Genomic DNA, 57,028 nt, shown 5'->3' on the forward strand with positions numbered 1-57,028 from the left:
TAGTTCATACGCTTCAATATTTAAAGCGCTGGCTATTTTTGCCAATGTCCGAGGGGACAGCCATTTTTTACCATTTTCAATATCACTAAGGAAAGGTATAGAAATGCCAATTTTTTCGGCAAATTCCGCCTGGGATAACTTACGATAATTACGGTATTTTTTTATATTAAGGCTCAAAATCGACCTTAAATCACGTTCATTCATAAAAATTATCCTTTGGCTTATTTATTATGCTTTCAGATTGACAAAATATGAATAATCTATTAGATTAAGCACATTAGCTATTAGAAAATACCCTTATTTATTATTAAAATAGAAAGGTATTTGTAATTTTGGTTAAAACATTTGATAAGGTGGTGAAAAATGAGTAGCGAGAAAGGTCAAAAGATGAAAGAAGGGGTGAAGACCGGAGTAAGCATTGTGGGAAAGGTTATAAAATGGATTTTTATAGCCATTTTGATTATTATCGCTTTGGTAATAGGTTTTTCGGTTTATACATGTACGGTTGCAACAAAAGCGGCAGTTGATGTAGGTAAAACTGTAATTGAAAATGCTGATAAACTTGGCGATCCTGAATTAATACAGAAGGCAGACGAGGTAAAGGATTCGTTAAATCAACTGGATCAGGCACTTAATTCCTTAAAAAATATTGGAGGAAGTAAAGATAAATGAAACGCTTTATTATGGGCTCATTGTTAGTGCTTTTCTTTTTAAGCATCTTGACTAGTTGTGCGTCATTACTTGGTGAAAATAGTAAGACTCTGGCTATAAAATCTGATCCTGCAAACGCCACTGCTATAATTTATGATTCCAATAATAATAGGGTTGCTGAAAAATTAACCCCTACTGAAATAATATTGAAAAAGGCGGGAAAGTATACTATTGAAATTGAAAAAGAAGAGTACTCACCTGTAAAAAAAGTCGTACCTGTAAAGAAACAATTCAATCACGCATTTTGGTTAAATTTTTTAATAAGTGGTGTTGGGTTAGGATATTCACTGGCACTTGATCCAATTTTTACAACAGATCCATTAAATGCATATGCTTTGGCAGGTTATGGTTTGGGAGCTGTTGGTATAATTGGTATTTTTTACGACATAGCGAAAGGTTCCCTTACCAGTGTATCACCAAAAGAAGTAAATTTTAACCTTAACATGACACAAGCAGCATTAGCGATTAAAGAAGCACAAGAAAAAGAAAAACAGCGCATTGCCGCCGAGAAAGCAGAAAATGAACGTCTGTCCGCAGAGGCAAAAAGAAATGATGAAGAGGCAAAGAGAAAAGCTGAGGAGGAAGCAAATAGATACGATGCATCGAAATTCACTGTTGTACCAACGAATTTTAAACCATCCCGGTATGCCCCAGCCGATTTATTCGAGGCAGTAGCAGCTTCCAAGAAATTGCAAATATCTTTAAATAAACAAGAAGCTGTAGCTAATGAATTTGCATCAGCATTTATGCTTGGCTTAGGTGGAAGCTATATTGAGAATTTTGTATCTGAAGCTGTTTTTGTTTATCAGGATGGTACAGTCATAGAATTCACTTCTGATGATAAAGCTATATCTCAATATATGACTATTGATACGAGGTCTGGCCTACAACCAGGGCAAAAAGTTCGTGTTTACTATACAATTACAAGATCTCCGTTAATTACATGGGATGTAATTGCTATAGAACGTAGATAAATTAAGTAAGTAATCCTCCGGCTTTGCCGGGGGACTCACGGAGACGTGATAATTCCGGGAATACAAAATAAACCTACCAGAACTTTTTCAAGTATGGCGCTATTGCTTTGTTGACAATCTTATTCGATAAACTTATTGTAATACAAGGAGCTTATTGATGAATACTGTAACCTTGTCCAGCAAATATCAGGTTGTTATACCGAAGGAAATCAGAACTGCCGCCGGGCTCAAACCGGGAACTTCTTTTGAAGTTATGTTTTATGAAAACAGAATTGAGTTTATACCCCTGCAGCCTATCCAAAATCCGGAAGGGATTTTCCCGGGAATTGATACCTATATAACAAGGGACGAAGACCGGGTATGAATGTGGTCGATCCCTCCCTTTGGCTTGAGTATTTTGCGGGGAAATCCGGTCTCCGATATCATTAAGGACATTAAATCGGTATATATCCCGACCATGAGAAATTAAACTAAGCCCTGTTTCCTGCCAATCTTACCCCGCCGTTCCCTGGGACTTAGCATCGTTAGGTCCCTTGGACTTACTGTTCCCGGCGCTGCCTTACCCCGCAGTCCCTTGGGACTTGGCATCTTTACGTCCCTTAGATTTACTGTCCCCAGCATTCTTGCCCTTAGCATCCTTCGCCGCTTTGCCCTTACCTTTGTTGCCTTTTTCCATGAGCGCCCGGACCAGGATCGGCAATCCGTAGAGCCGGATAAAGCCCTTGGCGTCGGCGTGGTTGTAGAGTTCGCCGGTAGTAAAGCTGGCGATATCCGTGTTGTACAGGGAGTAGGGGGAGCTGACACCTGCAGAACTGATGCTGCCCTTGTAGAGCTTGAGCCGCACCGTTCCTGTCACCGTCTTTTGGGTGGTGTCCACAAAGGCAGAAAGGCTTTCCCGGAGGGGGGTGAACCAGAGGCCGCCGTAGATCACTTCGCCCATTTTCTGGGCTACCTGCTGTTTGAAACTGTAGGTCTGGCGGTCCAGGCAGATGTGTTCCAGTTCCTGGTGGGCGTAGTAGAGTATGCTGCCCCCGGGGGTTTCGTAGACCCCACGGCTCTTCATGCCCACCACCCGATTTTCTACCAGGTCGATCAGCCCCACCCCGTGGGCGCCGCCGATTTTGTTCAGTTCCCGGATCAGGCTGACTCCGTCAAGTTTTTTGCCGTTCACTGCGGTGGGGAGGCCCTTCTCAAATTCGATTTCCACGTACTCAGGCTTGTTGGGGGCCTTCTCCGGGGGGACGGTCATCTTGAGCATGCGGTTCAGGGAGGGCTCGTTGGCGGGGTCTTCCAGCTCAAGGCCTTCGTGGGAGATGTGCCAGAGATTGTCGTCCCGGCTGTAGGAATCGCTCTTTTTCATGGGCACCGGGATCTTCCGTTTTTCAAGGTACTTGATTTCTTCCTCCCGGCTCCTGATGTCCCAGGTCCGCCAGGGAGCGATGATCTCCAGGTCCGGGGCAAAGGCCATGATCCCCAGGTCAAACCGGACCTGGTCATTTCCCTTGCCTGTGGCGCCGTGGGCTATGGCGTAGGCTTTTTCCTTGCGGGCGTAGTCCACTAGGATCTTGGCGATCAGGGGGCGGGCGGTGGAGGTGCCCAAAAGGTACTTGTCCTCGTAGAGGGCGTTGGCTTTCAGGGCGGGCCACACATAGTTTTCCACGTACTCTTTTTTAACGTCCGCCACGTAACAAGCCAGGGCGCCGGTATCCAGGGCCCTCTGTTTGATGGTCGTCCAGTCAGCCTCCTGGCCCACATCCACGCAAACCGCGATAATATCGCAGTCGTAGTTTTCCTTTAGCCAGGGAATGATCACCGTGGTATCCAGCCCACCGGAATAGGCGAGGACTATTTTCTTTTTCATGATATCTCCATTTATACTCTAAGAGGTTTATAGAGAATAATATCACAAAAAGGAGAAATATGTTAATATGGGTAAATTGGAGGGGTAATTTTGGGCAGGGACATTGATGGGTTAGCCCAGGCAAGAAAAAACAAGGAATTCACTATTGACGCAAGAAGGTATTTGCATCAACACCCGGAACTTTCCGGAGTGGAATTTGAAACCTTGGCATATATCAGGGCCAATCTTGATTTCCTCGGCATATCCTGGGTTGAAGTGGCGGAAGGGGGTATTCTGGCAAGCCTGGGAGACCAGGGGAAGGGAAAGACCCTGCTGCTCAGGGCGGATATTGATGCCCTGCCAATTCAGGAAAACCCCCGGAACCTTACCAGGGGACGAGCCGTCATCTCGGAAAACCCCGGAATCCAACACGCCTGTGGCCACGATGCTCATACGGCCATGCTCCTCACGGCAGGTAAAATTCTCAAGGAGTATGAGCAGGATATTCCCGGTAGGGTATTGCTTATGTTTGAACGAGGCGAAGAGAGGGGCGGCAATCTGAATCAAATTTTGCAGTATATAAAGGACCAGGAAATTCATATCCACGGTTCCCACGCAATCCATGTGCGGCCCGGAGTACCTGCGGGAAAGATAGTGGTTATAGACGGCCCTGTCATGGCAGGGGCTTGCGGTTTTAATATCACTATTATCGGAAAGGACGGGCACAGCTCCCGGCCGGATCTGGCTAACAATCCTTTGGACTGCTTTAGCTCCTTTTATCAATCCCTCAAGGATATACGTTTAAGGAATATCTCGCCCTTTGAACATTTTACCCTATCGGTAGGAAAACTGAACTTTGGGGAAAAAACGAATATCATTGCCAGGGAACTTAATTTCCAGGGTTCGGCCCGGTTTTTCCGGGAGGAGAGCGGGGATCGTTTTTTTGAAACATTCAATCTCCTTTTAGACAATACCGCCAGGGCCCATCACTGTACCTATACTATTAATCACCAGCTACGGGGGATTCCGGTTATCAACCGAGATCCTGCTGTCCGTTTTTCTCGGCAAGGCATCCGCAAATACCTGGGAGATGATTATCTTATAGACCAATACGATCCTATGATGGGCGCTGATGACTTTGCGCTGATAGCAAAACTATATCCTTCAGTAATGATACATCTTGGAATAGATAACCCGGAAAAGGGAAGCGGAGCAGATTTGCATACGGATATTTTTGATCTTGATGAGGAGGTCCTGCACTTGGGGGTGGCTGCTACGATTGGTTTTGTCCTGGAATTCCTCGGGGATGGCAGGGGCTGATATGGAAGCTCTAACATGGGAACCGGATTATTATAAAAATCAGCTTGAGCGTTCATGGCAGGAACTTGCCATGTTGAGCCACCTTGCTGAAATGGTAAGTTTGGGAGGAGATTCAAAGGAGACCAATTCCATCGTTTTAAAAAAGGTGGTGGATCTTATGAAGGGGAATTTTGGGTACATCTATCTGGTGGACAAGGGCGAGCGGACCATAAGCCTTGCGTCAGAATATTTCCCTCATGCAAAACCTTTGCCGGAAAGCGCCACCAATGTGGTCCTGGATGAAAAAATCAACCGCCCTGTTCATCAGGTGATTTTGACCGGCAAAGGGATGATTATTGACAATATATGGGAAGATCATGCTTTAATGGAAAGTCTCGCAGCATACGCAGACACAATAAAACAGTTCGGATCATCCGTATTGGCGCCCCTTCGTATGGTAAACAAGAATATCGGCGTAATCTGTGTGTCCGCCCCAAAAGAACGGATGTTTCACCGGGAAGACATCCTGATGCTTGAAGCGGTTGGCTGTATTTTGGGTGTGGCCCTTTACAATACCGGTTTGATTGATGATTTGCGCCGAAGCAAGGAACATCTCTCCGGGGCATTGCGATCCCTGGACCATATCCGGGAAACAGAGCGGAAACGGGTTTCCCGGGAACTTCACGATGGAGCCGGCCAGGCCCTCACATCCATGTTGCTACAGTTAAAGGCGCTGCAGGAGGAAAGTGATGTGGAAGTAATCCACGATCGCATAAATGGGCTGCGGTTTCTGACATCCAACACTCTTGAAGAAATTCGTTCCCTTACCTCTTCGCTCCGCATATCCAACTTGGTAAAGGATGGCCTTCCTGCGGCCCTTCGGAAGATGATTAAGGAGTTTTCCCGTATCAGCGGCATCAATATTTTATTTGAAGTTTCTGAAAATATTTTTCCCCTGCCGGAAGAAATTGACAGCATAGCCTATCGTATTGTTCAGGAAGGGATAACCAATATCATCCGCCATTCAAAGGCATCTTTTGCGGCGGTTAAGCTCTATTATCTGCATATTGCAACGGAGTTTCCCGCGCAAAAAGAGGTCGGCCTTGAGATATGCGATAATGGGGTGGGGTTCACCCTGGAGGAGAATAAAGTTAAAGGATCGGGCATAATCGGCATAGAGGAACGGGTAGGGGCGATAAACGGTAGTTTTGCCCTTATGCCGATGGAAAAGGGCGGGACAAAGCTGAGCATACGGCTGCCGGTGCAGGACGGTCAGGAGCAGGGGGATGGATAAAAAGATATCCGTGCTGCTGGTAGACGATCATGGGATTGTCCGTTCAGGGCTGCGCCTTATTCTGGAACAGGAAAAGGATATGGTGGTTGTGGGAGAAACCGGCCTGGGCCGGGATGCAATAGGCATCGCCAAGAAATGCAGGCCGGATCTGATAATCATGGATATTGCCCTTCCTGATATAAGCGGCATTGAAACAACCAGGGAGATAAAAAAACGGTACCCGGATATTTGCGTAATAGCCCTGACCATGTATGAAGAAGAAGAATATCTGGTATCCTTCAGGGAAGCGGGAGGTTCCGCCCATATCGGTAAATCATCCGCAGATCGTGAATTGGTGCAGGTTATCCGTACCCTGTTTCCCGCCCCAGGCGCGGAGGATATTGCCGGCCACCTTACCGGCAATCCGGTAACCAAACCGCCAAGCGTATTGTCAAAGCGGGAACTTGAGGTGCTGGAACGGACCATTCACGGCTTTACCAGCCGCGAGACCGGTCAGGAACTGAACCTTTCTACCCGTACCGTGGAAACCTACCGGGAACGGATCATGGCTAAACTGAACCTGAGCCACAAATCAGAACTTATCGAATATGCGCTAAAGCACAAGATTTTCTAAAAATCAGATTTTTGTCGTATTTTTCACGACATACAACTCATATCTTTTATTTTATTCTACGATATAAGTAATTCATATACTATTATTTTGATATGATTAATATGAGGGGAGAATATTCCGCCCTGGAAAATCTTTATGAAAGACCTGTTTGACTGGAAATACGTTTGGCAATTTATGCCTGAATTAATAAAGGTTCTCCCTATGACGCTGTCAATTGTCTTGATAGGTACTGCGGGGGGACTGATTTTAGGCGCTATAATTGCGATTGTCAGAATAGAGCAGGTCCCGGTCCTTAGAACCCTTGCCGCGCTGTACGTCTCTTTTATCCGCAGTACCCCAATTTATATACAAATGTTTGTCGTTTATTTTGGATTGCCAATGCTTTTATTGCCCTTGGGAATTGATCTAAGGCACGGGGCAAAAATAATCTTTCTCTATATTACCTATGTAATGAATGTAAGCGGTTTTCAGTCCGAAATAATCCGTTCATCCATTCTGAGCGTGCCCACGTCCCAATGGGATGCGGCGACAGCCTGCGGCTATACAAAGATTCAAACCTACAAACGCATTATTTTACCCCAAAGCGTTATTATAGCCATTCCGAGTTTTGGCACCTGTATGACCTCGCTTTTACAGGATTCTGCCCTTGCGTTTGCCCTTGGTATAACCGATGTAATCAGCAGGGTAAAATCCCTGGGAGTTCTTACCGGGCATCCCCTGGAAGGTTATTTTATAGCAGGAATTATGTTTATTACCCTTTCTGTGCTGATCGATAAAGGTTTTCATCGGCTCGCAAAAGAAATACGGGTTCAAAACAGCGTTGCGGAGACCTGAGTATTCCCGTCTGTATAGACGGTTTATAAATAATTTAAGGAGATTCTTATGAAAAAGTTTTTAGCAGTCGGGCTGTTTTTCGTGCTTCTGATCCCGGTACTCTTTGGCGCTGGAGAAAAACAAAAAAGCAATGCGGAAGAAATTGTCGTCTATTGGGCATCGGGGAATCAATATGCACCTTATTGCTACGTTGACAAATCAGGTAAAGATGTAGGCTATGAATATGAAATAATAGCCGAGGTCGACAGAAGGCTTAAGGGCTACCGATTTGAACATCAGGTGCTTAACGGCTTAAATGTTTTGCTTAATGCAGTGGATGCCGGCACTATTGATTTAGCGGCCCACGAAATTGCGAAAAACGAGGAAAGGGAAAAAACCTATGATTTTTCGGTAGGCTATAACGATGCGGATACTTATTTGTCCGTCCGCCCGGGTAATCCCAATATTAAGACTATTGCCGATCTTAAGCCGAATCAGTCTCTTACTGCATTCTCGCCCTCTGCACAGTCCGTGTACATAAACAGCTATTTGGCGGAAAATCCCAATGCATTCATACCGGATCTGATAAGTTCCGCCGAGGTTTGGTTTGCCCGGCTTACCAGCCCTGATTTATTTTCAATGATCGGCACAAAGGATGATAATTTTCTGAATGCCCTTAAATACGAAAATTACAATCTGGTTGTCAACGAGGGTGCGGTTCCGGTTTCAACCAGTAAAATTCACATGGCATTCAAAAAGAACAATGAACGTTCAACCCAGATTAGGACTGCAGTGGATGAGGCATTAAACGCCATGCAAGCCGATGGGACCATTGCGGCCATTAAGAAAAGAACATTTGATGAATATGTTGAATCATTAAGCAAATAAAGGACGGTAAAGACAGTATCAAAGGAAGCCGGACATGAGCTTTGATTTTAAATTTATGCTTGTTGCGCTGGCAGCGGGTGTTTCGAGGGTACCTACATCACTCTATATTGGGCTTATACCTGTATTGATAGGGATAGTTTTAGGCCTGCCGATAGCGCTGGTGCGATTTTATGAAATTAAAGTTCTGTCCCCTTTATTTAACTGGATTGTCACCATAGTAAGGGGCATTCCGATTGTTATGCTTTTACTGGTATTTTATATTGTCGCAACCAGACTCTATACCGGCGCCTCGTCTTATAAAATAAATACATCCTTAGTTGCAATATCTGCCCTGACGCTCCCCGCAGTCGTTGGAATATCAGAAATATTCAGAGGCTGTCTTGGTTCAGTAGGAAGGGAACAGTTTGACGCAGCTTATGCGTCTGGTTATACAACTATCCAACTGCTGTTTAAAGTCGTATTACCCCAAATTATTCCCGTATCTATCCCTATGATGGGTAATACCGTAATAGGGATGATCAAGGCAGCGGTATTAGCATCTATGATTTCAGTCATTGATATTCTTGATGGGGCGTTGAGAACAGCAGAAAATAATTTTCGTTACCTGGAAGCCTATATTGCTGCAGCGCTGATTTACTGGGCATTGGCATTTATTTTAACCCGGATATTCAGTTTTATTGAGGGATATACCAAATCAAAGATAAGCCGCGTTGCCGAACCGGTGACATTTTTAATATTCCCGGAAATACGCAGAAAGGGTAAAAAAGCATGATAGAAGTCAGGGGGTTAAGAAAATCATTCGGAGCAAATGAAATACTCAAGGGTATTGATTTTTATGTCAAAGAAGGTGAGGTTGTTGCGCTCATCGGCCCCAGTGGTTCCGGAAAGACAACCCTTTTACGGTGCCTTAATTTTCTTGAAAAAGCGGATGCCGGGACCCTGCACATTGACGATATACAGGTCGATCTTAAGAAAGTTACCGGGAAGCAGAAAATTGCTTTACGACGGAAAACTGCCATGGTTTTTCAAAACTACGCCCTGTTTCTCAATAAGACTGCAATAAAAAATGTATCCGAACCTTTAATTGTTTCCCGGAAAAAGACAAAGGCGGAAGCCCGGGCAATTGCCGAAGATGTACTTGTCAAGGTAGGGCTTGGGGATAAATTTAATAGTAAACCATTTGAACTTTCAGGGGGGCAGCAGCAGCGGGTCGGTATTGCGCGGGCCCTGGCGCTCAATCCGGAAGTTATCCTGTTTGACGAGCCCACAAGCGCCCTTGATCCTGAAAAGGTTGATGAAATTCTTGATGTAATAAAAGGCGTAATAAAGACAGGGGTAACCATGGTGATAGTCACCCACGAAATGCAGTTTGCCTATGATGTTGCAAGCCGTGTGGTTTTTATGGACAAGGGCGAGATTGTGGAAGAAGGCACGCAGAAAGAAATTTTTGATAACCCTAAGGAAGAACGGACCCGGCAATTTTTGTCCAGGTTTCATCTTGCCCAAAAGCCGGAATATTTTTTATAGGAAGTATTGTTTATGGACATTAATCTGTACCCGGTGCATACTGAAGCGGCTGCCAGGGACTATTTATTGGGCGCCAGGACTACGGCAGAATACATCAGAAGTTCTGCGGTATCTGACGAAAAGGGTGTGTTCTGGCAGGATGAAAAAGGGCAGGAGCCCCAGATAGATTTTTACAACGGTTCAGCGGGAATTATTATATTTTTTCTCCAATTAGCCAAAGCTACCGGTGACGGTTCTTATTTACAGGATGCCCTGGGTGGCGGGAATTATATTCTTAATGAACTTAAACGTACCAATTATGAATACCCTATCAAAAGTAAATTTGCCAGCTTTCATACTTATGTGGAAAATGCACCAACCTTTTATACCGGCGGATTTGCAGGAGTTGCCTTCAGCCTTATTGAATTATCAAAAGCATCGGGCAATCGCCTGTATGAACAGGCAGCGCTGGCTCTTACCGAAAAAATTGCGGCCAGTGCAAAACCGGTAGAATCCGGGGTGATCTGGACCGGTTTTTCCGGCGCCAATCACGATGCGGGTACCATTGTATATCTATTATACGCAAGCAATCATTTTAAGCGGCTTGAATGGCGGACTCTGGCAGCAGAGGGTGGGAGGGCGATCATATCCACCGGGATCTCTCATGGCGTGGATCAGGTGGAGTATAAGGGCTTTAAAAATCCCCTGCTGAGACCTGATGCGCCTGAAACGATCTATCCCAACTTCGCATACGGTACCGCCGGAATGAGCTATGCCCTGGCAAAATTATATGAAGAAACCGGGGATCGCGATTTTTTGGAGGCCGCAGAAAAAGGTGCTAGTTATTTGATTTCCATTGCTTCCCCTGTAAAAGACGGAAAACTTATCGCCCATCATCTGCCCCATCATGAGGATGAAATATTTTACCTGAGTACCTGCCATGGCCCAGCGGGAACAGCGCGTTTGTTTGTTCTGCTGAACCGCCTCACAAAAAATCAAAAGTATCAGAATTTTTACGAGGAATTAATCCGCGGTATTATCGCTACCGGCGCTCCGGAATACCATTCTGCGGGTTATTGGAATTGTCATAGCCAGTGCTGTGGTACAGCGGGCATTCTGAATTTATTTATTGGTATCTGGATTGAGTCCGGAAAAAAAGCGTATTTGGATTATGCAACACGGGCCGGTAAGGTCCTGTTGGGTAGTGCAAAGTTCGACGGAGAAAAGGCTGTCTGGTATCAGGCTTTTTCCCGGACCAATCCCGGCAAGGTCGATGCAGTCCTGGGCTATTCCGAAGGGGCTGCGGGGATCGGCGCAGCTCTTTTGCAGCTTGCCACGGCGCTGGATGGCAGTTTTAATACCATCCGTCTGCCGGATGATCCCTTCGCGGCAAAGTAAAAGCAGCTGCCGCGAAAGGGTTCCCGACCCAACCCTAGTTGGCGCCAGGCGTCGATTTGGGCTTTATCGAATATGCATTAAACTTTAATATATTTTAAATCAGCAGAATAATTAATGGAGATTTAATAACATGATTGTATGCATTGCGAAATTCAAAGTAAAACCCGGCAGGAGGGAAGATTTCTTAAAAAATTCCCGCCCCTGTATCCAGGCTTCCCGGGACGAAAAAGGTAATATCGGCTATGATGCGCTGCTCGATCCGGATGATCCTGACGGTATTGTCTATGTTGAACAATGGGAAAGCATGGATGCCGCCAATGCCCATGGCAAGTCGGAACACTTTTTGGCCAATCAACCGCAATCGGCTGCGCTACGGGAAGGAAAACCGAAAATCGTTATGTATGAAGCACAACTTGCAACGCAGTTCCCCGTGCAGCCGCTGAAATAATTAATCGGGCCGGTCTTTATCGATCTGTATCACAAAATTGTCGTAGTTTTCCCGACATACAATAGATGGAATTATTATTATTCTCCTAGTTATCAAAAGTAATTTATAATGCTATAAATCTGATAGATTTTATATACATTAAGCGGAGAAACAGAGGTATGAAATCGGCCTTCCTTTGGCAATATGCGTTTGATTATTTCCCAAAAATACTCAGGAAAGTTCCCACTACCCTTTCGATTGTTTTGGCCGCAACTATTCTGGGCATCATCCTGGGAGTGATCATTGCTTTTTTACGGCTGGAAAAAGTACCGATTCTCAATATTCTGTGCAAATTGTTTGTGTCCTTTAGCCGGGGTACTCCTATTCTTATTCAAATGTTTGTTGTCTACTATGCCCTTCCGGCGTTGTTTGCAGCTATCGGTATCCACCTGTACCGGTGGGAAAAAATTTATTACCTGTATATCACTTATGGTCTTAATACGGGGGCTTACTTTTCAGAAATATTCCGATCCGCTATTTTAAGCGTTCCCAAATCTCAAATGGATGCGGCGGCGGCGGTGGGCATGACGAAGTTTAACGCCTATTTCAGAATCATCATACCTCAAAGCATTATTATCGCCATCCCCAGCGTCGGCGCCATGATTGCTGCGCTGCTGCAGGATTCCTCTCTGGGCTTTGCCTTCGGCATTATTGATGTAATAGGCCAGGTTAATGTAGTGGGGACAAGATCTACCCGGATTTTGGAAGGCTATTTTGATGCAGCCATTATATTCAGTGTATTAACTATTGTCATCGAGAAGCTATTCGGGTTCATAGAATCAAAAACAAGGTATCAAAAATTGGTAAGTAAACAGTAAAAATGCTGTTTAAAATATTTAAGGAGGAATAAAGATGAAAAAATTATCAATAAGAGTATTGTGCATTCCGGTTATGGTTATACTGGGATTGTTTCTGTTTACCGGCTGCAACACTAAAAATAAAGCTGCCGAAGGGCCAAAAGAAGTACTGATTGGCGTACATATCGGATCACCGCTTTTCTTTTATCTGGACGACAACGATGAATTCGGAGGCGTGGAAGATGCGATTCTGAAACTCATTGACGAAAAATTGCCGGAGTATACTTTTAAATATGAAATTCTGGAATTTACCACCATTTTAACATCCCTGGATATTGGCAGTATTGATATGGGCTGCTACCTGTTTGAATATACCGAGGAACGGAGCAAATCCTACCTTTTTAGCACAGAGGGTTATCTGGATTTTGCCAATTACATATCCGTTCCCAAGGGAGCCAAGGGAATCACTACCCTGGATGACTTGCAGGGGAAAAAAGTCGGTACCTGGCCTTCTGGCAATATGGCGCACCTCCTGGAATCCTATAACCAAGAGCATTCAAAGACTCCCATTGATATTGTTTATGTTAATTCCAACGATATTATGATAACTAATTTTAATACCAAGAGCATAGAAGCTTCTCTGATGACCCGGTGGGAAGTAATGACCCATCTTGCCACGCGGGGATTTGAACTGGAACTGGTAGGCGAACCGGTTAGTATTTCCGACTGCTATTATCTTTTCCCCAAAGATCGTACTGAATTACAGACAGCGGTCGATAGGGTGCTGCGGGAATTAAAAGCTTCAGGTGAACTGGAAAGAACAATTCAGAAGGCCCTGGATGACTATGCCAAAATTTATTCTTAGCCGGTAAAGGCCAGAGTATACCCGGAAAATGAGCTTTGACTTTGTTTTTATGCTTAAGGTTATCAGAATTGCCGCCGCCAGAATTCCGGCTACCCTGATAGTAGCGACAATTCCCCTGCTGATAGGCTGTATTATTGGTCTGCCTATAGCATTGGCTCGGTTTTTCCGGGTAAGAATATTATCATCCTTTCTCAAGTGGACTGTTACCATACTTAAAGGGATACCGGTGGTACTATTTCTGCTTACCTTTTATGTACTGATCGGTCGGTATTTTGATGTTGTTATGCAATATTTTCATATCAATTTTGGTTTTAAAGATCTGAACAAGGGACTTATAGTTGTCGCTGCGCTGTCTATCCCCGCCTGTGTCAGTTTATCCGAGGTATTCCGTGGGGCTTTGGCATCTGTAAAAAACGGGCAGTTTGATGCGGCTTATTCCATAGGACATTCCCGGAATGCCGCCCTGTGGCGGATCATACTGCCCCAGGCTTTTCCTGTATCCCTGCCAATGATATGTAATATGTATATCGGTTTTGTAAAGGCGGCATCCCTGGCTTCAATGGTCAGTGTAATTGATGTCCTGAACGCCGCAATAATTGCGGCTACTATGAACTACCGTTACCTGGAAGCCTATGTTGCGGCGGCGCTGATATATTGGCTCCTCTGTGTAGTCATAGAACGGATTTTTATATTCCTGGAAAAATGGTTCGGGAAAAAAATAAGGGAAGCCGCAGTATGATTGAAATACAAAATCTTAAAAAATCCTTTGGAAAGCTCAATGTACTCAAAGGCATCGATTTGCATGTAAAGGAAGGGGAAGTGGTTGTTCTTCTGGGCCCCAGCGGTTCAGGAAAAACAACCCTGCTCCGGTGTATAAATTTTTTGGAACAGGCTGATGAGGGAACTTTGCGTATCGCCGATAAAAAAGTAAATCTGCAATATGTATCTACCAAAGAAATCCTCAGCCTCCGCAGAAAAACCGCTATGGTATTCCAGAATTATGACTTGTTTCTGAATAAAACGGTATTGGAAAACGTAACGGAAGGGCTTATCGTATCCCGCAGGATGTCAAAAAACGAGGCGATTCAAATTGCCCGGCAGGTTCTTGAACAGGTAGGCCTTAAGGAAAAATTCACCGCCAGGCCTTTTCAGCTTTCCGGGGGACAGCAGCAACGGGTGGGCATTGCCAGAGCTGTAGCGCTTAATCCCCGGGTTATTTTATTTGACGAACCTACTTCCGCTCTTGACCCGGAAAAGGTCAACGAAATACTGGAACTTATCAAGAATGTGGTAAAAACCGGGGTAACCAGCGTCATTGTTACCCATGAAATGGAATTCGCCTTTGAAATTGCCGATAAAATCGTCTTTATGGATGAAGGAGAGATTGTGGAACAGGGTACTCCCCAAAAGGTTTTCGGTCATCCTGAATTTGAAAGAACCCGTCAATTTTTATCACGGTTTACCCTTACCAAGCAGCCGGAATATTTCTTGTAGGAGTTGTCAAATGAATAGTAACATTAATCTGTTTCCGGTTTACACCGATATCAGCGCCAAAGATTATTTACAGGGCGCCATAGCTGCGGCGGAATATATCAGGGGATCTGCGATATCAGGAGAAAAGGGTGTTTACTGGCCGGATGAAAAGGGTGAGGACCCCCAGATAGATTTTTACAATGGCTCTGCGGGGATTATTCTGTTCTTCCTTCAATTAGCCAGGGCAACAGGGGACAGCTCCTATTTAAAGGATGCCCGGGCTGGGGGTGATTATATTCTTAATGAATTAACCAAGGTCAATTATAACTATACATTTAAAGGAAATTTTACCAGGCATCCAATCTACAAGAATGCTGAATCAACCTTTTATATAGGAGGGTTCGCGGGGGTAGCCTTTAGTTTTATTGAGTTGTCAAAAGCTACCGGCGACAATGTGTATGAACAGGCGGCATTGGTACTAACCGAAAAAATTGCCGCCAACGCAAAACCGGTAGAGTCCGGGGTAATATGGTCCGGCTATTCCGCAATTAACCACGATGGAGGAACTATTCTTTTTCTCCTCTATGCAGCCAATCATTTCAAGCGGTCCGAGTGGAGAGAACTTGCGGCAAAGGGGGGGAGAGCCATTATGGCTACCGGGGTCGCCATCGATTTGGATCGGGTGCTTTATAAAGGCTATCAAAATCCCGTAATAAATCCCGATTTTCCGGATACCCATTACCCCAATTTTGCCTATGGCGCTTCCGGAATGTGTTATGCCCTGGCGCGATTATACGAAGAAACCAGGGACAGGGATTTTCTTGATGCAGCGGAAAAGGGTGCAAATTATTTAATTTCCATTGCGACACCGGCCAAAGAAGGTAAGCTGCTCATTTATCAACTGCCCCATCTTCCGGGGGAGGATCTTTACTATTTGAGCTTCTGTAACGGTCCCGCCGGTACAGGAAGATTGTTCGTCCTCTTAAACCGCCTGACAGAAAAACAAGTGTACGAGCATTTTTATCTTGATCTAGCCCATGGGATAATTAGTGCCGGTGCGCCGGAGTATCATTCTGCCGGCTATTGGAACTGTCATTGCCAATGCTGCGGCACCGCAGGGTTCCTTACTTATTTCTTAGGAGTCTGGTTGGAATCAGGGAAGGAAGAATATCTGAACTTTGCGATCCGTTCCGGCAAAGTACTGCTGGGCAGCGCAACCTATAAAGAACATAGGGCTGTTTGGCATCAGGCTTTTGCACGTACTAACCCCGCAGGGATCACTGCGGCTCTGGGCTACTTTAAAGGGGCTGCGGGGATCGGCGCCGCTCTTTTACAGCTTGCCACAGCGCTGGATGGTAATTTTGATACTATCCGCTTACCTGACGATCCATTTGCAACGGGCGCCATAGCAAATCACCGCTGAAGAATCTTGTCTATTCTTTCAAGATCCTCCATTTATTGAAAGCCCAATTTTTCGTGCTTCTTCAAGTTCAGATTTTTTTTCAATGTCGCCAATTTTAAGTACACCACCTGCAAAAACAGTACCAAGGTTTTTCCATTTAATGTGTTTTACAAGACTTTTATAATATTGCTCAACATCTTCAAAATCATTTCCTCCTGCTGCCACAAGCAGAACACTTTCTTTAATTGGACTTTTCCAATTTACAGCGCACTCGTCTATTGCAAAAAAACGATCGAAGGTCATTCTTAATTGACCACTCAACTGCCAATAATATAATGGCGAGGCTAAAACAATTACATCCGCCTCCCTATATGCGGGATAAATTTTATCCATATCGTCTTTTTGAACACAAGGGCTGTCAATATTTTTCCCTCCGCTAAAACAGCCCTTACAACCATGAATGTTCATACCATCCAGAAAAAATGTTTTAACCGTATTGCCAGCTTCCTCCGCACCTTGTGAAAATGCTTTAACCAAACCCGAAGTATTTCCGTTTCGCCGAGGACTTCCGTTTAGGATTACAATTTTTTTCCCCATAACATTCACTCCTTACAGACAGCTCCGTAGTATTTCCAGCCCCTGATCAATCTCCCCGTCACTGATAGTGTAGGGCGGCAGGAATCGCAGGGTGTTCGGTCCGGCGCTGAGGACCAGGAGCCCCGGGGTTTTTGCATCCGCCCTGGTGATGGCCTTTTCCAGGATAGGCCAGGCTTCGACAGTGATGTCCACCCCGATCATGAGCCCCCGGCCCCGGATTTCCTTCACCGCCGGATGGTTCCAGGAACGGATGGCTGCAGTTATTTTGTCCCCCTTCCGGATAATTTCCTTGAGAAACCCAGGATTAGTAACCGTTTCCAGGACCACCAGGCCTGCTGCGGCTGCCAGGGGGTTGCCCCCAAAGGTACTGCCGTGATCGCTGCTCTCAAAAACATCCGCCGCTTTTTCACCGGCCAGGACTGCCCCTACCGGGACGCCCCCGGAAAGGCCCTTGGCCAGGGTGACTATATCGGGTTTTATACCGTAGGCTTCACAAGCCAGGAAGGTTCCGGTTCGGCCGAGCCCGCTCTGGACCTCGTCAAACATGAGGAGTATGTCCCGCTCGGCGCAGAATTTTGCTGCTGCGGCGATGTACTCCGCGGTTTGGGGGATTATGCCGCTTTCCCCCTGGATGGCTTCGATCAGGATGCCTGCCACAGTATTTCTATCTAGAGCCTTGTCTAGGGCGTCTATGTCACCGCCGGGTATGTAGAGGAAGCCTTCGGTGAAGGGGCCGAAGTCTTTGTGGAACTTGTCCTGTCCGGTGGCGGCCAGGGTGGTGATGGTGCGCCCGTGGAAACTTCCCCGGAGGGTCACGATCTGATGCCGGCCGGGACCGTATTTTTTCAGGGAATATTTCCGGGCTATCTTGCAGGCCCCTTCATTGGCCTCAGCGCCGGAATTGCCCAGGAACACTTTCCGCATTCCCGCAGCAGAACAGGCAGCCACCAGTTTTTCTGCGAAGGCCACAGACACGTCGCTCTGGTAGTAGTTGCACACATGGTTGAATTTTGCCGCCTGATCCGCAATGGCCTTAACCAGGGGCGGGTATCCATGGCCCAGGCAGTTCACGGCGATACCCGCAGTAAAGTCCAGGTACCGCTTTCCGTTGCTGTCCGTGAGCCAGGAACCGCTGCCGCCTGAAAAGGTAACCGGCAGCCTGTGGTAAGTATTCATAAACACATCGTTCATAGTTTCTCCTTTGTTATAATAATATTCGAAAAATAATCCATCACTAAAGGCAGAAAAGAATGCCTCAATAAAAGTAACGCGGGGTTTGTAGATTGCCGCAAAGCGGCATCGACGGAAATCGAAGGCCTGCGAAGCAGGCATTTGAGTTTCCCCCGCCAGGACCCCAGAATATAGTTCTTTAGGCATTCTTTTCTGCTTCAATCATGGTGCCGATGCCTTCATCGGTGAACAATTCTATGAGCAGCGCATGGGGGAGGCGGCCGTCGATGATGTGGGCCTTTTTCACCCCACCGTCCAGGGCAAGGCTGCAACATTCCGTTTTGGGGATCATGCCCTTGCTCACGACGCCGTCTTTTTTCAGATTTTCCAGATCCTTGCGGGGGAGCTGTTTGATCAACGAGTCCGGGTCCTGGACATTGCGGAGTATGCCCTGGACATCGGTCATGAGGACCAGTTTTTCTGCTTTCAGGGCCGCAGCAATTTGGGCGGCGGCGGTGTCGGCGTTGACATTCAGGGTATGCCCCGCAGCGTCCCCGATGCCCAGGGCTACGGAAGATACCACAGGGATGGCCCCCGATTCCAGCACCTGTTCCAGGACCTGAGTGTTTACCGTTTCGATTTCCCCTACCAGGCCCAGGTCCTCGCCTCCTGACTTGAGGAGCTTCCCCTGGAGCAGGCCCCCGTCTATCCCCGAGAGCCCCAGGGCTTTTCCGCCTGAGCGCTGGATCAGGGCGGTAATATCCTTGTTCACCTTTCCGCAGAGGACCATCTGGACTACTTCCATGGTTTCCTCGTCGGTGTACCGGAGTCCCTGGACAAAGCGGCTCTCCTTGCCCAGGGCGTTGAGCATGGCCTCGATTTCCGGGCCCCCCCCGTGGACCAGCACGGTTTTTATCCCCACACAGTTCATGAAAATCACGTCCTGGATTACCGCTGCTTTTAAGTCGGCGTTGATCATGGCGTTCCCGCCGTATTTCACCACCACTATTTTGCCCCGGTGGGCCTGTATGTAGGGTAGGGCGTGGATAAGCCCCTCCGCCCTGACAGTGTTGCTAATCGTTTCTTTCATTTTAAATCCTTTCTACTGTTAAAACAAAGCGGGTACTGCCTCCAGCCCCGCAGTTTCATCAAATCCGAAAATGAGGTTCATATTCTGAACCGCCTGCCCTGCTGCACCCTTGACCATGTTGTCGATGGCGCTTACCACCACCAGGGTGCTTCCCCCCTGATCAAGGTGTATCGAAATATCACAAAAGTTGGAATGCCTGACCCGGCCGCTGGCAGCTATGTCCCCGGCCGGGAGTATACGGACAAAGGGCTCGCTCTGATAAAAGTCTTCATATACTTTACGGATCTCTGCGACCTTTTCCTCGATTTCCTTGGTGGGGGGCCGGGGCGCGCCGCCTGAGGATTCCCGGGGTTTCCAGGATTCCGCCAGGGGTATGTAGATGGTGCTGAGTATGCCCCGGTTCATGGGCGCCAGGTGGGGGGTAAAGATTAGCCCCGGCCCGGGGACAGAGCTGCCCGGCCCGGGGACAGAGCTGGCCCGGGCGGCCATGGCTTGGAAGTTCCGGCTGATCTCCGGGGTATGCCGATGGGCGCCCACCTTGTAGGGGGTGATGGAATCGGCGCATTCCGGGTAGTGGAAGGCACGGCTGGGATCCCGGCCGCCCCCGGTAATCCCGCTGGCAGAATCGACGATAATGGTGCCCGCACCTGCGATGCCCTTGGCCAGGGCAGGGAAGGCCCCTAGGGAGGCCCCGGTGGGGTAGCAGCCGGGGTTGCCGATGATCACCTTCCCAGCGGCAGCCAGCTCCTTGATCCGCTCCCGGTTCAGCTCCGGCAGGCCGTATACCGAGTACTTGCGTAATTCCTTATGAACAAATGGTTTGCCATACCAGGCGGCAAAGGTGGCCTCATCGTCGTCAAAGCGGAAATCCGCAGAAAGGTCGATAAAGGGGATGCCCTTTTCGATACAAGACTTGGCAAAGGGTTCACCCACCCCGTGGGGCAGGGCTGCAAATACCACATTGGACCGGGCCAGGGCTTCCTCGGGCTTTTCCAGGGTGGCCTTTATCTTTCCCAGAAAATTGGGATAAATGCGATCAATCGAATCGCCCTGGTGACTCACCGAGGCCAGGGCAAGGCTCTCCACTTTCGGATGCCCCGCCAGCAGCCGGACTAGTTCTGCCCCGGCATACCCGGTAGCGCCGATAACACCTGCAATCATATTGATGAACCTCCTCAGGGCGCCTATTATCGCCCCATAAAAATATGCCGATACATATCTATAGTTTAGAAATCAAAAATAACCTAATTTTCGTATTATTAACAGGGAGGATAACCTAAAAGAAGGGACGGTAGCGATGTTTGTTCATATGTATAAATTTACATAATTCTTTATATTTGTCAATATATATACATTCTTTTAATTCTATAATATACTAAAAATTGATATAATCAGCGTCGGATAAGGAAAAAACAAAAAGGTGGTATTTTATGATCCAGGCGGCAGATGTACAGGAGCGGGAGGAAACAGAGGACCTGGCGGTGGTTCTTGATCACGAGGAAGAGCAGGATTTTCATGTCGGCAAAATCTATTGCGCCAATTGTATCCAGTGCAAGCTGGTTCCGGCAAAATCTGCCGGTGATGACCGGTATGTGCTCAGGGTACGCTGCGCCGCCGGAAAATGGAAGAAGAAGCTGGGGGAGGAAAAACTCTACAAGTACTGCACAATAACCCGGCGGTATCTGGATTTTTGCGATGCCTATGAGGAAATGGGAGATACCCGGACCTACATTCGTGAGCTGAAAAAGAACCTTCCGGTAAAGGATGAATTTTTCGTCCTCTTTCAGAGCGCTGAGGAATAGCCGAACAGGCTTTCCCGTTTAAGTCCCCGGCCGGAAAACCCGCCGGCCTTACTCTGCCCAGCCGAGACTTCGGCCAACTGCCTTATGCCAGCCTGCGATGAGGGTTTCCCGTTTCTTTGCCTCCATTTGGGGACCGAAGCTTTTATCGCATTGCCATTTGGCCTTGATTTCATCCAGCCCCTTCCAGAAACCCACCGCCAGCCCAGCAAGGTAAGCGGCGCCCAGGGCGGTGGTTTCCCGGATTTTGGGCCGGTGTAAGTTCCCGCCCATGATGTCCGCCTGAAACTGCATGAGGAAGCTGTCCCTGCTCGCCCCGCCATCTACCTTGAGTTCTGCAATTTTTGTTCCCGTGTCCTTTTCCATGGCCCGGATCAAATCCAGAACCTGGTAGGCGATGGATTCCTCCGCCGCCCTGATGATATGGTAGCGTTTGGTGCCCCGGGTGATCCCCACGATGCAGCCCCGGGCGTACATATCCCAATGGGGCGCCCCCAGGCCGGTAAAGGCGGGAACCAGGTAGACCCCGCCGGTATCCTCCACCTTGCCGGCGTAGTATTCCGCATCGGCGCTTTCCGTGAGGAAACGCATCTCGTCCCGGAGCCACTGGATCACCGCGCCCCCCACAAAGACGCTGCCCTCCAGGGCGTAGTTGGCCTTCCCGGGCAAGGCTGCAGCAATGGTGGTGAGCAGGCCGTTCCGGCTTTCAACCGCCTCATTTCCCGTGTGGGTCAGGAGGAAGCAGCCGGTACCGTAGGTATTTTTCGCCTCTCCCTTTTCAAAACAGCACTGCCCAAAGAGGGCCGCCTGCTGATCCCCCGCATCCCCGGCAATGGGGATCTCTGCGCCCTGGATGAGTGCCGTACCGTAGATGCAGCTTGAAGGCTTAACCTGGGGGAGCATGGCCCGGGGGATGTCCAGGGCTGCCAGGAGCCTGTCATCCCAGTCCAGGGTATGGATATCGAAGATCATAGTCCGGGATGCGTTGGTAAGGTCGATCACATGGGCGGCGCCATTGGTGAGTTTCCAGATCAGCCAGGTGTCCACGGTGCCGAAGAGTATCTCTCCCAGCCGGGCTTTGTCCCGGGCCCCCTCTGTGTGATCCAGTATCCACTTGATTTTTGTGCCGGAAAAATAAGCGTCCGGCACCAACCCTGTGGTTTTGCGGATGTGGTCCCCCAGCCCGTCTTTAACCAGGCCGTCCACGATATCCGCAGTACGCCGGCACTGCCAGACTATGGCGTTGTAAATCGGCCTACCCGTAACCTTATCCCACAGTATCGTTGTTTCACGCTGGTTGGTAATACCCAGGGCGGCGATATCCTCTGCAGCAATACTGTTTTGAGTAAGGAGTTCCATCATCACCGCATATTGGGAGGAGTAGATTTCCATGGGGTCATGTTCAACCCACCCCTCCCGGGGGTATATTTGAGCGAATTCCCTCTGGGCCATGCCAAGGATATTCTGATCCCGGTCAAAGAGTATTGCCCGGGAACTGGTGGTTCCCTGATCCAAGGCTAAAATATATTTCCCCATAGCGGCTTCCTGTAGTTACTTAAAAATTGAAGCTATACCCGTCAAGCTTATATTCTTCCTTCAGTTTCAGTATCGTTTTTTTCAGGCTGTCGTTCAGGGGTACGCCTTTTCCCTTCCGGTCAAGCCATGCCAGGTACTCTTTTTCCCCTGCAGTATAGATCCTGTCGCGGCCGGGCATTTTTTTCGATGCCCGCAGTTCCCGCAAAATATCTCCGGTGGTTTTTTTGAATAAATCAAGTTCCACAAAGGCGCTTATGTCTATGGCGATAAAGAAGTGCCCTAGGTGGTAGGGAATCTTTTTGCCGCTCCCATCCAGGCCGCTCAGGGCTTTCAGAAAGTTTCCCTGTTGTAGGGCAGCGGAGAGTATCTCTACCACTGTGGCGTAGCCGTAGCCTTTATAGCCTGCGGTATCGTCCCCCAGGCCGCCTAAGGGCGCCAGGGCTGAGCTTCCTTTGGTCAGCCCCTCCAGGGCCGTGGCGGGATCCGTTTCGCTTTGGCCCTGCTGATCGATGACCCAGCCTTCGGGCATCTTTTTGCCAATCCGATCGTAGTGTTCGATCTTGCCTCGCTGGGAAACCGAGGTGGCACAGTCCAGCACAAAGGGGAAGTCCTCATCCGAGGGAATACCCACGGTTAAGGGATTGGTGCCCAGCATATTTTCTACCCCAAAGGTTGGGGCAATAGAGGGCCGGGCGTTGGTGCCGGTAATGCCGATCATCCCCGCCTTGGTCGCCATGGTGGCATAGTAGCCCGCAATGCCGTAGTGGGTGGAGTTTCTTGCCACAACCATGCCCATGCCGTACTTCTTTGCCTTATCCAGGGCCATCTGCATGGACCGTTTGCCGATAACCTGGCCCATGCCGTCGTGGCCGTCCACCACCGCCGTGGTCAGGCCGTCCTTGACAACTTCAAAATTTGTCACCGGGTTCTGGATGCCGTCATTTATCCGGTCAATGTAAATCGGCTTGAACCTGCCCACCCCGTGGGAATCGATACCCCGTTTGTCCGACTCGATCAGTATCTCTGCGCAAACCGCCGCGTCCACTTCGGGTACCCCGACTTTGATAAACACATCCTTCATAAGAGCTTCCATCTTATCAAAGCTCTCATATACAATATTCTGGGCCATGCCATTTCTCCTACAAGAGGGGCTGCCCTAAATTGGGCAGCCCCAAAAATACTACGTTACTACTCGCAAAAACTCTAGTTAGTTCTGTTGTAGAGGGTAATTTCTTCGTTTATCTGGCTGATGATCCGGTCCACCACAGCTTGGGGAGTAACGGAAGGGTTGTTGGCCATGGTTTCGATTTCGTTTTCGATGATGACCCGGGCCTTGGAGAATACACCCATGACGCTGCCCGCGCAGGAGGGCTTGGAATTCCGCAGCGCCTCAATAGCGACGATCAGTTCAGGGTTAGTATTCTTGGTAAAGTCCTGGTAAACAGGCAGGTCAACCGAGGACCGGCGTATGGGCAGGTACCCGGTCTCCATGGACCATTGGGCCTGCTTTTCCGCGCCAGTTACAAACTTGACAAATTCCCAGGCCGCGTTGGCCTTTTGGTCGCTGCCGCTGTCCATGAGCCAGAGAGAACCCCCGCCCACAGAAACGCCTCCGGTGTCCCCGGCATTAACCTTGGGGATAGATGCGAAGCCTAAATTGAACTTACCACCCGCAGCGGCGGCAGAGTCCGCATAGATTGAACAGGAGTCAATGATGTAGCCCAGGGTACTGCCCGTGGCAAACTGGTTCTTGGACTCCGCGGTTCCCTTACCAAAGATAACGTTGGAGGGATCGCTGTAAATAGCCCTGAGTTTGGTCATGATGTTGAGCAGCGGTTCCCGGGCGATGACCGCTGTGGCCCGGCTCTTGCGGCCATTGCCGTTATCCAGCAGGTCCTTGTCCTGGATGGAAACCAGCTGTTCAAAAACCCAGCTGTAGTTGGTGAAGGACCCGTGCATGTTTGGGTTGGAAGCCGCAAGGGCCTTGCTGGTGGCAAGGACGGCGTCCATGGTGGCGAAAGCGGTTTTGGGATCCAGCTTAGCTGCGGCAAGGGCTTCCTTGTTGTAGATGATTACCGGGGAAGAACAGTTAAAGGGCATGGAAAAAAGTTCCCCGTCCAGGGTGTAATAGGCCAGGATGTTCGGTTCATAATCGGAAATATTGTACTTGTCCCGGTTGATAAAATCCTGCATCTTCAGGGTTGTGCCGGAATCTATGGCCCAACGGGTTCCTATATCGTAGAGCTGGAGTATATCCGGCCCCTGCCCCTTGGGGGTGGCTTTTATTTTGACGATACAGTCGTCATAGTTCCCCTGGTATTGCAGTTCAATTTCGATTTTTTCCTGGGAACTGTTAAATTCCTTGGCCAATTTTTCCAGGGCTTCACCGTTTCTTCCGCCCATGGAATGCCACAGGATAATTTTAGTCTTACCCCCCGCAGCGCTTTGATCCTTTCCGCCGGCGGCGAAAACCAGGGCGCCCACGCAAAGGACCGCCATCATAGTACAGAGTAATTTTTTCATCCTCACTCCTCCAAAAATATTTAAGGGCGTCCCTGAAAACCTTCTGGTTTTTGGGACGCCCCTTATTAACAATAAAATTAACCCTTCACCGCGCCGGCGGTCATCCCCCTGACCAGATATTTTTGTCCAAAGATAAACACCAAAACTGCGGGTATCAGAACCAATATCGATCCGGCCAGCACAATTCCGTAATCCACCGCTTCCGCTTCCTTCAGAATCCCTATGCCCACCTGGACTGTCCGCATATTGTTGCTGTTCGTCACCAGCAGGGGCCAGAGGTACTGGTTATAAATCTGGATAAAGGTATACACCCCCAGGGACGCTATGGCGGGTTTAGAAATGGGCATTACGATTTTCAAAAGAAACCGCAGATCCCCGCAGCCGTCGATAATGGCTGCCTCGTGCAGTTCCCGGGGTATGGTCAGGAAAAACTGGCGCATCAGGAAAATGCCCATGGCGGAGCTTAAATAGGGAACCACCAGGCCGAAATAAGTATTGGTCAGCCGCGCCTGGGCTATGGTAAGGTAATTGGCAATGATGATGGCATCCGCAGGGATCATCATGGTAGCCAGGACCACCATGAACAGGACATTCCGCCCCTTGAAGCGGTGGAAAGAAAAGGCGTATGCAGCAAAGCTACAGGTAAAGACCTGGCCTACGATAATAATGGCGCACACAATAAAACTGTTTGCCATAAATTTGAAGAGGGGCACGGTTTGCAGGGCCGTCCTGTAGGTGTAGGTCACCGGGTTCTGGGGTAGAATATGGGGGGGTATCATAGCCCGTTCAGCCGGGGACATGAAGCTCATGGAAAAACCGATCAGGATAGGCGAAATAATAAAAATGCCGATAGCGAATTTAACTATCCACCCCAGGGCTGCGTGCAGGTTTTTTTGGCTCACTGGTAGTGTACCATCCTGTCTTCAGTTTTGAATTGAATAATTGTAACCCCCAGGATGATGAGGAAAAGTACCACCGACTGGGCAAAGGCCGTTTCAAACCGGGTGTCCCGGATAGCAGACTGGAAAATTGAATAGACCAATACATTGGTAGAATAGCTGGGCCCCCCCTGGGTCAGGAGCCGTATCTGGGCAAAGGCCTGAAAGGAAACCACGATATTCAGGAACACCACAAAAAATATCTGCGGGGAGGCGATGGGGGTCAGAATGCTGAAAAGCCGGCGGAAATACCCCGCCCCGTCCATACGGGCGCTTTCGATAAGCTCGTCGCTCACATTGCGGAACCCCGTGAGGAGGAAGATAAACCCCGTACCAATGTTAAGCCACACCGTTACAAAGGCCACCCCGAACAGGGCGTACTTCGCGTCCAGGAGCCAGCGTATGTCCGTCCCCAGCAGATGGTTCATGATGCCGTTTTTCCCGGAGCTAAGCAGGTTAAACCAAATCGCCGCCGCCGGTGCGGAAGCGATAGCCATGGGCAGGGAATACATCACCTCGTAAATCCTGCTGCCCCGGCTCCTGGTATTGGCCAGAGCCGCCAGGAAGTAGGCCGCCACCAGGGTGGGGATGCAGACCAGGGGGGCAAAAATCAGGGTGAGCTTCAGGCTGTTCAGGAACTGAGCGCTGCTGAACTGCTTGATATAATTTTCAAATCCTACAAATTCTACCGGTTTGCCCCGGGAATTAGTCAGAAAGAAAGAAAAAATCACCGTCTTGGCAAAGGGAAAAAATATAAACACCCCAAAAACCAGCATACAGGGCAAAAGGAACAGATACGGCGTAGCGTTAAAGGATCTTTTTGCTGATAAACTCATTATCTCCCCAATTATTACATAATAATAAATTATTATAAGCTATGTTTTTCAAATGCGCAAAAGGAATTTTAAGAATTATTTGCGGCTAACAACTCCGCTACCTTATCAGGATAGTTGGAAATGATGCTGTCTACCCCAAGCTTAATGCAAAAACGTATCTGTTCTTCCGTATTTGCGGTCCAGGTATTTATCTTTAACCCGTTTTTATGGGCTTTTTCGACTAGTTCCGGGGTATATTCCAGGCAATTCACCTGGGGATGCAGGGCATTCATACCATGCCGCTTGCCATAATCGTCCATATCAAGCAAAGGGTACCCGTAAAGGAGCCCCGCTTCGATGTTTTTGTCGATTTCTTTGCAAATTCTCATGGAAATATGGTTAAAGGATGAGAGAAAAACCCGGTTTTGCGCTCCCAGGGCCTTAATCCGGCCTATAACCTTCTCTTCGATACCTTTATAAAAGACCGAATAATTTTTAATCTCCAGGTTGAGCACAATATCCTTCTCGATAATCAGTTCCAGAAGCTCGTCCAGGTGCATCATCCGTTCCCCGGCAAACTCCCGGCCCTTCCAGGCGCCGCAGTCCAGCTTTCTCAGATCCGCGAAACTCTGATCCCCCACGGCCCCCTTCCCGTCGGTGGTCCGCTCCAGCAGATCGTCATGGATTATCACCGGTTCGCCGTCGGCGGATAAATGGACATCCGACTCAAAGCCATTGCAGGGGCGCCCCTTGTAATGCCCCTCCTCAATGGCGGCAATAAAGGCCCTGCGGGTATTCTCAGGGTATTTTCCGCTAAATCCCCGGTGGGCCAGGTTCAGTATTTTCATGGTTTCTCCTCCATAATAAATGAAGTAAATAGTATATGGACAATTTTTGAGGAGTGTCAACACGGTTTATCCTTTGAAAGCACGTTGAAAAACTGATAATTGGGCACGTCCGGGTTCGTAAAAAGCTATTTTTCATTTTTTCACAAAATTTTCTTCTCCACTAAAGCATTTTTCCTCCTCCGCTCCCTAACAGGCTTTGTATAAAACCTCCCTGGTAAAGATACCTAAACCGGAATTCATCGTCTTCTACAACGGGCCGGGGGAAACGCCGGAAAAGTGGAAATTATGGCTTTCCGACGCCTTTATCGGGCTGGAACCGGGCGAAAAAGTCCCCCTTGATCTGATCGTTACGGTGTATAATATCAATCCCGGCCATAACGAAGGAATGCTGGAAAAGTGCGAAGAACTCAGCGGGTACAGCATCTTTGTTGACAAAGTCCGGGAATACAAAAAAACGATTTCCGATAAAGATATTGCCTTTCGGCAAGCGATCAACGATTGCATAGAACATAATATTCTGCGTGAGTTTTTAAAATTACACGCCACGGAGGTATTACAAATGTTATTAACCGAATGGAACACCGAGGAAGCCCTTGCATTCGAAAGAGAAGAAGGATGGAAGGAAGGCCGCGAGGAAGGTGAGAAGAAAAAAGCCCTGGAAACGGCGAAGAACCTTCTTGCCCTGGGCGTAAGCCTGGACACGGTCGCCAAAGCGGTTGGCCTTGACATGGAAACCGTCAAAAGTCTTGCCCAGTGAAATATAGACAAACCCAGAGTAAAACTCTATCCCGCACAGCCATGCTGTCCCAAAAATAAAAGCCTCTGCCGCCCTTGGCATTCCCGTTTTGATCAAAGGCATAGGTCCGATTTTCAACGGTATATTCAATTATTTCTTTTACATTTTTTCTTGACAAAAACTATAGTCTTAGGGATACTATTCTTGGGACTTATTGAAAATGATACAATCGTTTAAATGTAAAGAAACGGCCAAGATTTTTGCGGTCGGCTATTCTGCGAGGTTTTCAACAGCAATTTTTAAATCGGCAATCATCAAACTGGCGATGCTGAATAGATCCGGGCAGCTTAATGAACTGGCTATTCCACCGTCCAATCATCTGGAAAAACTTTCAGGAAATCGTGAAGGCCAATACTCTATTCGCATTAATGATAAATACCGTATTTGTTTTAGATGGAGCGAGAATAACGCCTATGACGTGGAAATTGTGGATTATCATTGATGGCATGGACCTTGACAAATTATAGTATATACGTATAATGTATATAAGGAGATAAAAATGAAGATGCTCAATGAGCTGCCTACAGTTGGGGAAGTTTTGGCCGAAGAATTTCTTGCCCCTTTAAATATTTCCCAAAACGCGCTGGCAAAAATCCTGGGTATTCCGCAAAACAGATTGAGCGATATCATTAATGGAAAACGGGGTATTACTGCGGATACCGATTTGCGTTTATGTAAATATTTTGGTTTGACAGATGGATATTTTGCGGGAATGCAGCTTGATTTTGAACGTATTAAAGCAAAAAGAAAAATTCAGGACGATTTAGATCATATAGTTCCACTAAAAAAGCAGCCCGCATAATAAAAACAAGTAGGCGGAGTTCACGCCAGTTAATACACAAGTCTATCATGTAATGATAGGGTGACCATGACGGAAACATCTTCAGAGCGATACTAGCAAGAACAAACCCTAGGTAAAACCCTGTACCGCACAGTCATTCTATCCCAAAAACAGCTTTGCCTCGGTGGGGATCGGCTCGGGGACCGGGGCTATCTCCGCAAGCTTCACATATTCATCGGCGCCTTGGGGTAAAAGAAATCCCGCCTTTACCGCCGCATCCGCTGATTGCCGGATTTTCTCTACGTATATCTCATGGGTCGGATAAAGCTCTTTGAGTTTAGCCGGGGCAAAAGCTATGGTGAATCCTTCCAGGGGATACGCCGGACCTGCAACATATTGAGCGGTGGGAATATCAAAATTTGGCGGCCGTATGCCGCCCTTGGCATTCCCGTTTTGATCAAGATTCCCTTTTGACCGCCGTCCCTCGCTTTCTGACGGTATAGTCCCTTTTGGGTATCTTTTTCAATGAGGCACTGCGCCATCTTGCAATTAGCCATAAATTTCCCTATATTTGGAAAAGAGGCGGTTATGGGCATTAACAGGCAGCTTAAAGACAGCGTATTTTCTTTTCTTTTTAGCGATCCGGAGGTCCTGCGGGGCTTGTATGGCGCCATTGAAGGCGTTACCTTGGCACCGGACGTGCCCATCAGCATAAATACCCTGACCGACGTGATTTTTAAGAACCAGATCAATGACCTTTCATTCACCGTGGACAACCGGCTGGTGGTGCTCATTGAGCATCAGTCCACGATAAACCCCAACATGCCCTTCCGGCTGCTGATGTACATAGCCAGGGTGTACGAAAAAATCATAGGCACGAATAAAATATACGATAAAAAACTGGTCCCTTTACCCTGGCCTGAATTCATTGTCCTGTATAACGGCACGGACAAATACCCCGACCAGGCAACACTAAAACTGTCCGATGCCTTTAAGGACCTGGGGGATGCGCTGGGCGGAACTAAAAGGCCGGTAGATTTGGAATTAACGGTACAGGTATACAATATCAACCATGGCCATAACGAGGGGATGCTGAAAAAATGCGAAGAACTCGGCGGGTACAGCGCCTTTGTTGACAAGGTCCGGGAATACAAGAAAACTATTTCCGATAAAGATGTCGCCTTTAGAGAAGCGATCAATGACTGCATAGAGCATAATATTCTGCGTGAGTTTTTAAAATCACACGCCACGGAGGTATTACAAATGTTATTAACCGAATGGAACACCGAGGAAGCCCTTGCATTCGAAAGAGAAGAAGGGTGGAAGGAAGGCCGCGAGGAAGGTCGCGAGGAAGGTCGCGAGGAAGGCCGCGGGGAAGGCCGCGAGGAAGGCGAGAAGAAAAAAGCCCTGGAAACGGCGAAGAATCTTCTTGCCCTGGGCGTAAGCCTGGACACGGTCGCCAAAGCGGTTGGCCTTGACATGGAAACCGTCAAAAGTCTTGCCCAGTGAAATATAGTGAAGCCCTCTAAAAACATATCGTCCTCATCCATAAATTAAGTGTAGCCTACGCCAAGGTCCGCATAATAAAGCAAGCGGGCGAAATTCACGTTAGTCTATGCTGCACAAGTCTATCATACAATGATATAGTGGCCATTACGGAAACATTTTCAGAACGATACTAGCAAGGACAAACCCCGGGTAAAGCCTCTCCTGCACTGTCATTCTATCCTAAAAATAAGAGCCCCTTCCAAAAACCAAGTTTTGAAAGAGGCTCAAATACCCGACAATTAATCTAATTACCGGCGGGTGTCCAGCTTCGCCTTTAGAATTTTATCAACCCTGTCCCACCCTGGATTTCAACTTTAGTACCGAGGGCTTCGGACATACGCTGCAGCCTCTTGAGTATCCGGGCCGCTACTTCTGGTTTCGGCGTACGGGGGATACCGTGCTGGGACATGGGCGCGTCATAGCCAAATTCAATGGGGCGGATTAAGATCTGTTTGATCTTCCCCCCGTCGTAATCAAGCTGGGCGGTCACCGATTCCATGGACTCCATGTTTTTGGGATCCGGATGTTTGGTTACCGCCTGGGGAGGCCACATATCCATGTTCATTTCCGTTTCGGTAGTTTCACTGTAGAACTGATCCAAATGGTTATCCGTGTAACGGTCCGGGCCTGCCGGGGTTCCCCAGAGCTGGTAGATAAAGCTCGCCAAGCTATAGAAGATGGGCTTGCCTTTGTAGATTTCGATACCCCGCAGAAGGTGGGGGCCGGTGGCAAAAAATACATCAGCGCCATTATCAATAGATTTGTGGGCCAGATCTACCAGAAATTCTGAAGGGGTCTCCTGAAGAAAGTCCATGTGACGCAGCACATTGTTGTAATCGTGGGAATGAACGGTGGCGATCATAAAATCCGACCATTCTTTGCCCTGGCGTATGCTGCGCAGGTTTAGTCTGAGATCATCGGCATTGGGGTAATAATTAAGTCCGCAGGGCCGCTCCCCCGCTTCAAACATGGTGGTATGTACCATTTGCCGTTTGTTGGGGTCACCAACCTTGCCGTACATCCGTTCCATCAGGGCTTTAACTTCACTGCCATCGGAGGTGATGTCCCCGGCGTGTTCTTTCGTAGCTTTTTGGGCATAGTCCGTTTCGTACTGTTTGATTTTTTTAATTCCCTCAAAAAGTTCGGGGGGCAGTACAACGCTGGGGGTAACCCGCAGAAAATTTATTCCCGCTGCACCGTTTCTGTTACCACCCTGGTAGGCGGCCATTTCCATTCCCGTATCAGCGCTGCGTGATGATTGGTTATCCACCCGACCATTAAAGGAAACTGTCATGGCTACCAGGCCTATTCTGCCCTTAGGGGTTTCCAGGTATTGGGGCGCCCGGGCGTCTTCCAGATTAAAACCAGTCCCGGCATAGGTAACACCTGCCTGCTGAAGATATTCATTACACTTCAGCATTTCATCTACTCCCTGATCGGTGGAGTGATTACTGGACCGGGCGACAACATTAAATCCCAGGGACTTAACATCTGCCGCCACTTCTTTACACCCCATGAGGCCGCCAATGTGGGCCCGCTGGTTCCGATAGTCCCCAAAGTTTGATTCCATATTTCCCACCGCAACATCGCTTTTTTTGATAGGGTCAAGAATCGCCCGCACTTCGGGATCGATCAAATGGGATATGGGGTTTGTTTGAATAATGTCCCCTACCACGGTTAAGGTAAAGGGGGCCTTGATAGCGGGATTCGCGAAATGCTCTTCCCGCATCTTGACTATCGCCGGATGATCCGCAATTTCAGGATATTTCTTTTCTTCACTCATAAAGCGCTCCTATAAAAATTAAGATTATAAATAAACAAGTGGAATCATAACCATGGTAACCAGCAGGTTTACCGGCAGTTCGATGAACAATGCCTGTTTTACAAAATACTTGTTGCTATATCCACCAAGCCCCTGGGTAAATGCCATAGACGGGGATGCCATAATTGAGAAATGGGCGCCCATGCAGCCGATAAGGCAGGCCATGACATAGGCATGGGGACTAGCCAATCCTTGGGCTTTTGCCAGCATAATCGCAATAGGCGCCATCAGCGCAACCGACCCATTATCCGACATAAACTGGGTAATAAATACGGTAACTATAAAAAGGATGAAAAGGATAACCAGGGGAGAAACTTGCGGCCCGGTGACATTCAGAATGGAATCGGCAATTAATTTGCCAAACCCCGATGTTTCAATACCCCGGGAAAATGCGGACATACCGCCAATGAGGATGACAATATCCCAGTTTACTGCCTGATACATTTGTTTTGGGCTCAAACAGCCGGTAAAAAGACAGGCAAGGGCGCCAAGGGTTGCGCATACATTTGGGGGAAATTTTGGATTATTGACGATAAACCCAACCAGGGTTAGCACAAGGAAAATCGCCACCAATCCCATTTGGAGGGTAAATTTATTCGGCAAATCATTGCTTTCCGCTGCCACCGCCGCATCGGGCTCCTTAAAGGGGTAACCTTTAATGATATACCGTTTACCAATGGTGAACACCAGAAGGGTGGTAAGGATCGCGGCCGGCAGTCCCCACCAGGAGATTTCAAAGAATGACCAAATACGATACCCCGACGCTTCCAATATTGCGGCGCTGGTTCCTATCATACCCATGCCGGTAAAGGTAAAGCCCGAACCAACCTTGCTTCCCATCTGTTGAAAGTAAACAATATCGGCCATGGATGTTTTGGTTGTCATAGCAATGCTGCACACCAGGGGATACATGATCATCATACAAGCGGTTCCTGATGTAAAAGGCGCAATAACAACGGTGGTAAGAAAAATCGCGAGCTGTATCCGCCCCGTGGTGGTTCCCGTAAGACGCATCAGCGTTTTACCGATCCAGCCAGCCAGTCCGGTGCGGAACATGGCACCCCCAATGGTCATCATGCCGATCATAAGAATACAGGTTGAGCTGGTAAAACTGTTAAACATAACAGCCGGCGTTATAATTCCGGTTACCACAAAGGCAAGCCCCGCCGCAATAGCGACAGGAACATTGGGGATCTTTGGGTGAAAGAAACACACAACGGTAGCGACCATAATAATAGCCGCAATGGCGATAGGTGACATAGAGTATTCCTCCTGAAAAAATTTTAGCAGGAATAGCTCCTTCTCCGGAAAAAGGGGCTGATCCTTTCGGATAAAAAATTTATCCGTTTAGGCACCGTAAAAACTAGCTGAGTTTTTAGAGGCGCCCTATATCATTCCCGTTACACGGGAATAATTTCCCTCCTGTAAAAATTGATAAGGCATCCCGCAAGAAGAATCCGCCGCTCTTCGCCGGTCAGTTCTCCGATAGTAAATGTAAGGGGACTGCTCTTATCCGCTCGTATCAAAACAGCTTTTATGCTCTCTCTTTCCTCTTTAATTGCGGAACCTATGCCGGGGATGAATATGTAATCCCCGCTCTGAAAATCCGCTTCCCCATCCATGATCAGGGGCAGCATGCCCCAGTTGATAAGGTTTGAACGGTAACGTTTGGTGGCGTATTCCCGGGCAATGTTGGCCCAGCCGCCCAGTACCCGCTGGCAGCTCGCCGCCTGTTCCCGGGCGGAGCCATCCCCGGGCTTCACCGCGTAAATCACCGAACCTATGCCGGTGTTTTGCGCCGTCACGGCCGGGCCGCCTGAGCTGCTCAGGGTTTCTAACAGGCTTTGTACTTCCCGGGGCAGGGCTTCTCCGGCCCGGCGTTTCCGTTCCAGGGCCTGAAACTCCTCGGCCCTTCCCACATAGGCAGGATCTTTCCGGGACAGGGTAAACCGGGCCATGGCGATTGGGTTGGAACGGTATGTGGAGGTATCCCCCGAGGGTATTAACTCGTCGGTGGTGGTTACCGGATCGGCGATCACCGAAGCGATGCCCAGGAGCAAGTTTTCTTCCAGGGCTCCCATTTCAGGCCAGCCGGTAATATTGGGGCCGTATTGCAGCTCCACGTCAGAGTTACCTTTTCTAAAGCCGTTATAAACCCTGGTTTGATAAACCCCGGAGTCAAAGCTAAAGCGGGGATGGTCATAGTCCAGGTCCAGGTCTGTAGCGGGGGTAAGGGCGCCATCGTTAAGCGCGGTGGCGGCAATGGAACGGGCATCCATCAGGGCTACTGCGGCCATCTGGCCTTCCCCGGGCTTGGAGCCTTCACGGTTGGGAAAATTTCTGGTGGTGTGGCGAATCGAAAGTTGTCCGCTGGCGGGAACATCCCCGGCGCCAAAACAGGGGCCGCAGAAACTGCTCCGCAGGGATACTCCGGCTTGGGCAAGATCGCCCCAGGCGCCTTTCCTGATCAGATCGATCATGACTGGCTGGGAAGCGGGATATACCGAAAGGGAAAACACGTCGTTCCCCAGGCGCCCCTGCTTCAGGGTTGTTGCAGCGGCCATGATGTTTTCATAGGTCCCCCCTGCGCAGCCCGCAATAATTCCCTGATCCGCCTTAACTCTGCTCTTATGGATCTTGTCAATCAGGGAAAACCGGAAGCGGGTTTTAATAATTTTGTTCGCTTCTTCTTCCACAGAATGAAGTATGTCCTCAGCATTGCTGTTGAATTCATCAATGGCAAATACATTGCTGGGATGAAAGGGCAGGGCTATCATGGGCTTAATTTTGGAAAGGTCCACTTCTATTAACCCGTCATACCAGGCCGCCAATCCGGGTTTGAGTTTTTTATAATCCTCCGGGCGGTCATGGCAGTCATAGTACTCTTTTGTCACCCCGTCGGTCTGCCAAATAGAACTGAGGCAGGCGGTTTCGGTGGTCATCACATCAATGCCATGGCGGAAATCCGCAGAAAGGTTTTCTATGCCTTCCCCTACAAATTCCATAACCTTGTTTTTTACATAGCCCTTTTCAAAAACGGCGCCGATAATCGCCAGAGCAATGTCCTGGGGGCCTACCCCGGGCCGGGCCTTTCCCCGCAGGTATACGCAGATCACTTCGGGATAGTCAATATCGTAAGTTTTTTCCAGGAGCTGCTTTACCAGTTCTCCCCCGCCTTCGCCTATACCCATGGTTCCCAGGGAGCCGTACCGGGTGTGGCTGTCCGAGCCAAGGATCATGGAGCCGCACTGGGCGTACACTTCCCGCATGTAGGAATGGATCACCGCCTGATGGGGTGGCACAAAGACGCCGCCGTATTTTTGGGCCGCCGACAGGCCGTAGCGGTGATCATCTTCATTAAGGGTGCCACCTACTGCGCAGAGGCTGTTGTGGCAATTGGTCAGCACATAGGGCAGGGGAAAATTTTCCAGCCCGCTGGCCTTGGCGGTCTCGATGACCCCAACAAAGGTAAGGTCATGGGAGGCCAGGCAGTCAAAACGCAGCCGGGGATGTTCCATACTTGTCCCCTGATTATGGGCTTTGAGAATAGAATAAGTAATGGTCTCCCGGCGGGCTTCCTCCCGGGAAAAAGACCTGCCGGTAAATTCCCGGATGCCAAAATGGGGATCCGTTTTCTCAGGCATGATGGTGTCCCCGTTCACCAAATATACTCCGCCCTGGTGAAGTTTTATCATGATTACTCCTTCACCTGGCGAATCACATCAATGACCGTATTGTCCCGGTATGCCACAATGCCAACGATTTTGTCGGTATATTCCACCGGGTCCGGGTCTCCCACAATTTTCCGGGCCTTGTCCCTTAAGTCTTCAATAGAACAGAGAGGTATGCCATACTTGCGTATCTTTTCTGCCAGCAGGGGCCGCCTTGGGTTAACTGTTACGCCGTGGTTGGTCACTATCACATCCACGGTTTCGCCGGGGGTTACCACGGTGTTCACCCGATCCACCACGCAGGGGATACGGCTCCGGGTAAGGGGGAGGATGATAATGGAAACCGATGCGCCCTGGGCAGTATCAGGGTGGCCGCCTATGGCGCCCCGGATTACCCCATCGGCGCCGGTCAGAACATTAACATTGTAATTGATGTCAACTTCCAGGGCCGATAGAACCACTATGTCCAGTTGGTTTACTGCGGTACCCTTATTGCTCGGGCTTGCGTAATAGGATGCGGATATTTGGGAATGGAAGCGGTTGTTCTTCAGGGATTGTGCGGCGGTAAGATCAAAGCTCTGGACGTCAAGAATTTTTTTGATAAGCCCTTCTTCGTGCATCTCCACGATTTGGCCGGTAATGCCCCCTAGGGCGAAACTGGCGCTTATCTTCTGCCGTATCATCCGTTCCCTGAGAAAGCGGACCACCGCCAGGGATGCGCCGCCGGAACCCATTTGCATGGAAAAGCCCTCAGTAAACCTGCCGGTGGCTTCAATAACATCGGCGCAGGTAGTGGCCATCAGGAGTTCCATGGGGCTCTTGGTAAACCGGGTGGCCCCTTTCATGATCCCCTCAGGATCGCCGATCTCATCCACCACTACCACATAGTTCACATCCGATTCGGGTATGCCGAAGGGAATATTGGGATAAGGAACAATATGATTGGTAATAACAATGGTCTTATCAGCATACTGGGCGTCTGTTTTGGCGTACCCCAGGGACCCGCACATGATCCCCTGGTCCACTCCCCGGATATAGCCGTTGGCATTGCCATAGGGATCGCAGGAGGGGGCTCCCAGAAACGCTACGTCAATATGAAGCTCCCGGGTCTCAATAGCATAGGCCCGGCCCCCATGACTGCGAAAGGTCACCGGCGCGTCCATGAGTCCCCGGGAAACCGCTTCCGCCAATTCGCCCCGGAGGCCGCTGGTTTCTATACGCTGCACCAAGCCGCTTTTAATGTGTTTTATCATCGGCGCGTGACAGTCGCTCAGGGAGCTGGCGGCAACTATCAGATCCCGAAACCCCATTTCCGCCAATTTATCCAGGGTCAGGTTGACAATATAATCCCCATCCCGGAAATGATGGTGAAACGAAATGGTCATGCCGTTTTTCAGCCCCGACAGTTCTATGGCCTTTTCCAGGCTTTCCACAATTTTATTGTTCAGCTTTTGCCGTTCCGCCAGGTTTTTATGATCCTTCACCGCTCCTGCGGGATCGAATTTGCCATGGAGCGCGCCTATTTCTCCAATATAGGGTATAGTATCATAGTTAAATTCGCTCATGCCTCTTCCCTTCTTTTCAACAGCCCCGCTGCGGAGGCTAAATCCAATACCCGTTGGGCGCGGAGCGCCACAGGCTTGTCTATCATCTTTCCGTTCAGGGCTATAACCCCGCTGCCCCGTTTTTTCGCTTCCTCAATAGCTTCAATAATTAAAAGGGATTTTGAAATCTCCTTTTCAGTGGGGGTGTAAATTTCATGGATTGGCTGGATCTGCCGTGGGTTAATAATGCTCTTGCCGTCAAAACCCAGTTGTTTGATCAGGGTCGTCTCTTTACGCAGGCCCTCTTCGTTATCTATATCCGAATAAACCGTATCAATGGCGTCGATCCCCGCAGAGCGGGCCGCCAGAAGAACCATGCTCCGGCCGAAAAGCAGCTCAATCCCTTCGGGGGAGCGGTTGGTTTTCAAATCAGTTACATAGTCCTCGGCGCCGATGGCAATCCCGATAAGCCGTGTACTGGCACAGGCGATTTCCTTGGCGTTTAGAACCCCTTTGGCGCTTTCCACTGCGGCCATCATGCCGGTGGAACCCGGAACAAGCCCGGCGTCTTTTTCAATCCTGGCGATTTCTTTTTCACAGTCCAGGATATCCTGGGCGCTTTCAGTTTTCGGCAGCCGTATAGTTGCCCTGCCAGTCCGCACTATGGCTTCCAGATCCTCCCGGCCCATTTCGGTATCCAGGGCATTTATCCGTACCAGCAGCTCTTTCCCGGGATAATCAATGGTGCAGAGCGCTTCATGAACCAAAAAACGGGCGGCGTCTTTTTCCGCAAGGGAAACCGAATCTTCCAGATCAAACATGATGCAGTCCGCAGGATAGACCCCCGCATCCTTGATCATCCCGGGATTGTTCCCCGGTACATAGAGCATGGTCCGGCGCAGTTTCATTTTTTTACCGCCCCCCATGGAAAAACCGTCTCCCCCGCAGCCCTGCAAGCCGCCGTTTTTACCCGGGCCCGGATGGCGCAGTCCAGGGCGCCCTTGTCAATCGCAGTAACCCTGGCGGCGGCTATACCCAGGCCGGTAAGGGTTTCCCGAATCAATGCCCGGATCTCTCTGCCGAACTGCTTCTCCACCGCGCTTTGGAGATCTATTTCAATGCCATCACTTCCCGGTTCCAGGGTTATCATAATATCGCTGGACTCCAGGGTTCCCGCAATGGCGGTTTCTTTTATCTGCATGTTCCCTCCTTATCGCTCTTTTCTCAATAATATGCGGTACCCTTTGCGAGAAGCCGGGCGGTCCTGTACCCATAGACGCTTTGTACGCTTACTATTCCTGCGGACTCGGTATAATCCACCCCGGCCTCCAGAATTCCCCCGGGATGGGCGATGCGCAAACGTGCGGGATCGGCGCTGGGGCGTTTTATCCCATGAACGATGCTCCCCGGAATAAGCGCCGCAGCGGCGGTACACATGGCGCCGGTCATGGCATAGGTGGGATGGGTTTTCTGCATGGACATCATCCTTCCCAGAAGGTCGATCTTATCTTCCGAAATAAGGTTTCCCGACAGGGTAGTATATTCCGCCGGAGGGGCCACCAGGGTCATCTTGGGAACCCCGGGGCTTTTCCAGGGGGAATCCTCCGGTTTTTCAATGAGCCCCAAAACCTGGGCTGCCTTACCCCGGATACGTTCCAGCAGATCCAGCAGTTCAGGATTGCTGTCCATTTCCCCGGGGAGTTCCTTCCCGCTCAGACCAAGCTCCCCGGCCAGGGCAAAAACCAGGGGATTAGCCGCATCGACGATTGATACGGAAAGGCTCCCAAAACCGGGAATATCCAGCTTGTCCCGGGCATTTCCCGTGGGGAGGAGCTTACCGCACACTGATCCTGCGGGATCCAAAACCAATACCTTAATCGGCGCAGCGGAACCGGGAACCCCGGGGATCTCGCAATCCCCTTCGTAGTTGACCTGCCTATCCGGGGTTTGTATATCTTCTATCAAAATTTTCTTAGTATTGGTGTTATAAATTCGTACCAGGGTTGTAGGGGACTTGGGCTTTACCAGGCCTGACTCTATGGCAAAGGGGCCGACGCCGGAAGAGATGTTGCCGCAGTTTCCCGCATAGGATACCACAGGCTTATCCACCGATACCTGGGCAAAGGTATAGTTTATATCCGCATCATCCCGTTCCGACGGCCCAAGGATGGCCACTTTACTGGTTACGGATACTGCGCCGCCCAGGCCGTCTATCTGCCGGGCGTCAGGGCTGCCCATGAGCCTGAGTAGAACCGCATCCCGTTCGTCCCCGGGAGGGGGCAAATCCTTTTCCAGAAGGTACAGGCCCTTACTGGTCCCGCCCCGGAAAATCATACAGGGAATTCCTCGCTGCATATAAATGCTCCTTGAAAAGTATCGTATCACCCTATAAACTATAAGTCCAATTCATATTTTGAATATTTTTTATAGTTTGTATGAATAGTCTGAGGAGGACTGCCATGGATTTTCGGGAACTAAGCTACATTGTTTCCATTGCAAAACAGCAAAATATCACCAGGGCATCGGAAGAAGTCTATGTATCCCAGCCCACCCTGAGCAAATTTGTGCAAAATTTGGAAAACTACCTGGGCCAGCCCCTTTTCCGCCGGCTGGGCAATAAATTTCTATTAACCTATGCCGGAGAGCTGTATGTGGAAAAAGCCAAGGCCATGCTGGCGATGAAAAAGGAACTGGATCAGGAGCTTTCGGATATTATACGGCAAAACATCGGGGAACTTAAAATCGCCTTCCCCATCATGCGGGGCAATTACATGTTGCCCTGCACCCTGCCGGTTTTCCGGAAAGAATTTCCCCGGGTAAAGGTAAGTATCCATGAAGCGAATTCTTCAGTCATGGAAGATATGATCCTGGGCGGGGAGATCGACATTGCCTTTTTTACCCTGCCCATAAAACACCCGGATATCAGCTACGACATCATTAACCTGGAGGAGATACTATTGATCATGTCCCCGGACCATCCCCTGGCCTCCGCCGGAATACCCAGGGAAGGATGCAAATACCCCTGGATAGATATAGGGCTATTACGGGATGAGGAATTTATTATCCAGCGCTCGGACCAGCGGACCAGGCAGATCTTTGACAAGATATTCCACAACGCCGGTTTTGACCCCCGCATAGCCATGGAGATCCGTAATATCCAGGCATCGGTGCAGCTTGCCTCAGGCGGTTTCGGCATGACCTTTGTGGGAGAAACCCATCTTCGCCATATCAGGACCGATGTGAACCCCGCCTGTTTTTCCGTGGGCACGCCCCGGACCACCACCAGTTTTGTGGCCGCCTATCGCCGGGGGATATACCTTCCCAACTATGCCCAGCGGTTTGTCAATATTGTGCGGGAGTTTACCTGAGGAAATAAGGACAAAACTTTTACCACTCCCTAAGCTTATTATCTTTTGGGCTAATAATGTTAAAGGTTTCGCCGGAAGGCTCAACCGCATAAAAGCCCTGTTTGAGAATATACTGCTTTATATTTTTATTCGTGTTGAGGGGTTTAATACCCAAGAACTTGCTTACGCAAGGGAGCTTTAGGGCGCTTGAAAAAGGTATTAAACCCCGAATACAAATACCTTATGAGAACAACATACCTCGTCCCTTTAGGGCGAGGTTGTTGATTCATAACCACACCTATATGTCCATAAATCCGGGACAGTAAGTCCATGGCCTTTTGTTCCTGTCCCTCAACCACTTCGCCGCAAATTTATTTGACTTTCCCATATAATGTCAATATATTAACACTTAGGATAAAGGGGTGTAACCGGCTTATGATAAAGCTGCCTGGGCGGGCGAAACTGGAACGCTTTATGCGGGGACGCTACGGCCAGGACGAGCTTAACCGCGTTCTTTCCGCAGCAGCCCTGGCTTTCTGCTTTGTTTCCATTATTACCCGGCATCTCGTGCCGTCATCGCTGTCCATGATCCTGGTCATTATCTGCATCTTCCGCTCATTTTCACGGAATACCGGGGCGCGGATCCGGGAGGCAAATTACTATTTCAGCCTGAAATCCAAGGGGATTCGCTTTTTCGGCGGTGTCGCGGACAAGGTACGGCAGCGCCTGACCCACCGGATTTTTACCTGCCCCTCCTGCGGCCAGCGCTGCCGGGTACCCAAGGGCAAGGGCCGCATCAGGATCACCTGTAAACGCTGCGGCGCTAAATTTATAAAAAAAACTTAGGGGGGAACAGTGTTTGGAACTGTAAGGGCGAATAGAAAAGCGCTCTCTCCTGAAGAACGGAAGCGTTATGATGGGGCATACTGCGGCCTCTGCTGTGAATTAGGCGCCAGGGCCGGCGCTTTAGGCCGTTCCTGTCTGAGCTATGATATGGCCTTTTTATCCATGCTTCTTTCATCGGTGTACAAGCTCGATGAAAAACAGAAAAACTGCGTGTGCGCCTTTCGTCCAATACCTCACCCCTGTATTGCCAATGAAGCCCTATCGTATTGCGCGGATATGAATATAATCCTGTCCTATTACCAAGCCCTGGATGACTGGAAAGATGACAGAAAAAGAAGCGCGAAGCAGAAAAGCGATGCTTTGGCGGCATACCTTCCTACACTAAGCGAAAAATGGCCCGGGCAATGCCTGACGATCAAAGAAAAACTGAAAGATTTAAGCGCCATAGAAAAAGCCAATGAACTTAATCCCGACCTCCCTATGAATTGTTTTGGGGAGCTTTTGGGCGAAATTTTTTTGTGGGCCCCCGGCGGCGCCGCTTGCAGCGCAGATTCCGGCGAATACGCAGCCCCGCTTAAAGCCATGGGCGCCGCCCTGGGGCGCTTTATCTATCTTTTGGACGCTTGTAATGATCTCCGCCGGGATATCAAAAAGCAGCGTTACAACCCTCTGGTGGTCCAGAGAAGGGAAGAGTTTACTCCCCTTTTAACCATGATGATGGCCGAGTGTACCGCGGCCTGTGATAAACTTCCGATAAACCGGGACAGTGGTATCCTGCGGAATGTACTCTATTCCGGAGTCTGGCAAAGTTACCGGCATCCTTCCGGTAAGAAAAAGGCGGAGGCCTAATAGGATGGAAGACCCCTATAGCATATTGGGGATCAGTCCCGGCTCGTCTGATGAGGAGCTGACCCAAGCATACCGGAAGCTGGCAAAAAAATATCATCCCGATATAAATCCCGGCAACAAAAATGCGGAATTAAAGATGCGGGAAATAAACGCCGCCTATGAACAGATCAAAAAGCAGAAATCGGGGGGCGTGAATTATGAACAGACCGATGGCAGTTATGGTAAGCAATCGCAAAACCAGAGTGGAGGATACCGGGGAGAAAATCCCGGGGACCAAGGTCCCGATGACCAAGGTCATTTTGGCGGCGGTTTTAATTTTTGGTTTGGTGATTTTTTTGGTGAAGGCTGGGAACAGGCAAATCCTGAAATAAACCAAGCCCGCGCTCTTGTTGAAAACCGGCGTTACCGTGATGCCCTGCTGGTGTTATCAGAATTACCAAACCATACCGGGGAATGGTTCTTTTACAGCGCCCTTGCCAATGCAGGAACGGGTAACAGGGTAACTGCCATCTCCCATGCCCGCGAAGCGGTGCGGATGGAACCGGACAATATGCAATACCGGTCTTTGCTGAATCAATTTGAACGCAACAGTTTTGCATATCGAGAGGCCGGGGAAGGCCGGGGGTTTAGTATGCAGAATTTGGGGAGCTCTATTTTCAGAATAATACTGGCGCAACTTTTCTGCTTGTTTTGCTGTCGGCCATGTTAAGGAAATTACGGAGGTTAATGGTATGGGGAGAATAATCGGCATAGACCTTGGAACAACCAATTCATGCGTAGCCGTACTGGACGGCGGAAAGCCTGAGATCATTCCCAATGCGGAAGGGGGGAGAACAACCCCATCGGTGGTGGCCATTACCCAAAGCGGTGAACGCCTGGTAGGGCAGAGCGCAGTACGTCAGGAACTTACCAATAATGAACGGACCGTCCGGTCCATAAAACGGGAAATGGGTACTTCCAATAAGGTGCAAATGGGGGAAAAGACATTTTCCCCGCCTGAAATTTCCGCCATGATTCTTGCAAAGCTGAAACGGGACGCCGAAGCTTTTCTTGGTGAAACCGTATCAGAGGCGGTTATTACCGTCCCGGCTTATTTTACCGATTCCCAGCGGCAGGCTACCAAAGACGCGGGGGCAATCGCAGCCCTTACGGTACGCCGCATCATCAATGAACCAACCGCGGCGGCCCTGGCCTACGGCGTTGATAAAGAAGAAAACCAGAAGGTACTAGTTTTTGATCTGGGGGGCGGCACCTTTGATGTTTCTATCCTCGATATAAAAGACGGTGTCATAGAAGTCTGCGCCACCGCCGGGAACAACCGGCTGGGGGGAGATGATTTTGACGCCTGCATAACAGAATACCTTGCCGAAGAATTCAAAAAAGAAACCGGTTTCGATGTAAAAAAACAGCTCGTAGCTATGCTGCGGATAAAAGAAGCGGCGGAACAGGCTAAGAAGGAACTGTCCGCTTCCGAACAAACCGAAATAAATCTGCCCTATCTTTGTGAAGCGAAGGGATCACCCCTGCATTTAAAAGCCGCTCTTACACGGGCGCAGTTTAATAAACTGACTTCCCATCTGGTGGATGCCACGGAAGCTCCGGTTAGGCAGGCCATGGAGGACGCTCATATTACCAAAGACCAGATAGGAAAGGTACTCTTGGTCGGTGGCTCAACCAGGATTCCTGCGGTACAGGATGCGATACAGCGTATTACCGGAAAGCCCGGCTTTAAGGGTATCAATCCCGATGAATGTGTAGCGGTCGGCGCGGCTTTGCAGGCCGGTGTACTCATCGGGGAAGTAACCGGTTTGCTCCTGCTTGATGTTACGCCCCTGTCCTTGGGCATTGAAACCGTGGGGGGGATGTGTACCCATGTGATAGAGCGTAACACTACGATTCCTATTTCCAAAAGCCAGATTTTTACCACCGCCGCTCCATTCCAGTCTTCGGTTGAAATAAACATTTTACAGGGGGAGCGTCCCCGCTCAAGCCAGAATAAAACCTTGGGTAAATTCTGCCTCAAGGGTATACAGCGGGCCATGGCCGGTGTTCCCCAGATAGAAGTTACCTTTACTATCGATTCCAACGGTATCGTGAATGTAAGCGCAAGGGATCTAAAAACCGGCAAAGCCCAGGAGATTACTATAGAAGCCTCTTCCAACTTGAGTGAAGCTGAGCTGCAGTCCGCCATACATGACGCGGAGCAGTATGCCGCTGAGGACGCCCAATTCCGTAAAGATCAGGATGCCCAGGGAAAACTGCAAACGGTGATAGCGTGGGCGGAAGGAATGGAACAGGATGCTGCAAAAAATAAGGACAAGGAGCTGTTCAAGAAATACCGGGAAGCTTTCAAGGAGCCGCTAAAAAACGCAAAAAAAGCGCTTAACGGCAAAGACGCCGGGGCCGTGAACGCCGCTATTGCTGAACTGGAAGCGCTTATCGCATCCCTTGAAAACGGGTAAGCTTTTTTTATAGATTATACAGTACGGAGGTGTGGTATGACTTTGTACGAGGCAATTTTTATCAGGCGGTCGGCAAAAAAATATGATATGACCCCTCTTGACAATCAGGTTTTAGCTGAGAAAAATTTAATTTCCGTATTAAAGGAAAAAACAAAGCAATTAAAGTACAACCTTTCTGCATTGTATCTTGCCTATAAAAGAAAGGATGTGCCAATGTATGCCAAGGTGATACCGCTCATCACCATAGGGTACGCTTTATCGCCGATTGACCTAATACCAGACTTTATTCCAGTTTTAGGATACCTGGACGATCTTATCATTTTACCTGCCCTCATTACCCTTTCAATAAAATGTATACCCAAGCCCATATTTCTGGAATGCAAAGAGAAAGCAAAGGGATTATGGGACAATGGAAAACCGATAAAATGGTATTACGCAATACCCATAGTTGCAGTGTGGCTCTTAATTATCGCAGTAATCATAAAAATTATAATAACCTGACAGGAGCATATATATGGGTTTTGTCCAACGGATAGAAGAAAACGTTGTCGGAATATTTCAGAAAAAAATCGCCCCTGCCTTGCAGCTTATGACTTACTATCGGTGCGCCCTTATGGAAGTTGAAACAAAATTCAAAGTTCTCAACGAAGAATTTTCCCTGTCCCATGACAGAAATCCTATAGAACATATAAAAACGCGGATAAAAACGCCTGAAAGTATCAGAAAAAAAATGCGTACATTACAGATTCCAAAAAATGTAGATTCTCTGGAAAAAAATATCCATGATATAGCCGGTATTCGCATTATATGTCAATTTGTCGATGATATTTATGTACTGGCGGATTGTTTGCTCGCCCAGGATGATGTGGCCCTTATTGAAAAGAAAGATTATATTGCTAATCCTAAAGAAAGCGGTTATCGAAGCCTTCACTTAATAATTGAGGTCCCGATATTCTTACATAACGAAAAACGGCAAATGAAAGTGGAAGTGCAATTAAGGACTATTGCAATGGATTTTTGGGCAAGCTTGGAACATCGACTTACGTATAAAAAGGACATAAATAATGAAAAGGCAAATAACATTTCCAGTGAATTAAAAAATTGCGCGGAAACAAGCGTATGGCTTGATTTGAAAATGCAGGATATACGAAATAATATTGAAAGAATAGAAAAGAGAGGTAATTAATTATGTATACTATGATTCCACAAAAATTACTCAGTTACTTTTTATACTTTGGCGCCATGTCTTTTGTCGGCTGGATTATCGAAGTCCTCTACCGGTCTTCAAAGGAAAAACGTTTTGTAAACGCCGGGTTTCTTTCCGGTCCCTTTGTGCCGATTTATGGTTTTGGTGCCGTAATTATTACCGCCATTCACGTAGAAGTACAGTCGTTACCGGCCGTTACAGCGTGGGTTATTACCCTTCTGTCCCCCACCATACTTGAATACTTTGGTGGATGGTTAATGGAAACACTATTCGGCATGAAATTATGGGACTATCACGAAAGGCGTTTTAATCTTTCGGGCCGTATATGCCTGCGGTTCTCGATTTATTGGGCTTTTTTCGCAGCCCTGCTGGTTTTGTTTATCCAGCCCCGGGTGTTTACCCGGATCATGGTTCTGGGACCCTATCTTTCCCATTTTGTCGCCGGAGGGCTTTTAGCTTACTTCATTGTGGACATTGATCATTCGGTAAAATCAATATTTAACTTCAAAACCTTTCAGAAGGATATTGCTGCCTTGATTGAAAAGGGAAAGGAGTTTCATTCAGTCTTTGGTTTTTCAGGCGATATGGATGATAAAAAGCTAAAACTGCCGATGGAAGTGCGCCGTATACTAAAACCGCTTAATGCCTTCCCCAGCCTCAGGAGGAATTTCAAAGAGAAACTGCCGGCCTTCCCTGATTGGATACGGAAACATCTTGAAAAGCGGTTTTGGAAATAACACTTGTCTATAATGCAGAAAAGTTATAGATTTAGAGAAGACTAACATGAAGGAGTTAAAATATGAATTTGTATGATTTTACCGTAACGAACCGCGAAGGAAAACCGGTTTCTCTTGCCGATTATAAGGGGAAAGCGCTTTTGATTGTGAATACTGCCACCAAATGCGGGTTGACGCCGCAATATGAGGGTTTGCAAAAACTGTACAAAGCCTATCACGACAGGGGATTTGAAATTTTAGACTTTCCCTGTAATCAATTCGGCGAACAGGCCCCGGGCAGCGCCGAGGAAATTGCCGAGTTCTGCACTATAAAGTATCACGCTACCTTTCCCCAGTTTGCCAAGATTGATGTAAATGGCGATAAAGCGGCGCCTCTTTTTACGTATCTCAAAGAGCAGGTTGCGGAAACCGAAGATGAAGGGGCGGCGGCTCTCAAGGAACGGCTTAAAGGGCGCACTCCTTTCACCGGTCCTAAAGACATCAAATGGAATTTTTCCAAATTTCTTGTCAGCCGTGATGGCAGGGTGACTGCATGGTTTTTCCCAACCTATAGCCCTGAGAAATTGTCTTCTGCAATTGAGGGATTGCTTTAGGGATTCGAGGGCCCCTGCCAAATTTCCTCCCCTTACCTGCTCTTTTTAGGCAATTTCCCCTTTTTCGCGCAGTAAATGACGTTTTTCGTCAAGTTCCCCAGGGCCAGTTTTTTCTTGACTTTACCTTAAAGACCGCATATACTGATTAGATACTTTTTGGACCATATACCGCCAAAGAGCGCCCATAAAGGCCAATTTATGGGTTAGATTTGAGAGAGGAGGCACAAGTTGAGCGTTCCAGCATTTGATCCGGGCGTTGTTGACGACGTCATTAAGGTATGGGGAGCCAAATCCGGCTCGATTATTCCGATTTTACAGGGTGTTCAGGAGAAATATAACTACCTGCCGCCCGAAACTTTCCCCTGTGTCGCGCAAAAACTTGGGGTCAGTGAAGCAAGGGTGTACGGTGTAGCCACATTTTATGAGAACTTTTCCCTCCAACCCAAGGGTAAGTTTATCATCAAGGTGTGCGACGGTACCGCTTGCCATGTCCGCAAGTCCCTTCCCAATTTGGAAAAATTCCGCAAGGAACTGGGGCTTTCCGAGAAAAAGATCACCACCGACGATTTGAGCTTTACGGTTCAGACGGTAGCATGCCTTGGGGCGTGTTCCCTGGCGCCGGCATTTATGGTCCAGGGGGGAATTCCGGACAAGGTGTACGCCAACGTAACCCCCGACCAGATTCCCGGTGTTCTGGATGAGCTGCGGGCAAAACTTTAAGAGGGGTAGGAAATGTCGAAACTTACAAACAGGGATGCCTTGAAAAAGGTACGGGAAAGCTATAAAAAGGCTTTCGATGCGGAGAAACGCAAGATTTTTGTCTGCGCAGGAAACGGGTGTATCGCCTCCGGTTCCATTCAGGTGTACGACAAATTAGCGGAAATTATCAAGTCAAAGAACGTGGGCTGCAGCCTGGAACTCAAAGAAGAGCCGGGTCATCCTGCGGGACTGAAAAAGGGCGGGTGTCCGGGCTTCTGTAACCAGAGCGTTCTGGTTTTGGTTGAGCCCGAAGGCTGGCTGTATACCAAAGTAAAGCCCGAGGACGCCGAAGATATCGTTGAACAAACCATAAAGAACGGTAAGCCCGTTGAGCGGCTTGCCTACAAGGCGCCGGATGGCAAATTAATTCTTAAAAAAGATGAGATTCCCTTCTATAAGAAACAACAGCGTATCGTGCTGGACCATTGCGGCAAGATCAACGCCGAATCCATTAAAGAATACCTGGCTGTGGAAGGCTACAGCGCCTTTGAAAAGGTGCTCTTCGACATGACCCCGGAAGCGGTTTGCAAAGAAGTAACCGATTCAAATCTCCGTGGGCGGGGCGGCGCGGGTTTCCCTGCGGGCCAAAAATGGGGCGACACCCTGAAAGCCCAGGGCTCTCCCAAGTACATCGTCTGTAACGGCGACGAAGGGGACCCCGGGGCGTTCATGGACCAGTCGGTCATGGAAGGCATACCCCATCAGATGATCGAAGGTATGCTCATCGCTGCCAGGGCTATCGGGGCGGAGCAGGGCTACATTTACGTCCGCGCCGAATACCCCAACGCGGTGGCACGGCTCCGGAAAGCCATTGAACAGGCGGAGGAATTCGGGCTTCTGGGGGACAATATCCTGGGCACGGGCTTTAACTTCCACCTGACTATTTACCGGGGCGCAGGCGCCTTTGTCTGCGGCGAAGGTTCAGCCCTCATGGGCTCCATCGAAGGCCGGCGGGGTATGCCCCGGGTTAAGCGCTACCGTTCAACCGAGCGGGGGCTCTACGAAAAGCCGACAGTCCTGAACAACGTTGAAACCTATGCTAACGTGCCCCTGATCATCAACAGGGGTGCCAATTGGTATAAGGGGATAGGCCCCGCATCTTCCCCGGGAACCAAGACCTTTGCCCTTACCGGAAAGATCGAAAACACCGGGCTTATCGAAGTGCCCATGGGGACCAAGCTGCGGGAAATTATTTTCGACATAGGCGGCGGCATACGGGACGGCAAGAAATTCAAAGCCGTTCAGATCGGCGGACCCTCCGGAGGCTGTTTAACCGAAGCGGACCTGGATATGCCTTTGGACTTCGACTCGGTTCCCAAGGCGGGGGCGATTATCGGCTCCGGCGGCCTGGTGGTCATGGACGAAACCAACTGTATGATAGAAATCGCCCGGTTTTTCGTGGACTTCACAAAACGCGAATCCTGCGGAAAGTGTACGCCCTGCCGGGAAGGAACCCTGCGTATGCTGGAAATCCTGGAACGGATCGTCAATGGCGCGGGCAAGGACGGGGACATTGAAACCCTGGGCGAGCTTGCGGTTACCATTTCCCAGGCGGCCCTCTGCGGCCTGGGAAAAACCGCACCGAACCCGATTCTGAGTACCCTGAAACGGTTCCGCAACGAATACGAAGACCACATCTACAAGCACAAGTGTACTGCCGGTGAATGCCAGAAACTTAAAACACTGTACATTGACCCGCAAAACTGCGCGGGTTGCGGCGCCTGCGCCAAGGCTTGCCCGGTGGGAGCCATCTCTCAGCAGGACAAGGTTCTTGAGGGCAAAAAGAAAGCTTACTACGTCCTTGACGAGAAAAAGTGTATCAAGTGCTTTGCCTGCAAAGAAAAGTGTAAGTTTGACGCGGTTAAGGAGGAAGCATAATCATGGCTGACAAACAATTCATAACCATCGACGGCGTACCCGTGGAGATGGAACGGGGACTGAACGTCCTTGAACACGCTAAAAAAGCCGGTATTCAGATTCCTGCTTTCTGCTATACACCGGAACTTTCAATTTACGGCGCTTGCCGTATGTGTCTGGTGGAAATTGTGGACCCCCGCACGGGGCGCAGTTCCCTTGACTCATCCTGTTCCCTGCTCCCCAAAGCCGGCATGGTCATCAAGACCAACACCGCAAAACTGCGGGGCTACCGCAAGAATATCCTGGAACTGCTCCTGGCAAACCATTGCCGGGATTGTACCACCTGCGACAACAGCACTGATTGTAAGCTCCAGGCCTTTGCGGTTCGGTTCGGCATTACCGGGGTGCGCTATCCCCAGCACAATCCCGAACCCAAGCTGGACGAATCCTCCCTCTGCATCACCAAGGATACCAGCAAGTGTATACAGTGCGGCTGCTGTATCCGTATGTGCAACGAAATCCAGCATGTGGGGGCCATTGACTTTGCCCACCGGGGTTCCGAAATGGCCGTCGCCTGTGTGGGTGAAAAAGACATCGCCAGCTCGGTCTGCGTAGGCTGCGGCCAATGCGCGGCGGTATGCCCCACCGGCGCTCTGACGGTAAAGAACGAAACCAAGCGGGTATGGAAGCTCCTGGACGACAAAAACGCCAAGGTGAGCGTTCAGATAGCCCCGGCGGTACGGGTTGCGGTGGGCAATGCCTTTGGCATACCCCCGGAACAGAACACCTTCGGTAGGCTTGTGGCGGCCCTGCGCCGTATCGGCTTTGACGAAGTCTACGACACCAACGTTGCTGCGGACATGACCATCATTCAGGAAGCGGCGGAACTTCTGGAACGGCTCAAGACCCCCCAGACCTGGCCCCTTTTCACATCCTGCTGCCCCGCGTGGATTCAGTTTGTGGAAAAACACCATCCTGAGGTTATGCCCCATGTATCAACCACCAGGTCGCCCATGCAGCTTTTCTCCGGCACCTATACCAAGGAAGGCCAGCAGTTCTACCGCGGGGCCATCATGCCCTGTACGGCGAAAAAGTTTGAGTCCTCCCGCCCGGAATTCCAGAAAGACGGGAAAAAGCTTGTAGAGTTTGCCCTGACCTCCCAGGAAGTTATCCGCATGATTAAAGAGTCGGGTATCGATTATGCCAACATTGAACCTGAGGCAGTGGAAGGCAAATGGGGCAACACCACCGGCGCGGCAGTTATATTCGGCGTTTCAGGGGGTGTTATGGAAGCGGCTCTGCGCTACGCACTTTCGGTGCTGAAGCTGGATACCCCGGAAAACTATATTGCCCTGGCGGAATCGGGCATTCGGGGCCTCCCCAGGCCGGACGCCAAGGCCGGTACCTTAGTTGACGGCGTCAAAACCGCAACGATCAAGCTGGGGGACATTGAGCTTAAAGTAGCCGTAGTATCCGGCCTGGCAAATGCCGACGAGATTATTCAGCGCGTAAAGGACGGGGAACACTTTGACTTTGTTGAAGTCATGGCCTGCCCTGGTGGCTGTATAGGCGGCGGCGGCCAGCCTCCCGCGTCATGGGAAGTTAAGGCTGAACGGGCCCATGGCCTCTACCTGGCCGACAAGGAATATCCCCTCAACAGCGTTGAGAAGAACCCTGTGATGAAGGAATGGGAAGACTTGGTAGGCAACGAACACGCCCAGCACGAGTACTGGCACATTCACTACGCAGGACATGGTCACAAATAGTTTTGCTCGCTAGAAAAGAAAGGGCCTCATCAGCGAACAGTATCGCTGATGAGGCCCTTTCTTTTCTAGCAGGCAAACCGTTTTTAAAAAAGCCCCCAGCCTGGCCGCCACCGATGACTGGGGGTAATTGCTGCCCTGGAACCTCACCCCCTGATTTTTTCGGGGGCGGAGGAAATTGACGGTTTACAGGTATTCGGACACTTCCTCCGGGGAAAGGCCCAGGGCCTGGGTAATCTGCCCATCACCCAGGCCTAAGCCACGCAGGTTTTGGACAGATTCCCGCCGCTTTTGTTCCGCTTGCTGCCGTTCCTGCTTCGCTTGCTCACGCTCCTGTTCCGCCTGCTCACGCTCCGCTTTCAAGGTTTGGATTATCCCGTCATATTCCATCTTGGCCAGTTTATATCCTGTGTCCTCCCCTTCGAGCCTGGCGTTTGTCATCCCGCTCTGCCAGTCCAGCTGGTTTTTGAGTTCATGCTCAATCCGCGCCCGTTCTCTTTCGTCCTCACTTACCGTTAAGAGTTCCGCTGTCGCCATGGCTACTCCTTCATCGTAGTTTAGTATCTCGTTAATCAAATCCAGCCGCTCGGGATCCAGGGCATACTGGAAAAAAACCGACCAGCGCTCTATCGGCGTCATCGCCGGAATGGGCTTGTCCAGAAACTGCTCCGCCTTTTTTAGCTCAATGTTAATTATAGCAGTCAGGCCGTTAAAGGACAAGTTGTTTTCCTGGTCATAGTACCGGAAGCGGTGGACCAGGGCTTGGTCGTTATGGATGTTCTTGCCCAGGATGGATATCTGCCAGGCAGGCTGCAGGTCTTTATAGTGGTGCTCAATGCCCTTGATATCCTGGGTGGTAAAAAGCCGGGCCAGGTAGTATTCCTGCCTCAGATGCTCATGGGTATCCGGGTACAGGGTCATTTCGATGTCGCCCAGGCTGCCGTCGTTAAATTTGACCGCTATGTCGTAGCGGATCTCCCGATCCCGGAGATTGTTGACCGGGGGCTCGTTGGCGGTGACGGAAAGGACGGTGACCGGCTGGTCTATGGCGGCGGAAACGAGGCAGCGCAGGGCATTGCGGGAGCCGGGGGAGTCCCGGATAAGCACGGCTTTGAAGACCGGGTCCCGGGTGATGTCCAGGAGGTCGTCTTCCGCTTTGATCTGTATCGGCTTTTTAGGGACGGGATTTTCGGCGGGCTTGTCTGGTTCATTATTGTTCATAGAATACTCCTTATAGGAGGGTTAGGGGGATAAAGTGGGATTTTGCTTTAATGGGCGGAGAAAGTTTTTGCAAATCTTTTAAATAAAGAAAACTAAAGGGGAATTTACCGTTAAAATGTTACAAGCCCAGAAAAAAAACAGCGTGAAAAGCGGGGCTGCTCTTCACGCTGTTTTTCCTTTCGCCCTTATTCGGCTTCTTCTTTCTGATTGACTGCGTAAGCGGTCTTCCTTGTGGTTAAAAAATCGTCTTATTGATATTCCGCCACATTAGCCCAGCGCAGCAATGTTTCCTTCTCCTCGAATTTCCCTTTTACCAGTTGGGAAGCGGCAACAATGGAAATCCACTTTTGCGCATACTGTTTTGCAGTATCAGTTTTCTTGCAGAACAGGTTCAGGTACTTTTCAGCCCGGTCCTGCTGCCCGGCCAGGTAGAACAGCAGATAAGTCTGGGCCGCGTCGGCAGAGGCGTTTCCCTGGGTGGCATGGGACCAGTCGATGATATAGTCCTCGTCCTTGTCGGTGATAATGATATTGCTGGGGTTGAAGTCCCCGTGGCAGAGCTTGGTATGCCGGGGCAGACCCTCCAGGCGGGTGTGGAGCTCATAGCGGACCGTGGCGTCCAGGCCGCACACGCTGATCTTCCGGTGCAGTTTTTCAAACTGGGAAGGCAGCCGGGAGGCGTTGTAGAGCTGCATCCTCATCTGGATCTCCACAAAGCGGTCAAGGTAGGCATCGGCCTGGGCGGGATTTTTTTCCATAAGTTCCGCCAGGGTGTTTCCCTGGATGTACTCCCAGACTATGGCCCATTCCCCGTCAATTTTAGTAACCTCCAGAAGTTTCGGGACCCGGAGTTCTGTCTCCCCCACGGCGGCCAGGTTCAGGGCTTCGTTCAGCACATCCGAGGCCAGGTAGGCATCGCCCATTACCTTATAAACCTTGCCGTCCTCCAGATAAATTTTCTTGGAGGGCCGCTCAACCAGTATCTTTTTCCCGCTCATAAATCACCCCCTTCATTACCGTAGTAGGCGTTAAGGTACATCTGTTTGATTTCCGCAATCAGGGGATACCGGGGATTTGCGCCGGTGCACTGATCGTCAAAGGCCTGTTCGCTCATTTCGTCAAGCCGGGCCAGGAAATCTTTTTCATCGATGTTGTATTCTTTGATAGTTTTCTTGATCCCGATCGCGTCCTTCAGCTTGGCTATTCCGGCGATGAGGCTCTCCAGTTTTTCTGCATCGGTTTTTCCCTTGAGACCCAGGGCGGCGGCTACTTCGGCGTACCGGGCGAGGGTTTTGGGGTGATCGTACTGGGAGAAGGTTCCCATCTTTGGGGGGACCTCTTTGGCGTTGAACCGGAGTACGTGGTTGATCATCAGGGCGTTGGCGATGCCGTGGGGCAGGTGGTGGAAGGCGCCGAGTTTGTGGGCCATGGAATGGCAGACCCCCAGGAAGGCGTTGGCAAAGGCCATGCCGGCCATGGTGGCGGCGTTGGCCATTTTTTCACGGGCCACAGGATTGCCGGCGCCTTCGTTATAGGCGGCGGGGAGGTACTGGAAGATCAGTTTCAGGGCCTGGATGGCCAGGCCGTCGGTATAGTCCGTGGCCATCACAGAAGCGTAGGCTTCCAGGGCGTGGGTCACCGCGTCGATGCCCGAAGCGCTGGTGAGGCCCTTGGGAGCGTCCATCTGGAAGTCCGCGTCCACAATGGCCATGTCGGGCATAAGCTCATAATCCGCCAGGGGGTACTTCATGCCCACGGTTTCGTCGGTGATCACCGCAAAGGGGGTTACCTCGGAACCGGTGCCCGCAGAGGTGGGGACCGCGATAAAGTAGGCCTTCTCCCCCAGTTTGGGGAAGGTATAGATTCGCTTGCGTATGTCCACAAAGCGCATGGCCATGTCCTGGAAATCAGCGTCCGGGTGTTCGTAGAGTACCCAGATGATCTTCCCGGCGTCCATGGCGGAACCGCCTCCCAGGGCGATGATAACGTCGGGCTTGAAAACAGCAGCTTGGGCGGCCCCTTCCCTGGCGCAGGCCAAAGTCGGGTCGGGCTCCACATTGAAGAAGCTGGTGTGGACTATGCCCAGCTCATCCAGTTTGTCGGTCACCGGTTTGGTGTAGCCGTTGGAATAGAGGAAATTATCGGTAATGATCAGGGCCCGCTTTTTGCCCATCACGTTTTTCAACTCATCCAGGGCCACCGGGAGGCAGCCCCTCTTTATGTATACTTTTTCAGGCGCCCTGAACCACAGCATATTTTCTCTCCTCTCCGCCACAGTTTTGATGTTGAGCAGGTGTTTGACCCCGACGTTTTCGGAAACCGAATTTCCCCCCCAGGTACCGCAGCCCAGGGTAAGGGAAGGGGTAAGCCTGAAGTTGTAGAGGTCCCCGATGCCGCCGTGGGAAGAGGGGGTGTTCACCAGGATACGGCCGGTCTTCATCCGGCTCTGGTATTCCTTGAGCTTTTCCTGGCCCGTGACCGTGTTTATGTAGAGCGAGGAAGTATGGCCGTAACCGCCATCCCGGACAAGCTGTTCCGCCTTGTCCAGGGCTTCGGCAAAGTTCTTTGCCCGGTACATGCCCAGCACGGGGGAAAGTTTTTCGTGGGCGAATTCCTCGGAAAGCTCCACGCTGGTCACTTCCCCGATGAGGATCTTCGCAGATTCCGGGACCTTGAGCCCCGCCATTTCTGCGATTTTGTAGGCTTTCTGCCCCACTATGCCGGCGTTCAGGGCGCCGTTGACGATAATGGTCTTCCGTACCTTCTCGGTTTCCGCCTTGTTGAGGATATAACAACCCCGGTCGGCAAATTCCTGCTTAACCTTGTCATAGATACTGTCCAGGATGATCACCGACTGTTCGGAGGCGCAGATCATCCCGTTGTCAAAGGTCTTGGAGTGGATGATGGAACTCACCGCCAGAAGTATGTCCGCGCTGTCGTCGATGATGGCCGGGGTATTTCCCGATCCGACCCCGATGGCGGGCTTTCCGCTGGAATAGGCCGCCTTGACCATACCGGGTCCGCCGGTGGCAAGGATCAGGTCCGCTCCCTTCATCACCCCGTTGGAAGCCTCAAGCGAGGGCTCCCCAATCCAGCCGATGATCCCCTCAGGGGCCCCTGCGGCAACTGCCGCATCCAGCACCACCTTGGCAGCGGCGCAGGTGCTTTTCTTCGCCCGGGGGTGGGGGCTGATGACGATCCCGTTCCGGGTTTTCAGGGCCAGTAGGGTTTTGAAAATCGCTGTGGAGGTGGGGTTGGTGGTGGGGATTATGGCGGCCAGTATACCCACCGGCTCGGCAATCCGTTTATACCCTGCGGCAGGGTCATCCTCGATCACCCCGCAGGTCTTAGTGTTCTTATAGGCATTGTAGATATACTCAGCGGCATAATGGTTTTTGATAACCTTATCTTCTACAATACCCATGCCGGTTTCTTCCACCGCAAGCTTTGCCAGGGGGATACGTGCCCTATCCGCGGCCCGGGCGGCGGCAAAAAATATCTTGTCCACCTGTTCCTGGGTAAAAGCCGAATAGGCTTTCTGGGCTTTCC

Annotated in this window: 57 protein-coding genes (2 of these 57 running past the window's edge); 34 read left to right on the forward strand and 23 right to left on the reverse strand. The window is 49.7% G+C overall.

What is annotated here, in order from left to right:
- A protein-coding gene (locus tag TREPR_RS03590; protein ID WP_015706924.1) for a helix-turn-helix domain-containing protein crosses the window boundary here: on the reverse strand, window positions 1–204 show its 5' portion. 135 nt of this gene lie to the left of the window's left edge; 204 of the gene's 339 nt are visible here — the first part of the coding sequence; its start codon is at window positions 202–204; the stop codon falls past the left edge of the window.
- 159 nt (window positions 205–363) lie between these two features.
- Between TREPR_RS03590 and TREPR_RS03595 the strand changes: the two genes are divergently transcribed.
- From TREPR_RS03595 to TREPR_RS19225, 3 genes are all read left to right on the forward strand, one after another.
- Window positions 364–672, forward strand: a complete 309-nt coding sequence (locus TREPR_RS03595) for a hypothetical protein (protein WP_015706925.1) — start codon at window positions 364–366, stop codon at window positions 670–672.
- On the forward strand, window positions 669–1,685 hold the full coding sequence (locus TREPR_RS03600) for a PEGA domain-containing protein (RefSeq protein ID WP_015706926.1): 1,017 nt from the start codon (window positions 669–671) through the stop codon (window positions 1,683–1,685). The genes TREPR_RS03595 and TREPR_RS03600 overlap by 4 nt, the downstream gene beginning before the upstream one ends.
- 157 nt (window positions 1,686–1,842) lie before the next feature.
- Window positions 1,843–2,049 carry an AbrB/MazE/SpoVT family DNA-binding domain-containing protein gene (locus TREPR_RS19225; protein ID WP_015706927.1) on the forward strand — a complete coding sequence of 69 codons (207 nt, stop codon included), beginning with the start codon at window positions 1,843–1,845 and terminating at the stop codon, window positions 2,047–2,049.
- A gap of 195 nt (window positions 2,050–2,244) precedes the next feature.
- On the opposite strand, the gene TREPR_RS03610 is transcribed toward TREPR_RS19225, so the two are convergent.
- On the reverse strand, window positions 2,245–3,546 hold the full coding sequence (locus tag TREPR_RS03610; protein ID WP_015706928.1) for an argininosuccinate synthase: 1,302 nt from the start codon (window positions 3,544–3,546) through the stop codon (window positions 2,245–2,247).
- A gap of 90 nt (window positions 3,547–3,636) precedes the next feature.
- Between TREPR_RS03610 and TREPR_RS03615 the strand changes: the two genes are divergently transcribed.
- From TREPR_RS03615 to TREPR_RS17785, 14 genes are all read left to right on the forward strand, one after another.
- Window positions 3,637–4,845 (forward strand): M20 metallopeptidase family protein, encoded by a 1,209-nt coding sequence (locus tag TREPR_RS03615; RefSeq protein ID WP_015706929.1) that lies wholly within the window; start codon window positions 3,637–3,639, stop codon window positions 4,843–4,845.
- Between the two features lies 1 nt (window position 4,846).
- Window positions 4,847–6,118: a GAF domain-containing sensor histidine kinase gene (locus TREPR_RS03620; RefSeq protein WP_041610997.1), complete on the forward strand. Its 1,272-nt coding sequence runs from the start codon at window positions 4,847–4,849 to the stop codon at window positions 6,116–6,118.
- Window positions 6,111–6,731, forward strand: a complete 621-nt coding sequence (locus tag TREPR_RS03625; protein ID WP_015706931.1) for a response regulator — start codon at window positions 6,111–6,113, stop codon at window positions 6,729–6,731. Before TREPR_RS03620 ends, TREPR_RS03625 begins: the two co-directional genes overlap by 8 nt.
- A gap of 174 nt (window positions 6,732–6,905) precedes the next feature.
- Complete coding sequence (locus TREPR_RS03630) at window positions 6,906–7,565, forward strand: amino acid ABC transporter permease (RefSeq protein WP_281054606.1); 660 nt, start codon at window positions 6,906–6,908, stop codon at window positions 7,563–7,565.
- Between the two features lie 48 nt (window positions 7,566–7,613).
- Window positions 7,614–8,432 carry a transporter substrate-binding domain-containing protein gene (locus TREPR_RS03635; protein ID WP_015706933.1) on the forward strand — a complete coding sequence of 273 codons (819 nt, stop codon included), beginning with the start codon at window positions 7,614–7,616 and terminating at the stop codon, window positions 8,430–8,432.
- 34 nt (window positions 8,433–8,466) lie between these two features.
- The gene (locus TREPR_RS03640; protein ID WP_015706934.1) at window positions 8,467–9,204 is read left to right on the forward strand and encodes an amino acid ABC transporter permease; all 738 of its coding nucleotides are present in this window, start codon (window positions 8,467–8,469) and stop codon (window positions 9,202–9,204) included.
- A complete protein-coding gene (locus TREPR_RS03645) occupies window positions 9,201–9,959 on the forward strand; it encodes an amino acid ABC transporter ATP-binding protein (RefSeq protein WP_015706935.1) in 759 nt (252 codons plus the stop codon). Before TREPR_RS03640 ends, TREPR_RS03645 begins: the two co-directional genes overlap by 4 nt.
- A gap of 12 nt (window positions 9,960–9,971) precedes the next feature.
- Window positions 9,972–11,336: a lanthionine synthetase LanC family protein gene (locus TREPR_RS17780; protein WP_015706936.1), complete on the forward strand. Its 1,365-nt coding sequence runs from the start codon at window positions 9,972–9,974 to the stop codon at window positions 11,334–11,336.
- 130 nt (window positions 11,337–11,466) lie between these two features.
- Complete coding sequence (locus TREPR_RS03655; RefSeq protein WP_015706937.1) at window positions 11,467–11,784, forward strand: putative quinol monooxygenase; 318 nt, start codon at window positions 11,467–11,469, stop codon at window positions 11,782–11,784.
- Between the two features lie 158 nt (window positions 11,785–11,942).
- Window positions 11,943–12,641: an amino acid ABC transporter permease gene (locus TREPR_RS03660; RefSeq protein WP_015706938.1), complete on the forward strand. Its 699-nt coding sequence runs from the start codon at window positions 11,943–11,945 to the stop codon at window positions 12,639–12,641.
- 34 nt (window positions 12,642–12,675) lie between these two features.
- The gene (locus TREPR_RS03665) at window positions 12,676–13,485 is read left to right on the forward strand and encodes a transporter substrate-binding domain-containing protein (protein WP_015706939.1); all 810 of its coding nucleotides are present in this window, start codon (window positions 12,676–12,678) and stop codon (window positions 13,483–13,485) included.
- 28 nt (window positions 13,486–13,513) lie between these two features.
- Window positions 13,514–14,224, forward strand: a complete 711-nt coding sequence (locus TREPR_RS03670; RefSeq protein WP_015706940.1) for an amino acid ABC transporter permease — start codon at window positions 13,514–13,516, stop codon at window positions 14,222–14,224.
- Complete coding sequence (locus tag TREPR_RS03675) at window positions 14,221–14,979, forward strand: amino acid ABC transporter ATP-binding protein (RefSeq protein ID WP_015706941.1); 759 nt, start codon at window positions 14,221–14,223, stop codon at window positions 14,977–14,979. The genes TREPR_RS03670 and TREPR_RS03675 overlap by 4 nt, the downstream gene beginning before the upstream one ends.
- 10 nt (window positions 14,980–14,989) lie before the next feature.
- Window positions 14,990–16,381, forward strand: a complete 1,392-nt coding sequence (locus tag TREPR_RS17785; protein WP_015706942.1) for a lanthionine synthetase LanC family protein — start codon at window positions 14,990–14,992, stop codon at window positions 16,379–16,381.
- An 18-nt stretch (window positions 16,382–16,399) separates the two neighbouring features.
- Here TREPR_RS17785 and TREPR_RS03685 read toward each other — a convergent pair whose 3' ends face one another.
- The 4 genes from TREPR_RS03685 to argC all read right to left on the reverse strand — a co-directional run bounded on the left by TREPR_RS03685 (window position 16,400) and on the right by argC (window position 20,378).
- On the reverse strand, window positions 16,400–16,957 hold the full coding sequence (locus TREPR_RS03685) for a flavodoxin family protein (RefSeq protein WP_015706943.1): 558 nt from the start codon (window positions 16,955–16,957) through the stop codon (window positions 16,400–16,402).
- A 12-nt stretch (window positions 16,958–16,969) separates the two neighbouring features.
- A complete protein-coding gene (locus TREPR_RS03690; protein WP_052299780.1) occupies window positions 16,970–18,148 on the reverse strand; it encodes an aspartate aminotransferase family protein in 1,179 nt (392 codons plus the stop codon).
- 178 nt (window positions 18,149–18,326) lie between these two features.
- Entirely contained in the window at window positions 18,327–19,217 is an 891-nt protein-coding gene (gene argB / locus TREPR_RS03695) for an acetylglutamate kinase (protein ID WP_015706945.1), read from the reverse strand.
- Between the two features lie 18 nt (window positions 19,218–19,235).
- Entirely contained in the window at window positions 19,236–20,378 is a 1,143-nt protein-coding gene (gene argC / locus TREPR_RS03700; protein ID WP_015706946.1) for an N-acetyl-gamma-glutamyl-phosphate reductase, read from the reverse strand.
- A gap of 269 nt (window positions 20,379–20,647) precedes the next feature.
- Here argC and TREPR_RS03705 point away from each other — a divergent pair, with 269 nt between their 5' ends.
- Entirely contained in the window at window positions 20,648–21,019 is a 372-nt protein-coding gene (locus tag TREPR_RS03705; RefSeq protein WP_015706947.1) for a hypothetical protein, read from the forward strand.
- Window positions 21,020–21,067: 48 nt separating this feature from the next.
- Here TREPR_RS03705 and glpK read toward each other — a convergent pair whose 3' ends face one another.
- From glpK to TREPR_RS03735, 6 genes are all read right to left on the reverse strand, one after another.
- Window positions 21,068–22,552 carry a glycerol kinase GlpK gene (glpK, locus tag TREPR_RS03710; RefSeq protein ID WP_015706948.1) on the reverse strand — a complete coding sequence of 495 codons (1,485 nt, stop codon included), beginning with the start codon at window positions 22,550–22,552 and terminating at the stop codon, window positions 21,068–21,070.
- A 19-nt stretch (window positions 22,553–22,571) separates the two neighbouring features.
- Window positions 22,572–23,681 carry an Ldh family oxidoreductase gene (locus tag TREPR_RS03715; RefSeq protein WP_015706949.1) on the reverse strand — a complete coding sequence of 370 codons (1,110 nt, stop codon included), beginning with the start codon at window positions 23,679–23,681 and terminating at the stop codon, window positions 22,572–22,574.
- A 74-nt stretch (window positions 23,682–23,755) separates the two neighbouring features.
- Window positions 23,756–25,075, reverse strand: a complete 1,320-nt coding sequence (locus TREPR_RS03720; protein ID WP_015706950.1) for an ABC transporter substrate-binding protein — start codon at window positions 25,073–25,075, stop codon at window positions 23,756–23,758.
- Between the two features lie 77 nt (window positions 25,076–25,152).
- A complete protein-coding gene (locus TREPR_RS03725; RefSeq protein ID WP_015706951.1) occupies window positions 25,153–25,977 on the reverse strand; it encodes a carbohydrate ABC transporter permease in 825 nt (274 codons plus the stop codon).
- Window positions 25,974–26,849 (reverse strand): carbohydrate ABC transporter permease, encoded by an 876-nt coding sequence (locus TREPR_RS03730; RefSeq protein WP_015706952.1) that lies wholly within the window; start codon window positions 26,847–26,849, stop codon window positions 25,974–25,976. Before TREPR_RS03730 ends, TREPR_RS03725 begins: the two co-directional genes overlap by 4 nt.
- 68 nt (window positions 26,850–26,917) lie before the next feature.
- Window positions 26,918–27,676: a glycerophosphodiester phosphodiesterase gene (locus TREPR_RS03735; protein WP_041610998.1), complete on the reverse strand. Its 759-nt coding sequence runs from the start codon at window positions 27,674–27,676 to the stop codon at window positions 26,918–26,920.
- Between the two features lie 196 nt (window positions 27,677–27,872).
- Between TREPR_RS03735 and TREPR_RS03740 the strand changes: the two genes are divergently transcribed.
- The 3 genes from TREPR_RS03740 (at window position 27,873) to TREPR_RS03745 (ending at window position 29,274) form a co-directional block, all read left to right on the forward strand.
- Window positions 27,873–28,433 carry an RpnC/YadD family protein gene (locus TREPR_RS03740; RefSeq protein WP_015706954.1) on the forward strand — a complete coding sequence of 187 codons (561 nt, stop codon included), beginning with the start codon at window positions 27,873–27,875 and terminating at the stop codon, window positions 28,431–28,433.
- Between the two features lie 199 nt (window positions 28,434–28,632).
- Window positions 28,633–28,914 carry a type II toxin-antitoxin system RelE/ParE family toxin gene (locus TREPR_RS18115; RefSeq protein WP_015706955.1) on the forward strand — a complete coding sequence of 94 codons (282 nt, stop codon included), beginning with the start codon at window positions 28,633–28,635 and terminating at the stop codon, window positions 28,912–28,914.
- A 57-nt stretch (window positions 28,915–28,971) separates the two neighbouring features.
- Entirely contained in the window at window positions 28,972–29,274 is a 303-nt protein-coding gene (locus tag TREPR_RS03745) for a HigA family addiction module antitoxin (RefSeq protein WP_015706956.1), read from the forward strand.
- A 138-nt stretch (window positions 29,275–29,412) separates the two neighbouring features.
- On the opposite strand, the gene TREPR_RS19230 is transcribed toward TREPR_RS03745, so the two are convergent.
- Window positions 29,413–29,754 (reverse strand): alpha/beta hydrolase domain-containing protein, encoded by a 342-nt coding sequence (locus tag TREPR_RS19230; protein ID WP_425358176.1) that lies wholly within the window; start codon window positions 29,752–29,754, stop codon window positions 29,413–29,415.
- Between the two features lie 87 nt (window positions 29,755–29,841).
- Between TREPR_RS19230 and TREPR_RS03755 the strand changes: the two genes are divergently transcribed.
- A complete protein-coding gene (locus TREPR_RS03755; protein ID WP_041611000.1) occupies window positions 29,842–30,762 on the forward strand; it encodes an Rpn family recombination-promoting nuclease/putative transposase in 921 nt (306 codons plus the stop codon).
- A gap of 313 nt (window positions 30,763–31,075) precedes the next feature.
- On the opposite strand, the gene TREPR_RS03760 is transcribed toward TREPR_RS03755, so the two are convergent.
- The 7 genes from TREPR_RS03760 to TREPR_RS03790 form a co-directional block, all read right to left on the reverse strand.
- Window positions 31,076–32,584 (reverse strand): CapA family protein, encoded by a 1,509-nt coding sequence (locus TREPR_RS03760; RefSeq protein ID WP_015706958.1) that lies wholly within the window; start codon window positions 32,582–32,584, stop codon window positions 31,076–31,078.
- A gap of 24 nt (window positions 32,585–32,608) precedes the next feature.
- Window positions 32,609–33,883: an SLC13 family permease gene (locus TREPR_RS03765; protein ID WP_015706959.1), complete on the reverse strand. Its 1,275-nt coding sequence runs from the start codon at window positions 33,881–33,883 to the stop codon at window positions 32,609–32,611.
- A gap of 140 nt (window positions 33,884–34,023) precedes the next feature.
- Window positions 34,024–36,318, reverse strand: a complete 2,295-nt coding sequence (locus TREPR_RS03770) for a hydratase (RefSeq protein WP_015706960.1) — start codon at window positions 36,316–36,318, stop codon at window positions 34,024–34,026.
- A 2-nt stretch (window positions 36,319–36,320) separates the two neighbouring features.
- Window positions 36,321–37,859, reverse strand: coding sequence for a citrate lyase subunit alpha (citF, locus tag TREPR_RS03775; protein WP_015706961.1), 1,539 nt, complete (start codon window positions 37,857–37,859; stop codon window positions 36,321–36,323).
- Window positions 37,856–38,746: a citrate (pro-3S)-lyase subunit beta gene (gene citE / locus TREPR_RS03780; protein ID WP_041611422.1), complete on the reverse strand. Its 891-nt coding sequence runs from the start codon at window positions 38,744–38,746 to the stop codon at window positions 37,856–37,858. Before citE ends, citF begins: the two co-directional genes overlap by 4 nt.
- A complete protein-coding gene (gene citD / locus TREPR_RS03785; protein WP_015706963.1) occupies window positions 38,743–39,039 on the reverse strand; it encodes a citrate lyase acyl carrier protein in 297 nt (98 codons plus the stop codon). Before citD ends, citE begins: the two co-directional genes overlap by 4 nt.
- 23 nt (window positions 39,040–39,062) lie before the next feature.
- Window positions 39,063–40,193, reverse strand: a complete 1,131-nt coding sequence (locus tag TREPR_RS03790; protein ID WP_041611001.1) for a 2-methylaconitate cis-trans isomerase PrpF family protein — start codon at window positions 40,191–40,193, stop codon at window positions 39,063–39,065.
- Between the two features lie 104 nt (window positions 40,194–40,297).
- Here TREPR_RS03790 and TREPR_RS03795 point away from each other — a divergent pair, with 104 nt between their 5' ends.
- From TREPR_RS03795 to TREPR_RS03850, 12 genes are all read left to right on the forward strand, one after another.
- A complete protein-coding gene (locus TREPR_RS03795; RefSeq protein WP_015706965.1) occupies window positions 40,298–41,206 on the forward strand; it encodes a LysR family transcriptional regulator in 909 nt (302 codons plus the stop codon).
- Between the two features lie 414 nt (window positions 41,207–41,620).
- Window positions 41,621–42,031, forward strand: a complete 411-nt coding sequence (locus TREPR_RS03800; protein ID WP_015706966.1) for a Zn-finger domain-containing protein — start codon at window positions 41,621–41,623, stop codon at window positions 42,029–42,031.
- A 9-nt stretch (window positions 42,032–42,040) separates the two neighbouring features.
- The gene (locus tag TREPR_RS03805; protein ID WP_015706967.1) at window positions 42,041–42,880 is read left to right on the forward strand and encodes a DUF5685 family protein; all 840 of its coding nucleotides are present in this window, start codon (window positions 42,041–42,043) and stop codon (window positions 42,878–42,880) included.
- A gap of 4 nt (window positions 42,881–42,884) precedes the next feature.
- Window positions 42,885–43,589, forward strand: a complete 705-nt coding sequence (locus tag TREPR_RS03810; protein WP_015706968.1) for a DnaJ domain-containing protein — start codon at window positions 42,885–42,887, stop codon at window positions 43,587–43,589.
- A 22-nt stretch (window positions 43,590–43,611) separates the two neighbouring features.
- Entirely contained in the window at window positions 43,612–45,342 is a 1,731-nt protein-coding gene (gene dnaK, locus TREPR_RS03815) for a molecular chaperone DnaK (RefSeq protein WP_015706969.1), read from the forward strand.
- Window positions 45,343–45,378: 36 nt separating this feature from the next.
- Window positions 45,379–45,843, forward strand: coding sequence for a YkvA family protein (locus TREPR_RS03820; protein WP_015706970.1), 465 nt, complete (start codon window positions 45,379–45,381; stop codon window positions 45,841–45,843).
- Between the two features lie 13 nt (window positions 45,844–45,856).
- Window positions 45,857–46,528 carry a GTP pyrophosphokinase gene (locus tag TREPR_RS03825; protein ID WP_015706971.1) on the forward strand — a complete coding sequence of 224 codons (672 nt, stop codon included), beginning with the start codon at window positions 45,857–45,859 and terminating at the stop codon, window positions 46,526–46,528.
- Window positions 46,529–46,530: 2 nt separating this feature from the next.
- The gene (locus tag TREPR_RS03830; protein ID WP_015706972.1) at window positions 46,531–47,286 is read left to right on the forward strand and encodes a putative ABC transporter permease; all 756 of its coding nucleotides are present in this window, start codon (window positions 46,531–46,533) and stop codon (window positions 47,284–47,286) included.
- 62 nt (window positions 47,287–47,348) lie between these two features.
- Window positions 47,349–47,879: a glutathione peroxidase gene (locus TREPR_RS03835; protein ID WP_015706973.1), complete on the forward strand. Its 531-nt coding sequence runs from the start codon at window positions 47,349–47,351 to the stop codon at window positions 47,877–47,879.
- A gap of 228 nt (window positions 47,880–48,107) precedes the next feature.
- On the forward strand, window positions 48,108–48,599 hold the full coding sequence (locus TREPR_RS03840) for an NADH-quinone oxidoreductase subunit NuoE family protein (RefSeq protein ID WP_015706974.1): 492 nt from the start codon (window positions 48,108–48,110) through the stop codon (window positions 48,597–48,599).
- Between the two features lie 12 nt (window positions 48,600–48,611).
- Complete coding sequence (locus TREPR_RS03845; RefSeq protein WP_015706975.1) at window positions 48,612–50,516, forward strand: NADH-ubiquinone oxidoreductase-F iron-sulfur binding region domain-containing protein; 1,905 nt, start codon at window positions 48,612–48,614, stop codon at window positions 50,514–50,516.
- Window positions 50,517–50,518: 2 nt separating this feature from the next.
- Window positions 50,519–52,261: a [FeFe] hydrogenase, group A gene (locus TREPR_RS03850; protein ID WP_015706976.1), complete on the forward strand. Its 1,743-nt coding sequence runs from the start codon at window positions 50,519–50,521 to the stop codon at window positions 52,259–52,261.
- Between the two features lie 183 nt (window positions 52,262–52,444).
- On the opposite strand, the gene TREPR_RS03855 is transcribed toward TREPR_RS03850, so the two are convergent.
- The 3 genes from TREPR_RS03855 to adhE all read right to left on the reverse strand — a co-directional run.
- Window positions 52,445–53,479, reverse strand: coding sequence for a PD-(D/E)XK nuclease family transposase (locus TREPR_RS03855; protein ID WP_015706977.1), 1,035 nt, complete (start codon window positions 53,477–53,479; stop codon window positions 52,445–52,447).
- A gap of 248 nt (window positions 53,480–53,727) precedes the next feature.
- Complete coding sequence (locus tag TREPR_RS03860; RefSeq protein ID WP_015706978.1) at window positions 53,728–54,477, reverse strand: phosphotransferase family protein; 750 nt, start codon at window positions 54,475–54,477, stop codon at window positions 53,728–53,730.
- Window positions 54,474–57,028, reverse strand: partial view of a bifunctional acetaldehyde-CoA/alcohol dehydrogenase gene (adhE, locus tag TREPR_RS03865; RefSeq protein ID WP_015706979.1) — the 3' portion only. Its footprint extends 82 nt past the window's final position; only the last 2,555 of its 2,637 coding nucleotides appear in the window; its start codon lies off the right edge, out of view; its stop codon occupies window positions 54,474–54,476. Before adhE ends, TREPR_RS03860 begins: the two co-directional genes overlap by 4 nt.

This window comes from Treponema primitia ZAS-2, from assembly GCF_000214375.1.
Classification (GTDB): domain Bacteria; phylum Spirochaetota; class Spirochaetia; order Treponematales; family Breznakiellaceae; genus Termitinema; species Termitinema primitia.

Coding starts and splice junctions, on each gene's coding strand:
- TREPR_RS03595 (WP_015706925.1), top strand. CDS start 364: ATGAGTAGCGAGAAAGGTCAAAAGATGAAAGAAGGGGTGAAGACCGGA.
- TREPR_RS03600 (WP_015706926.1), top strand. CDS start 669: ATGAAACGCTTTATTATGGGCTCATTGTTAGTGCTTTTCTTTTTAAGC.
- TREPR_RS19225 (WP_015706927.1), top strand. CDS start 1,843: ATGAATACTGTAACCTTGTCCAGCAAATATCAGGTTGTTATACCGAAG.
- TREPR_RS03610 (WP_015706928.1), bottom strand. CDS start 3,546: ATGAAAAAGAAAATAGTCCTCGCCTATTCCGGTGGGCTGGATACCACG.
- TREPR_RS03620 (WP_041610997.1), top strand. CDS start 4,847: ATGGAAGCTCTAACATGGGAACCGGATTATTATAAAAATCAGCTTGAG.
- TREPR_RS03625 (WP_015706931.1), top strand. CDS start 6,111: ATGGATAAAAAGATATCCGTGCTGCTGGTAGACGATCATGGGATTGTC.
- TREPR_RS03630 (WP_281054606.1), top strand. CDS start 6,906: ATGCCTGAATTAATAAAGGTTCTCCCTATGACGCTGTCAATTGTCTTG.
- TREPR_RS03635 (WP_015706933.1), top strand. CDS start 7,614: ATGAAAAAGTTTTTAGCAGTCGGGCTGTTTTTCGTGCTTCTGATCCCG.
- TREPR_RS03640 (WP_015706934.1), top strand. CDS start 8,467: ATGAGCTTTGATTTTAAATTTATGCTTGTTGCGCTGGCAGCGGGTGTT.
- TREPR_RS03645 (WP_015706935.1), top strand. CDS start 9,201: ATGATAGAAGTCAGGGGGTTAAGAAAATCATTCGGAGCAAATGAAATA.
- TREPR_RS17780 (WP_015706936.1), top strand. CDS start 9,972: ATGGACATTAATCTGTACCCGGTGCATACTGAAGCGGCTGCCAGGGAC.
- TREPR_RS03655 (WP_015706937.1), top strand. CDS start 11,467: ATGATTGTATGCATTGCGAAATTCAAAGTAAAACCCGGCAGGAGGGAA.
- TREPR_RS03660 (WP_015706938.1), top strand. CDS start 11,943: ATGAAATCGGCCTTCCTTTGGCAATATGCGTTTGATTATTTCCCAAAA.
- TREPR_RS03665 (WP_015706939.1), top strand. CDS start 12,676: ATGAAAAAATTATCAATAAGAGTATTGTGCATTCCGGTTATGGTTATA.
- TREPR_RS03670 (WP_015706940.1), top strand. CDS start 13,514: ATGAGCTTTGACTTTGTTTTTATGCTTAAGGTTATCAGAATTGCCGCC.
- TREPR_RS03675 (WP_015706941.1), top strand. CDS start 14,221: ATGATTGAAATACAAAATCTTAAAAAATCCTTTGGAAAGCTCAATGTA.
- TREPR_RS17785 (WP_015706942.1), top strand. CDS start 14,990: ATGAATAGTAACATTAATCTGTTTCCGGTTTACACCGATATCAGCGCC.
- TREPR_RS03685 (WP_015706943.1), bottom strand. CDS start 16,957: ATGGGGAAAAAAATTGTAATCCTAAACGGAAGTCCTCGGCGAAACGGA.
- TREPR_RS03690 (WP_052299780.1), bottom strand. CDS start 18,148: ATGAACGATGTGTTTATGAATACTTACCACAGGCTGCCGGTTACCTTT.
- argB (WP_015706945.1), bottom strand. CDS start 19,217: ATGAAAGAAACGATTAGCAACACTGTCAGGGCGGAGGGGCTTATCCAC.
- argC (WP_015706946.1), bottom strand. CDS start 20,378: ATGATTGCAGGTGTTATCGGCGCTACCGGGTATGCCGGGGCAGAACTA.
- TREPR_RS03705 (WP_015706947.1), top strand. CDS start 20,648: ATGATCCAGGCGGCAGATGTACAGGAGCGGGAGGAAACAGAGGACCTG.
- glpK (WP_015706948.1), bottom strand. CDS start 22,552: ATGGGGAAATATATTTTAGCCTTGGATCAGGGAACCACCAGTTCCCGG.
- TREPR_RS03715 (WP_015706949.1), bottom strand. CDS start 23,681: ATGGCCCAGAATATTGTATATGAGAGCTTTGATAAGATGGAAGCTCTT.
- TREPR_RS03720 (WP_015706950.1), bottom strand. CDS start 25,075: ATGAAAAAATTACTCTGTACTATGATGGCGGTCCTTTGCGTGGGCGCC.
- TREPR_RS03730 (WP_015706952.1), bottom strand. CDS start 26,849: ATGAGTTTATCAGCAAAAAGATCCTTTAACGCTACGCCGTATCTGTTC.
- TREPR_RS03735 (WP_041610998.1), bottom strand. CDS start 27,676: ATGAAAATACTGAACCTGGCCCACCGGGGATTTAGCGGAAAATACCCT.
- TREPR_RS18115 (WP_015706955.1), top strand. CDS start 28,633: ATGATACAATCGTTTAAATGTAAAGAAACGGCCAAGATTTTTGCGGTC.
- TREPR_RS03745 (WP_015706956.1), top strand. CDS start 28,972: ATGAAGATGCTCAATGAGCTGCCTACAGTTGGGGAAGTTTTGGCCGAA.
- TREPR_RS03755 (WP_041611000.1), top strand. CDS start 29,842: ATGGGCATTAACAGGCAGCTTAAAGACAGCGTATTTTCTTTTCTTTTT.
- TREPR_RS03760 (WP_015706958.1), bottom strand. CDS start 32,584: ATGAGTGAAGAAAAGAAATATCCTGAAATTGCGGATCATCCGGCGATA.
- TREPR_RS03765 (WP_015706959.1), bottom strand. CDS start 33,883: ATGTCACCTATCGCCATTGCGGCTATTATTATGGTCGCTACCGTTGTG.
- TREPR_RS03770 (WP_015706960.1), bottom strand. CDS start 36,318: ATGATAAAACTTCACCAGGGCGGAGTATATTTGGTGAACGGGGACACC.
- citF (WP_015706961.1), bottom strand. CDS start 37,859: ATGAGCGAATTTAACTATGATACTATACCCTATATTGGAGAAATAGGC.
- citE (WP_041611422.1), bottom strand. CDS start 38,746: ATGAAACTGCGCCGGACCATGCTCTATGTACCGGGGAACAATCCCGGG.
- citD (WP_015706963.1), bottom strand. CDS start 39,039: ATGCAGATAAAAGAAACCGCCATTGCGGGAACCCTGGAGTCCAGCGAT.
- TREPR_RS03790 (WP_041611001.1), bottom strand. CDS start 40,193: ATGCAGCGAGGAATTCCCTGTATGATTTTCCGGGGCGGGACCAGTAAG.
- TREPR_RS03795 (WP_015706965.1), top strand. CDS start 40,298: ATGGATTTTCGGGAACTAAGCTACATTGTTTCCATTGCAAAACAGCAA.
- TREPR_RS03800 (WP_015706966.1), top strand. CDS start 41,621: ATGATAAAGCTGCCTGGGCGGGCGAAACTGGAACGCTTTATGCGGGGA.
- TREPR_RS03810 (WP_015706968.1), top strand. CDS start 42,885: ATGGAAGACCCCTATAGCATATTGGGGATCAGTCCCGGCTCGTCTGAT.
- dnaK (WP_015706969.1), top strand. CDS start 43,612: ATGGGGAGAATAATCGGCATAGACCTTGGAACAACCAATTCATGCGTA.
- TREPR_RS03820 (WP_015706970.1), top strand. CDS start 45,379: ATGACTTTGTACGAGGCAATTTTTATCAGGCGGTCGGCAAAAAAATAT.
- TREPR_RS03825 (WP_015706971.1), top strand. CDS start 45,857: ATGGGTTTTGTCCAACGGATAGAAGAAAACGTTGTCGGAATATTTCAG.
- TREPR_RS03830 (WP_015706972.1), top strand. CDS start 46,531: ATGTATACTATGATTCCACAAAAATTACTCAGTTACTTTTTATACTTT.
- TREPR_RS03835 (WP_015706973.1), top strand. CDS start 47,349: ATGAATTTGTATGATTTTACCGTAACGAACCGCGAAGGAAAACCGGTT.
- TREPR_RS03845 (WP_015706975.1), top strand. CDS start 48,612: ATGTCGAAACTTACAAACAGGGATGCCTTGAAAAAGGTACGGGAAAGC.
- TREPR_RS03850 (WP_015706976.1), top strand. CDS start 50,519: ATGGCTGACAAACAATTCATAACCATCGACGGCGTACCCGTGGAGATG.
- TREPR_RS03855 (WP_015706977.1), bottom strand. CDS start 53,479: ATGAACAATAATGAACCAGACAAGCCCGCCGAAAATCCCGTCCCTAAA.
- TREPR_RS03860 (WP_015706978.1), bottom strand. CDS start 54,477: ATGAGCGGGAAAAAGATACTGGTTGAGCGGCCCTCCAAGAAAATTTAT.